General features: G+C 61.8%; 52 protein-coding genes, 1 other RNA gene and 1 pseudogene (2 of these 54 cut by a window edge). 36 read left to right on the top strand and 18 right to left on the bottom strand.

Annotated features, from left to right (window positions below; genetic code table 11):
- The 6 genes and pseudogenes from phnE (QMO82_RS23785) to QMO82_RS23760 form a co-directional block, all read left to right on the top strand.
- Positions 1-688, top strand: partial view of a phosphonate ABC transporter, permease protein PhnE gene (gene phnE / locus QMO82_RS23785; protein WP_183609994.1) — the 3' portion only. Its footprint begins 272 nt before the window's first position; only the last 688 of its 960 coding nucleotides appear in the window; its start codon lies off the left edge, out of view; the stop codon is at positions 686-688.
- Positions 689-695: 7 nt separating this feature from the next.
- A complete protein-coding gene (gene phnE / locus QMO82_RS23780; RefSeq protein WP_183609993.1) occupies positions 696-2039 on the top strand; it encodes a phosphonate ABC transporter, permease protein PhnE in 1344 nt (447 codons plus the stop codon).
- Between the two features lie 138 nt (positions 2040-2177).
- Positions 2178-2873 carry a DUF1045 domain-containing protein gene (locus QMO82_RS23775; protein ID WP_183609992.1) on the top strand — a complete coding sequence of 232 codons (696 nt, stop codon included), beginning with the start codon at positions 2178-2180 and terminating at the stop codon, positions 2871-2873.
- A 13-nt stretch (positions 2874-2886) separates the two neighbouring features.
- Positions 2887-4026 carry an alpha-D-ribose 1-methylphosphonate 5-triphosphate diphosphatase gene (locus QMO82_RS23770; protein WP_183609991.1) on the top strand — a complete coding sequence of 380 codons (1140 nt, stop codon included), beginning with the start codon at positions 2887-2889 and terminating at the stop codon, positions 4024-4026.
- Positions 4023-4619, top strand: a complete 597-nt coding sequence (phnN, locus tag QMO82_RS23765; RefSeq protein WP_183609990.1) for a phosphonate metabolism protein/1,5-bisphosphokinase (PRPP-forming) PhnN — start codon at positions 4023-4025, stop codon at positions 4617-4619. The genes QMO82_RS23770 and phnN overlap by 4 nt, the downstream gene beginning before the upstream one ends.
- A 20-nt stretch (positions 4620-4639) precedes the next feature.
- Positions 4640-5142: pseudogene (locus QMO82_RS23760) on the top strand (GrpB family protein).
- Between the two features lie 31 nt (positions 5143-5173).
- On the opposite strand, the gene QMO82_RS23755 reads toward QMO82_RS23760, so the two are convergent.
- Positions 5174-7513, bottom strand: a complete 2340-nt coding sequence (locus QMO82_RS23755; RefSeq protein WP_183609989.1) for a DNA translocase FtsK — start codon at positions 7511-7513, stop codon at positions 5174-5176.
- 171 nt (positions 7514-7684) lie between these two features.
- Positions 7685-10684, bottom strand: coding sequence for a DNA polymerase I (gene polA / locus QMO82_RS23750; RefSeq protein WP_183609988.1), 3000 nt, complete (start codon positions 10682-10684; stop codon positions 7685-7687).
- A 426-nt stretch (positions 10685-11110) separates the two neighbouring features.
- Here polA and QMO82_RS23745 point away from each other — a divergent pair, with 426 nt between their 5' ends.
- The gene (locus tag QMO82_RS23745; RefSeq protein ID WP_097617215.1) at positions 11111-11527 is read left to right on the top strand and encodes a MarR family winged helix-turn-helix transcriptional regulator; all 417 of its coding nucleotides are present in this window, start codon (positions 11111-11113) and stop codon (positions 11525-11527) included.
- A gap of 58 nt (positions 11528-11585) precedes the next feature.
- Here the strand turns inward: QMO82_RS23745 and QMO82_RS23740 are convergent, their stop codons facing one another.
- A complete protein-coding gene (locus QMO82_RS23740) occupies positions 11586-13970 on the bottom strand; it encodes an EAL domain-containing protein (RefSeq protein WP_183609987.1) in 2385 nt (794 codons plus the stop codon).
- A gap of 213 nt (positions 13971-14183) precedes the next feature.
- Here QMO82_RS23740 and QMO82_RS23735 point away from each other — a divergent pair, with 213 nt between their 5' ends.
- The 7 genes from QMO82_RS23735 to QMO82_RS23705 all read left to right on the top strand — a co-directional run bounded on the left by QMO82_RS23735 (position 14184) and on the right by QMO82_RS23705 (position 24047).
- On the top strand, positions 14184-15572 hold the full coding sequence (locus QMO82_RS23735) for a dipeptidase (protein ID WP_183609986.1): 1389 nt from the start codon (positions 14184-14186) through the stop codon (positions 15570-15572).
- Between the two features lie 407 nt (positions 15573-15979).
- Positions 15980-16657 carry an SH3 domain-containing protein gene (locus tag QMO82_RS23730; RefSeq protein WP_183609985.1) on the top strand — a complete coding sequence of 226 codons (678 nt, stop codon included), beginning with the start codon at positions 15980-15982 and terminating at the stop codon, positions 16655-16657.
- Positions 16658-17223: 566 nt separating this feature from the next.
- Positions 17224-17445, top strand: a complete 222-nt coding sequence (locus QMO82_RS23725) for a hypothetical protein (RefSeq protein ID WP_183609984.1) — start codon at positions 17224-17226, stop codon at positions 17443-17445.
- A 268-nt stretch (positions 17446-17713) separates the two neighbouring features.
- Positions 17714-20068: a transglycosylase domain-containing protein gene (locus tag QMO82_RS23720; protein ID WP_183609983.1), complete on the top strand. Its 2355-nt coding sequence runs from the start codon at positions 17714-17716 to the stop codon at positions 20066-20068.
- A 384-nt stretch (positions 20069-20452) separates the two neighbouring features.
- Positions 20453-22369: a molecular chaperone DnaK gene (dnaK, locus tag QMO82_RS23715; protein WP_097617221.1), complete on the top strand. Its 1917-nt coding sequence runs from the start codon at positions 20453-20455 to the stop codon at positions 22367-22369.
- Positions 22370-22454: 85 nt separating this feature from the next.
- The gene (dnaJ, locus tag QMO82_RS23710; RefSeq protein WP_097617222.1) at positions 22455-23585 is read left to right on the top strand and encodes a molecular chaperone DnaJ; all 1131 of its coding nucleotides are present in this window, start codon (positions 22455-22457) and stop codon (positions 23583-23585) included.
- Between the two features lie 261 nt (positions 23586-23846).
- Complete coding sequence (locus tag QMO82_RS23705) at positions 23847-24047, top strand: hypothetical protein (RefSeq protein ID WP_097617223.1); 201 nt, start codon at positions 23847-23849, stop codon at positions 24045-24047.
- A 131-nt stretch (positions 24048-24178) separates the two neighbouring features.
- On the opposite strand, the gene QMO82_RS23700 is transcribed toward QMO82_RS23705, so the two are convergent.
- A complete protein-coding gene (locus QMO82_RS23700) occupies positions 24179-24538 on the bottom strand; it encodes a helix-turn-helix domain-containing protein (protein WP_183609982.1) in 360 nt (119 codons plus the stop codon).
- Between the two features lie 696 nt (positions 24539-25234).
- Here QMO82_RS23700 and recF point away from each other — a divergent pair.
- From recF to QMO82_RS23685, 3 genes are read left to right on the top strand one after another with little or no spacing between them, the layout of a single operon-like run.
- On the top strand, positions 25235-26359 hold the full coding sequence (gene recF, locus QMO82_RS23695; protein ID WP_183609981.1) for a DNA replication/repair protein RecF: 1125 nt from the start codon (positions 25235-25237) through the stop codon (positions 26357-26359).
- The gene (locus tag QMO82_RS23690; protein WP_183609980.1) at positions 26356-27180 is read left to right on the top strand and encodes a molybdopterin-synthase adenylyltransferase MoeB; all 825 of its coding nucleotides are present in this window, start codon (positions 26356-26358) and stop codon (positions 27178-27180) included. Before recF ends, QMO82_RS23690 begins: the two co-directional genes overlap by 4 nt.
- The gene (locus tag QMO82_RS23685; RefSeq protein WP_183609979.1) at positions 27177-27665 is read left to right on the top strand and encodes a GNAT family N-acetyltransferase; all 489 of its coding nucleotides are present in this window, start codon (positions 27177-27179) and stop codon (positions 27663-27665) included. The genes QMO82_RS23690 and QMO82_RS23685 overlap by 4 nt, the downstream gene beginning before the upstream one ends.
- 16 nt (positions 27666-27681) lie before the next feature.
- On the opposite strand, the gene QMO82_RS23680 is transcribed toward QMO82_RS23685, so the two are convergent.
- The gene (locus tag QMO82_RS23680) at positions 27682-28683 is read right to left on the bottom strand and encodes a D-glycerate dehydrogenase (RefSeq protein ID WP_183609978.1); all 1002 of its coding nucleotides are present in this window, start codon (positions 28681-28683) and stop codon (positions 27682-27684) included.
- 187 nt (positions 28684-28870) lie between these two features.
- Between QMO82_RS23680 and QMO82_RS23675 the strand changes: the two genes are divergently transcribed.
- On the top strand, positions 28871-29410 hold the full coding sequence (locus QMO82_RS23675) for an SH3 domain-containing protein (RefSeq protein WP_183609977.1): 540 nt from the start codon (positions 28871-28873) through the stop codon (positions 29408-29410).
- Here QMO82_RS23675 and QMO82_RS23670 read toward each other — a convergent pair.
- From QMO82_RS23670 to QMO82_RS23655, 4 genes are all read right to left on the bottom strand, one after another.
- Positions 29403-30395: an adenosine kinase gene (locus tag QMO82_RS23670; protein WP_183609976.1), complete on the bottom strand. Its 993-nt coding sequence runs from the start codon at positions 30393-30395 to the stop codon at positions 29403-29405. The genes QMO82_RS23675 and QMO82_RS23670 overlap by 8 nt on opposite strands.
- Before the next feature lie 506 nt (positions 30396-30901).
- The gene (locus QMO82_RS23665) at positions 30902-31513 is read right to left on the bottom strand and encodes an ATP-dependent Clp protease proteolytic subunit (protein WP_183609975.1); all 612 of its coding nucleotides are present in this window, start codon (positions 31511-31513) and stop codon (positions 30902-30904) included.
- Between the two features lie 45 nt (positions 31514-31558).
- Positions 31559-31918, bottom strand: a complete 360-nt coding sequence (locus QMO82_RS23660) for an SRPBCC domain-containing protein (protein WP_183609974.1) — start codon at positions 31916-31918, stop codon at positions 31559-31561.
- Complete coding sequence (locus tag QMO82_RS23655; protein ID WP_007628095.1) at positions 31915-32229, bottom strand: helix-turn-helix transcriptional regulator; 315 nt, start codon at positions 32227-32229, stop codon at positions 31915-31917. The genes QMO82_RS23660 and QMO82_RS23655 overlap by 4 nt, the downstream gene beginning before the upstream one ends.
- A gap of 383 nt (positions 32230-32612) precedes the next feature.
- Between QMO82_RS23655 and QMO82_RS23650 the strand changes: the two genes are divergently transcribed.
- A complete protein-coding gene (locus QMO82_RS23650) occupies positions 32613-33560 on the top strand; it encodes an AEC family transporter (RefSeq protein ID WP_183609973.1) in 948 nt (315 codons plus the stop codon).
- Between the two features lie 67 nt (positions 33561-33627).
- Here the strand turns inward: QMO82_RS23650 and QMO82_RS23645 are convergent, their stop codons facing one another.
- Positions 33628-34194, bottom strand: coding sequence for a cytochrome c family protein (locus tag QMO82_RS23645; RefSeq protein WP_049731254.1), 567 nt, complete (start codon positions 34192-34194; stop codon positions 33628-33630).
- A 154-nt stretch (positions 34195-34348) separates the two neighbouring features.
- Here QMO82_RS23645 and QMO82_RS23640 point away from each other — a divergent pair, with 154 nt between their 5' ends.
- Positions 34349-35104 (top strand): 3-deoxy-manno-octulosonate cytidylyltransferase, encoded by a 756-nt coding sequence (locus tag QMO82_RS23640; protein ID WP_183609972.1) that lies wholly within the window; start codon positions 34349-34351, stop codon positions 35102-35104.
- 10 nt (positions 35105-35114) lie between these two features.
- Positions 35115-35969: a prephenate dehydratase gene (locus QMO82_RS23635; RefSeq protein ID WP_183609971.1), complete on the top strand. Its 855-nt coding sequence runs from the start codon at positions 35115-35117 to the stop codon at positions 35967-35969.
- Between the two features lie 21 nt (positions 35970-35990).
- Here the strand turns inward: QMO82_RS23635 and QMO82_RS23630 are convergent, their stop codons facing one another.
- From QMO82_RS23630 to QMO82_RS23610, 5 genes are all read right to left on the bottom strand, one after another.
- A complete protein-coding gene (locus QMO82_RS23630; RefSeq protein WP_183609970.1) occupies positions 35991-36359 on the bottom strand; it encodes a VOC family protein in 369 nt (122 codons plus the stop codon).
- A 135-nt stretch (positions 36360-36494) separates the two neighbouring features.
- The gene (locus tag QMO82_RS23625) at positions 36495-36755 is read right to left on the bottom strand and encodes a hypothetical protein (RefSeq protein ID WP_183609969.1); all 261 of its coding nucleotides are present in this window, start codon (positions 36753-36755) and stop codon (positions 36495-36497) included.
- Between the two features lie 143 nt (positions 36756-36898).
- The gene (locus tag QMO82_RS23620) at positions 36899-37594 is read right to left on the bottom strand and encodes a YafY family protein (protein WP_272784657.1); all 696 of its coding nucleotides are present in this window, start codon (positions 37592-37594) and stop codon (positions 36899-36901) included.
- Between the two features lie 4 nt (positions 37595-37598).
- Positions 37599-38558, bottom strand: coding sequence for an NAD(+) diphosphatase (gene nudC / locus QMO82_RS23615; protein ID WP_183609968.1), 960 nt, complete (start codon positions 38556-38558; stop codon positions 37599-37601).
- Positions 38555-38965: an HIT domain-containing protein gene (locus QMO82_RS23610; protein WP_183609967.1), complete on the bottom strand. Its 411-nt coding sequence runs from the start codon at positions 38963-38965 to the stop codon at positions 38555-38557. Before QMO82_RS23610 ends, nudC begins: the two co-directional genes overlap by 4 nt.
- Positions 38966-39054: 89 nt before the next feature.
- Here QMO82_RS23610 and ffs point away from each other — a divergent pair.
- The 3 genes from ffs (at position 39055) to QMO82_RS23595 (ending at position 41417) form a co-directional block, all read left to right on the top strand.
- An RNA gene (gene ffs / locus QMO82_RS23605) (signal recognition particle sRNA small type) lies at positions 39055-39151 on the top strand.
- Positions 39152-39197: 46 nt separating this feature from the next.
- The gene (locus QMO82_RS23600; protein ID WP_183609966.1) at positions 39198-41069 is read left to right on the top strand and encodes a DNA polymerase III subunit gamma/tau; all 1872 of its coding nucleotides are present in this window, start codon (positions 39198-39200) and stop codon (positions 41067-41069) included.
- A 24-nt stretch (positions 41070-41093) separates the two neighbouring features.
- Positions 41094-41417 (top strand): YbaB/EbfC family nucleoid-associated protein, encoded by a 324-nt coding sequence (locus QMO82_RS23595; RefSeq protein WP_004676719.1) that lies wholly within the window; start codon positions 41094-41096, stop codon positions 41415-41417.
- Positions 41418-41466: 49 nt separating this feature from the next.
- Here QMO82_RS23595 and QMO82_RS23590 read toward each other — a convergent pair whose 3' ends face one another.
- The gene (locus QMO82_RS23590) at positions 41467-42084 is read right to left on the bottom strand and encodes an MOSC domain-containing protein (protein WP_183609965.1); all 618 of its coding nucleotides are present in this window, start codon (positions 42082-42084) and stop codon (positions 41467-41469) included.
- Between the two features lie 57 nt (positions 42085-42141).
- On the opposite strand from QMO82_RS23590, the gene recR reads away from it, so the two are divergent.
- Both recR and QMO82_RS23580 read left to right on the top strand, forming a co-directional pair.
- The gene (gene recR, locus QMO82_RS23585; RefSeq protein WP_183609964.1) at positions 42142-42747 is read left to right on the top strand and encodes a recombination mediator RecR; all 606 of its coding nucleotides are present in this window, start codon (positions 42142-42144) and stop codon (positions 42745-42747) included.
- An 11-nt stretch (positions 42748-42758) separates the two neighbouring features.
- Complete coding sequence (locus tag QMO82_RS23580; protein WP_183609963.1) at positions 42759-44018, top strand: lytic murein transglycosylase; 1260 nt, start codon at positions 42759-42761, stop codon at positions 44016-44018.
- 5 nt (positions 44019-44023) lie between these two features.
- On the opposite strand, the gene QMO82_RS23575 is transcribed toward QMO82_RS23580, so the two are convergent.
- Positions 44024-44479, bottom strand: a complete 456-nt coding sequence (locus QMO82_RS23575) for a GNAT family N-acetyltransferase (RefSeq protein WP_183609962.1) — start codon at positions 44477-44479, stop codon at positions 44024-44026.
- A gap of 8 nt (positions 44480-44487) precedes the next feature.
- Entirely contained in the window at positions 44488-46119 is a 1632-nt protein-coding gene (locus QMO82_RS23570) for an MFS transporter (protein WP_272784652.1), read from the bottom strand.
- Positions 46120-46364: 245 nt separating this feature from the next.
- On the opposite strand from QMO82_RS23570, the gene rimP reads away from it, so the two are divergent.
- The 10 genes from rimP to QMO82_RS23520 form a co-directional block, all read left to right on the top strand.
- On the top strand, positions 46365-46970 hold the full coding sequence (gene rimP / locus QMO82_RS23565; protein WP_097617244.1) for a ribosome maturation factor RimP: 606 nt from the start codon (positions 46365-46367) through the stop codon (positions 46968-46970).
- Positions 46971-47029: 59 nt separating this feature from the next.
- Entirely contained in the window at positions 47030-48637 is a 1608-nt protein-coding gene (nusA, locus tag QMO82_RS23560; protein ID WP_183609960.1) for a transcription termination factor NusA, read from the top strand.
- Complete coding sequence (locus tag QMO82_RS23555; RefSeq protein ID WP_183609959.1) at positions 48634-49329, top strand: RNA-binding protein; 696 nt, start codon at positions 48634-48636, stop codon at positions 49327-49329. The genes nusA and QMO82_RS23555 overlap by 4 nt, the downstream gene beginning before the upstream one ends.
- A gap of 102 nt (positions 49330-49431) precedes the next feature.
- Positions 49432-52191, top strand: coding sequence for a translation initiation factor IF-2 (infB, locus tag QMO82_RS23550; RefSeq protein ID WP_183610822.1), 2760 nt, complete (start codon positions 49432-49434; stop codon positions 52189-52191).
- A gap of 151 nt (positions 52192-52342) precedes the next feature.
- Positions 52343-52747, top strand: coding sequence for a 30S ribosome-binding factor RbfA (gene rbfA, locus QMO82_RS23545; protein WP_183609957.1), 405 nt, complete (start codon positions 52343-52345; stop codon positions 52745-52747).
- Between the two features lie 13 nt (positions 52748-52760).
- Complete coding sequence (truB, locus tag QMO82_RS23540) at positions 52761-53693, top strand: tRNA pseudouridine(55) synthase TruB (RefSeq protein ID WP_183609956.1); 933 nt, start codon at positions 52761-52763, stop codon at positions 53691-53693.
- Positions 53694-53796: 103 nt separating this feature from the next.
- Positions 53797-54648 (top strand): alpha/beta fold hydrolase, encoded by an 852-nt coding sequence (locus tag QMO82_RS23535; protein WP_183609955.1) that lies wholly within the window; start codon positions 53797-53799, stop codon positions 54646-54648.
- A 151-nt stretch (positions 54649-54799) separates the two neighbouring features.
- Positions 54800-55069 carry a 30S ribosomal protein S15 gene (gene rpsO / locus QMO82_RS23530; RefSeq protein ID WP_183609954.1) on the top strand — a complete coding sequence of 90 codons (270 nt, stop codon included), beginning with the start codon at positions 54800-54802 and terminating at the stop codon, positions 55067-55069.
- A 352-nt stretch (positions 55070-55421) separates the two neighbouring features.
- Complete coding sequence (gene pnp / locus QMO82_RS23525; RefSeq protein ID WP_183609953.1) at positions 55422-57560, top strand: polyribonucleotide nucleotidyltransferase; 2139 nt, start codon at positions 55422-55424, stop codon at positions 57558-57560.
- Positions 57561-57636: 76 nt separating this feature from the next.
- Positions 57637-57671 carry the 5' end (the start) of a class I SAM-dependent methyltransferase gene (locus tag QMO82_RS23520; RefSeq protein ID WP_183609952.1) on the top strand. Its footprint extends 982 nt past the window's final position, so only the first 35 of its 1017 coding nucleotides appear in the window; its start codon is at positions 57637-57639; its stop codon lies beyond the right edge, outside the window.

Below are 57671 nucleotides of genomic sequence, written 5' to 3'. Positions count from 1 at the left end.
CAGAGGCGGCGAGGAATTCAATTTCGACAGGGGCCGCGTCTATGTCTGGGGCGCCTTCTACATTCCCGAATATTTCGAGCTGATGATCGTCACGATCAACGTGGCGCTGATCTCGACGATCGTCGCCTTCGTCTTAGCCGTTCCCTTGAGCTTCTTTGCCGCCCGCAACCTGACGAATTCATGGCCGCTGCGCATCTTCACCAAGCGGCTGATGGAATTCCTGCGCGCCTTCCCCGAGATCGTCATTGCCGGCCTGTTTTCGGCGATCCTTTCGATCGGGCCGGTCGCCGCCATCATTGCCATCACCCTGCACACGATCGGGGCGCTCGGTAAACTCTTCTATGAAGTGGCCGAGAATATCGACATGAAGCCCGATGAGGGCATGAAAGCCGTCGGCGCCAACTGGTGGGAACGCGTGCGCTTCGGCGCCCTGCCGCAGGTGCTGCCGAATTTCACCTCCTACGCGCTGCTGCGCCTCGAGATCAACGTGCGCGCCTCGACCATCATCGGCGCTGTGGGCGGCGGCGGTATCGGCGAGGAACTGAAACTTTCGATCTCGCGCGGCTTCGGCGCCAAGACGATGGCGCTCGTTCTGCTGCTGTTCGTGACGATCGTCGCCGTCGACCAATTCTCTGCATGGCTGCGCCGCCGGCTCGTCGGCGATCATGCCTTCCTCCTGCAACATTGAGGCCGCCATGTCGGTGATCGACGCCAACCGCATGCATGAGATCGAAATGCGCTATCCGGAATATTTCCACCGGTCGTTCCGCCAGCGTTTCGGCGGGCTGATGGTCGTCATCGCCACACTGCTCTACGGCTTCTACGCCGTCTGGTTCTTCGATCTGCCCAAGCTCTTTGCCGAAGCCCATTGGGAGCGTGTCGGCATCTATCTCAGCCAATGGGTGAGTTACGACGTTCAGCCGGAACTCCGCATTGGGGATGACGGTTCGATCGACATCCGCTATCCGCGTTTCTCGCCGCTCGGCGACAATCCGCACCCGGCCTGGCTGGTCCACAATCCCGACGGCAGCATCACCGTTTCGATCAGCGGCACCAGCCGCACCGTCACCGTCTCGAAGAGCGAGACGATCGTCACCGCGCACGGCGTCAGCGTCCCCGTCGACGTTTCGAGCGGCACGCCGAAAGTCGTCGGGCCGGTGCCCGGCTGGATGACGGTTTATGACGACAACGTGCTCGCCGATCTCGGCTTTGCCGGCAATGTCAGCATTTCCGTCGACAGGGTGAAAATCCGCAAGCGTTTTATCGGCTGGGCGAATTTCATCTTCGATACGCAATCGTCCTTCTTCGACAAGCCGGTCGGCGAGGTTATCAGCCTCATCGTCTCCGGCCCGCGCATCAAGCCCGACCAATCCAACCTGTCGCTCGCCTTCGACGACATCTGGAACAACAGCGAATGGCAGCACGGCGACGTCTGGACCAAGCTTTTCCAGACGATCGTCATGGCGTTCCTCGGAACTTTGCTCGGCTCGCTCGCCGCCTTCCCGCTCGCCTTCATGGCAGCGCGCAACATCACGCCGAACCGCTTCCTGAACCAGGTGCTGAAGCGCTTCTTCGATTTCCTGCGCTCGGTCGACATGCTGATCTGGGCGCTGTTCCTGACGCGCGCCTTCGGTCCCGGCCCGCTTGCCGGCAGCGGCGCGATCTTCCTCACCGAAACGGGCACACTCGGCAAGCTCTATGCCGAAGGGCTCGAAAACATCGACAACAAGCCGCGGGAGGGCGTCAAATCGACCGGCGCTGAGACCGTGCTCGTCCATCGTTACGGCATTATGCCGCAGATTGTTCCCGTCATCGTCAGCCAGACGCTCTACCAATGGGAATCCAACGTGCGCGGCGCGACCATCATCGGCGCCGTCGGCGCGGGCGGCATCGGCCTCAAACTCTGGGAGGCCATGCGCACCAATGCCAACTGGGAAAACGTCGCTTACATGGTCATTCTGATCCTCATCGTCGTCTTCCTTTTCGACGCCGCCTCGAACGCGCTGCGTCATCGGCTGATGGGCACGAAAGCGCACTGATCCGCCGGACAAAAGGCGATGGCGGCGTCGTCATCATCATTCTGTCACGGAAATCTTTTAGCCGGAACCTGCTTGCGGTTCGCCGCCAAATCACTGCACATTGCGCTCCCCGTTTCGACGATCCCCAGGATAAAAGCCTTGCGCTACGCTCTCTATTTCTCGCCGCCGAAGGATGATCCCCTCGTCGGCGCGGCCTCGCTCTGGCTCGGCCGCGATGCCTTCAGCGGTGAGACCTACGCCGCACCGGACCATGAGCGGCTCGGCCAGGCGGAGCAGTTCGAGCTGACCGCCGATCCGCGCCGCTACGGCTTTCATGCGACGATCAAGGCGCCATTTTCGCTCGCGGCCTCCGTCACCGAGAAGGATCTCCTGACGGTTGCCGAGGAGTTTGCCGCGCGCACCCCCGCCTTCGAGATTCCCGAGCTGGTGCTCGGCCAGCTCGGCCGTTTTTTTGCCCTCGTTCCCTCTTCTCTTCATCAACCTCTTCAGGATTTCGCCGCGAAGGTGGTAAAGTCCTTCGAGCCGTTCCGCGCAGCGCTTTCTCCGGCCGATGTCGCGCGGCGCAACCCGGAGAAGCTCAGCGACAGCCAGCGCGCCAATCTGCAGCGCTGGGGTTATCCTTACGTCATGGAGGATTTCGGCTTCCACATGACGCTGAGCGGGCAAGTGCCCGAGACACGCGCCGAGGTGATGAAAGCGATTCTGACCGAGCGTTTTGCCGATTTCACCGGCCGGCCGCTTTCGATTTCCGGCCTTGCCGTCTTCGTCGAGGAGACGCGCGGCGCCCCGTTCAAAGTTCATTCCTGGCTGCCGCTTGCCGGCGCCAAAAGCTGAAAGACCTGACGACATGAGCAAAGAGACCGTGTTTTCCAACGCCCGCATCGTTCTCGAGGATAACATCCTCGCAGGCTCGATTCTCATCCGCGACGGCAAGATCGCCGATATTTCCGAGGGGAGTTCGGTAGCCGGCGAAGATTTCGAAGGCGACTACGTCATTCCCGGCCTCGTCGAGCTGCATACCGACCATCTCGAAGGCCATTACCAGCCGCGTCCCGGCATTCGCTGGAATAAGACCGCCGCAGTCCAGGCGCACGACGCCCAGATCGTCACATCGGGCATTACCACGGTGTTCGACTGCCTGCGCATGGGTGCGGACGAGGACGGCGGCTTCGAACACGGCGAAATGCGCGAGATGGCCGATGCCATCCAGTCGGCGGAGAAGGAAGGCCGGCTGCGCGCCGAGCACCTGCTGCACCTGCGCTGCGAGGTCTCGGCCGACAATGTGCTTGAACATTTCGGCGATTTCGAAAACGACCGGCATGTGCGGCTGGTCTCACTGATGGATCACGCGCCCGGCCAGCGGCAGTTCCAGACCATGGATCAATATATCTTCTACTACCAGAAGAAGCGCGGCCTGAGCGACGAGGTCTTTGCCCGTTTCGTCGCCAAGCGCCAGGCGGAATCGGCGCGCAATTCGACGCCGCACCGCAACGCCATCGCCAAGGTCTGCGCCGAGCGCGGCATCACCGTGGCAAGCCATGACGACGCGACGCTTTCCCATGTCGACGAGGCGATCGACAACGGCGTGCGGCTTGCCGAATTCCCGACCAGCTTCGATGCCGCCCGGGCGTCGCACGAGCACGGCATGAGCGTGCTGATGGGCGCGCCGAACATCGTGCGCGGCAAATCCCATTCCGGCAACATCGCCGCCCGGGACCTTGCCGAAATGGGCGTGCTCGACGTGCTTTCCTCCGATTACGTGCCGCTGAGCCTGCTGCACGCCCCGTTCATCCTCGCCGATGAAGTCGAGAGCATTACGCTGCCGAAGGCGATCGCCATGGTGACGTCGACGCCTGCCCGCACCGTCAGCCTCGATGATCGCGGCCGGATCGCCACCGGGCTGCGTGCCGATCTCGTCCGCGTTCACCGCTCGCATGGCGTGCCGGTGACACGCTCCGTCTGGCGCCAGGGACGCCGTGTCGCATGACGCCGCACGAACCCCATGCCGGAGCCGGAGCCGAACGCGGCATCATGGTCGTCGTCGTCGGGCCGAGCGGCGCCGGCAAGGATACGCTGATGAACCTCGCGGCAAAGCGTTTTGCCGGGCGCGACACCGTGCACTTCGTCCGCCGCGTGATCACCCGTCACCGTGACGCCGGCGGCGAAGACCATCTTTCCGTCTCCCTCGAAGGGTTTGCCGCCATGGAGCAGTCAGGCTCCTTCGCCGTCTGGTGGGAAGCGCACGGTTTGAAATACGGCATTCCGGCCGAGGTCTCGGTGGCGCTGTCGCGCGGCCATGTCGTCGTCGCCAACGGCTCGCGTTCGGCGCTGCACCGCTTCCAGGCCGCTTTCCCCCGCCTGAAAGTCATCAACGTCACCGCCCGTCCCGAAGTGCTCGCCGGCCGGCTGGAGGCACGCGGCCGCGAAACGCATGAGGATATCATGGCCCGGCTCGCCCGCGGGCCGCTGACGGTGCGCGGCGAATACGACGTGACGGATCTCGACAATAGCGGTTCGCTCGAAGAGGCCGAGCAGAAGATGGTCAAGATCCTCGACGGGTTGCTGGTCGAGACGCACTGACCGAGATCATGGGGAAGGGCATGCGCGCCGTCAAAGTGGTTGACTACGACCCGTCCTGGCCGGTGCTCTTTGCCGAAATCCGCGCCGAGATCTCCACCCTGCTCGGCGACCTCCTGCTGTCCATCGATCATATCGGCAGCACATCGGTGCCCGGCCTGGCGGCCAAGCCAAAGGTCGACCTCGACGTCGTCACGATCTCCGACGAGGTTCTGCCGACGGCGATCGATGCGGTGCGCGCTACGGATTTCGTCTTCCACGGCGATATTGGCGAGAAAGCTGGGCCTTCACCCGGGATCACGACGGTTGTGGATTCAGGCTCTATCTTTGCGGCCCTGGTAACCGCGCGCACCGTGAGCGCATCCTGTTTCGCGACTATCTCCGGGATCACCCGGAAAGAGCCCAGGCCTATGCCGACCTGAAACGCCGTCTGGCTGTGGAGGCGGGTGGCGATTGGGACTTTTACACCGGCGGAAAGACCGAGTTCGTCAGCGAGACGCTGCGATTGGCGGTTTTAAGAACATGAATCGGAGTGCGCAGCCGCACTCCGCGCGCGATTAATCGCCATCGCCCCGTCCCGAGACAATCTCGCGCTTGCCGACGTGGTTGGCTGGGCCGACGAGGCCTTCCTTCTCCATGCGTTCGACCAACGAGGCGGCCCGATTATAACCGATGCCGAGGCGGCGCTGGATGTAGGAGGTGGAGCATTTCTTGTCGCGCATGACGACCTTGACCGCCTGCTCGTAGAGCTCGTTACCATCCTCGGAAGCCATGGCACTCTTGTCGAAGACGGCGCCGGCTTCTTCCTCTTCCGTCTCTTCCTCTTCATCGGCGGTGACGGTGTCGAGATATTCGGGGCGGCCCTGGGTTTTCAGATGGGCAACGACCTTTTCAACCTCGAGATCCGAAACGAAGGGACCGTGGACGCGGGAAATCCGCCCGCCGCCCTGCATGTGCAGCATGTCGCCTTGGCCGAGCAGCTGCTCGGCGCCCTGTTCACCGAGGATCGTGCGGCTATCGATCTTCGAGGTCACCTGGAAGGAGATGCGGGTCGGGAAGTTCGCTTTGATCGTGCCGGTGATGACATCGACCGACGGGCGCTGTGTCGCCATGATCAGATGAATGCCGGCGGCGCGGGCCATCTGCGCCAGACGCTGGATCGCGCCTTCGATCTCCTTGCCGGCGACCATCATCAGGTCGGCCATCTCGTCGACGATGACGACGATATAGGGCATCGGCGTCAGGTCCAGCGCCTGGTTTTCCTCGATCGGGACGCCGGTGCTCCTATCGAAGCCGACCTGGACCATGACATGGATGGTCTCGCCCTTGTCGCGGGCCTGCGCCACGCGGTCATTGTAACCGTCGATATTGCGCACGCCGAGGCGCGACATCTTGCGGTAACGCTCCTCCATCTCGCGCACGGCCCATTTCAGCGCCATCACCGCCTTCTTCGGATCGGTGACGACCGGCGTCAAGAGATGCGGGATGCCGTCATAGACGGAGAGTTCGAGCATCTTCGGGTCGACCATGATCAGCCGGCACTGTTCCGGCGTCATGCGGTAGAGCAGCGACAGGATCATCGTGTTGATGGCGACCGACTTGCCCGAGCCGGTGGTGCCGGCGACGAGTAGATGCGGCATCTTGGCGAGCTCGGCAATCACAGGCTCGCCGCCGATGGTCTTGCCGAGGCCGAGCGCCAGCTTGTAGCCGCTCTTCTCGAAATCCTGGCTTTCGATCATCTCGCGGAAATAAACGGTTTCACGGGTGACATTCGGCAATTCGATGCCGATGACGTTGCGGCCGGGGACGACGGCGACACGGGCCGAGAGCGCCGACATGGAGCGGGCGATATCATCGGCAAGGCCGATGACACGCGACGACTTCACGCCTGGCGCCGGCTCGAATTCATAGAGGGTGACGACAGGGCCGGGGCGGACATGGATGATCTCGCCCTTAATGCCGAAATCTTCAAGCACGCTTTCCAGAAGCCCGGCATTCTGCTCCAGCGTCTCCTGCGACATGATCTCGCCGAGGCGTTCCGGCGGCTCCTGCAACAGGGCGCGCGGCGGGAATTCATAGCCTGAGGCGTCAACCCTTTCGGGCCGCGCAGCCAGGCGCGGCGATGGCAGAACCGCAGCGACAGGCGGCGTGCGCTGCGGCGGCGGCGAGACCTGGGGAGCCCACGCAATCTGGGGGGCTGGCGCGATCGGAGGCGCCTGTATCGCCTGAGATGCCGGCACGACCGGTGCCTCGACAGCAATGCGCCTCGGTTTTTCCAGGGAAGGGGCGACCGGAGGACGTATGGCGACCTTGGCGGAGACCGCTGGCGGCGGAGCCGGGCGGGAGACGACGGGAGCGGGAGCCGGCCGGCCGGGGCGCCATTCCATGATGCGGAACAGCGACGTGATCGATTCGGGTGATGTCTCAGCCTTCGGGAACGAGATCAGGGGCGGCGCTCGAACCGGCTCGGCCTCTTCGAAGGCCATGACTTCCCAGAAGGCGAAATCCGAAATGGAGGAAAGCTCGGCGGTGGCACGGAAGGCCGGCGCGACCGCCTCGTCAGCCAAGGGCGGCGGCTGCAGTTCGACCACGGGTGCTGGGGAAATTTCATCCGGCTCCGGCAGATAGATATCGAACGGCACGTCGACGGCGACCGGCTCTATCCGTATCGCCTGCTGTCCAATCTGCGAATCATCGCGAACCGGCTCATTCGGCCCGCGGCGCTTGCTGATCAGCGTTTCCGGCGTGCGAGTGAAACGGACATTCGGCGCGAGAGAAAAATTGCTCTGCCAGATCGGCGCCGCCGGCTTTTCTCCTGGATTTACCTCCGGAAGCTCCGCTTCAATCCCGCTGGAAAAGTCACCGGCGTCCGTCAAATTGGTTCTGGGAAAACGCATGCGTCCGCTACTCACTCATGCCTAACAAATTACGACCCTACCGGGATAGAAAAGGAAGGTTAATAAGTTCCTTCCCGCCGTATCGTTCCGATACGGGTCTCGGAGGTAATTTGCTGCGATTTCAACGATTTGCGTGAGGCAGAAAAATCTTTGCCCTTTTAAGGAACGCCGTTAGTGCGCCTCGTCCCAATTGCTGGCAGCGCGCGCATCGACCCTGAGCGGCACGCGCATTTCGAGCGCCGGCATGGTGGCATTTTCCATGACCGAGACGATGATCGGCATCGCCTTTTCGACATCCTCGTCCTCGACTTCGAAGATGAGCTCGTCATGCACCTGCAGCAGCATGCGGACACGCTCTGCAAGGCCGGCTTCAACAAGGGCCGGCTCCATCCTGATCATCGCCCGGCGAATGACGTCGGCAGCCGAGCCCTGGATCGGCGCGTTGATCGCCGCACGCTCGTTGAAGGCGCGCACGGACGGATTGGACGAGCGGATTTCGGGATAGTTGATTCGCCGGCCGAAGATCGTCTCGACATAGCCCTTGTCGCGCGCCATGGCCTTGCGGCTTTCCATATAGTCGCGGATCCCGGGGAAGCGCTCGAAATATTTCTTGATATAATCGCCGGCTTCCGAACGCTCGATCGACAGCTGATTGGCGAGGCCGAAGGCCGAGATGCCGTAGATGATGCCGAAATTGATCGCCTTGGCGCGGCGGCGCACTTCGCCCGGCATGCCTTCGACCGGCACGCCGAACATTTCCGACGCCGTCATGGCGTGGATGTCTACGCCATCTTCGAAAGCCTTGGTCAGTTGCGGGATCTCCGCCACATGGGCAAGCACGCGCAGTTCGATCTGGCTGTAGTCGGCAGAGATCAGCTTGTGGCCAGGCGTCGAGATGAAGGCGGTGCGGATCTTGCGGCCTTCTGCGGTGCGCACCGGAATGTTCTGGAGGTTCGGCTCGGAGGAGGACAGGCGCCCCGTCGTCGTCGATGCCAGCGAGTAGGACGTATGGACCCGCTTCGTCTCGGGGTGAACGTAACCCGGAAGCGCGTCGGTATAGGTGGATTTCAGCTTGGTGACCTGGCGCCAGTCGACGATCTTGCGCGGCAGTTCGAAACCGGCGGCGGCCAGATCCTCGAGCACCTGCGCCGAGGTGGACCATTGGCCTGTCTTCGTCTTGCTGCCGCCGGCAAGGCCCATCTTGCCGAACAGGATATCGCCCAACTGCTTCGGCGAGCCGATGTTGAACCGCTCGCCGGCGAGCTGGTAGATCTCGTCTTCCAGCCTCGCGGCACCCTGGGCCAATTCGCCGGACAGGCGCGACAGTATCTGCCGGTCGACGGTGATCCCGCGCGCTTCCATACGCGCCAGCACCGGCAACAGCGGCCGCTCCAGCCGCTCATAGACGCTGGTCAATCCTGCCGCCGCCAGCCGAGGCTTCAGCACCAGCCAAAGTCGCAGCGTCACGTCGGCGTCTTCGGCGGCATAATGGGTGGCGCGGTCGATATCGACGAGATCGAAGGTGACGTTCGCCTTGCCGCTGCCCGCCACGTCCTTGTAGGGGATCGGGGTATGGCCGAGGAATTTTTCCGAGAGCGGGTCCATGCCATGCGCGCCGGTACCGGCGTCAAGCACGTAGGAAATCAGCATCGTGTCGTCGAAACTCTTCGTTTCGATGCCGTAGCGCTTCATCAGCAGGTAGTCGTATTTCAGGTTCTGGGCGACCTTCAGAACCGATTCGTCCTCCAGCAATGCCTTCAGCCGCGGCAGAGCATCGCGCATCGGGATCTGGTTTTCGACAAGGCCGCCGCCGAGCAGATCGCCGACGCCGTTCTTATGGGTAAGCGGAATATAGGCGGCGCGGATCCTTGTGCCTGTGGGATCGGCCACATTGTCGGCGATCGCCATCGAGAAGCCGACAAGCTCGGCCTGCATCGCATCCAGCGACGTGGTCTCGGTATCGAAAGCGACGAGGCCGGTATCGCGCGCATCGGCGATCCAGCGGTCGAGTGTGGCCAGATCGCGGATCGTGACATAGGCCGAATGATCGAAAGGCAGCGCCGCAAAGGCTTCGGCACGCGCCTTGGCAAGATCGGCGGGCGAAAAGGCGCCTTCGACGGCGGCTTTCGCCTTCGCACGCGGCGGTACCGGCACCGATTCGCCCGAGACGTCGGGGATGCCGCCGGCAACGGGCGCAGGCTCCGCCGCATTGAGATCGGGGCCATGGGCCGCCTTACCCCATTCGATGCGGACGATCGCCGGTTCGATGGCATTGGCATCGCAATCGCAGACCTCGGCGACGCGACGCGTCAGCGTGGTGAATTCCATCGTCTTGAGGAAGCCGATCAGCTTCGGGCCGTTCTGCGGCTCCAGCACCAGCGCGTCGAGGTCGAGATCGAGCGGCACATCGGTGCGCAGCCGCACTAGGTCGCGCGAGAGCCTGGCCATATCGATATTGGCGAGAATCGTCTCGCGGCGCTTGACCTGCTTGATCTCGGTGGCACGTTCGAGCAGCGTGTCGAGATCGCCATATTCCTCAAGCAGCTGGGCGGCGGTTTTCGGACCGATGCCGGGAATGCCGGGAACATTGTCGACGGAATCGCCGGTCATCGCCTGCAGGTCGATCATCTTTTCCGGCGGCACACCCCATTTCTCGACGACATCGGGGATGCCGATCTGCTTGTCCTTCATGCTGTCATACATATGGACATTGGGGCTGACGAGCTGCATCAGATCCTTGTCGGAGGAGACAATGGTGACATCGGCGCCTGCTGCCTCGGCCTGGCGGGCATAGGTGGCGATGATGTCATCGGCCTCGAAGCCTTCGGTCTCGATGCAGGGCAGATTGAAGGCGCGGGTGGCCTCTCTTATAAGGCCGAATTGCGGGATGAGTTCTTCCGGCGGGGCGGAGCGGTTCGCCTTATAGGCGTCGTAGAGATCCTTGCGAAACGTCTTGGCGGAATAATCGAAGATGACGGCGAGATGTGTCGGCGTGACACCGACATCGGTATTGCGCGCATCTCTCAACAACTTCCACAGCATGTTGCAGAAACCTGACACGGCGCCGATCGGCAGGCCGTCCGTCTTGCGGGTCAGCGGTGGCAGTGCATGAAACGCCCGGAAGATGAATCCGGAACCATCGACTAGGAAGAGGTGATCGCCTTTTTTCATGCGTGCATGGATAGCGCGGGCATGGGACGAGGTCCATATAAAGTTCTCGCGCCCAGAGATTATGGCAATCGCCCGTTCGGGATCGCTGCTCACCAAACTGTTACCGATTTGTAACGTGGCGTGACCCTTGAAAAACCACATTTGCGGACCCAAATCGATGTCACCGGCGCTTGATCGCGCCGCGGGTCTGATTACCGGCTTGTCCCCCGCCGCGTCAGGCTTGGACAAAGGCCTTATCCCCCTCTCCGGGCCTTTGTCCCCACTTTAAAGTCGCCATGGCCAACCTCCAGGCCATGGCGACTTTTGTTTTTTCCAGCCACTCGAATTTATCGTCGCGGCTTACATATTTTGGAGCATCGCATGCGATTTGCTGCATTGTCTCCGGCATGGTTTTGAGCCTAACTTACAATCATGGGATTTAACCGCATGGATTCGGGAGCCTACCTTGCCAGCCAACTGGCGAAGGGCTTTGCCCGCTCGCTGCACCAGCGCGCGGCCGGTCTCGGTTTTTCTCCGGGCCAGTTCCCCATTCTGCTGGAACTCTGGGCCGAGGACGGACTGACCCAGAAACAGCTTCTCGAGCGGGTCGATATCGAACAGGCGACCATGGCCAATACGCTTTCGCGCATGGTCCGCGACGGGCTGATCGAACGCCGGCCGCATCCCTCCGACAAGCGAGCGCAACTGCTCTTCCTGACGCCGAAGGCCCGCGCCATGGAGGCCGAGGCGATCGAGACGGCGCGCGAGGCCGACCTTGCGCTGTTCAAAGGCTTCAGGGTCTTCGAGCGCGAGTTGACGCTCGAATATATCCGCCGGCTTCTGGAAAACGCCAAGGCGCTCTGACTACTGCATATTCCTTAAATCGGAATCGACGTCTGAAAAGACGCGCGGCGCTGTAAGATCACTCGCCGGCACGGAGTGCGTGTCGTAGTGAGGACATCCCGGTTTCGATCTGCGCGGTCAGGACGTTTTCGTGGGCGGCAAGCTTGACGCTCGGCTCGACATCCGGCTTGCCGAGCAAAAGGCCCTGCACTTGCGCGCAGCCTTCCTCGACGACGATCCGGCGCTGCATCTCGGTTTCCACGCCTTCCGTCACGACAGGCATGCCGAGGCTGTGACCAAGGCCGATGATGGCGCGCACGATCGAGCGCGCCGCCGCATCGTGTTCCAGCACGCCGGTGAAACTGCGATCGACCTTGATCTTGTCGAAAGGGAATGACCGTAGGTTGGAAAGCGAGGAGAAACCGGTGCCGAAATCATCCATGACGATGTGCACGCCGAGCTTGTGCAGCCGCAGCAGCGTCATCATCACCCGGTCGCGATCGCGAATGAGGGCCGTCTCGGTGATCTCAAGCTCCAGCCGGCCGGGCGCAAGCCCGGTCTCAGTGAGGGTCGCCTCGATCCGCTCACAGAGGTTCGGCAGCATGAATTGCACCGGCGAAAGATTGACGGCGATCCTCAACGGCAGCGGCCAGCGCACGGCCTCCCTGCAGGCCTGCTGCAACACCCATTCGCCGAGCTGGACAATCGAACCGCTTTCCTCGGCGATCGGGATGAAGATATCGGGCTCGGTCAAGCCGTGACCTGGCCGGTTCCAGCGCATCAAGGCCTCGTAACCGCCGATCTCGCCGCTCAGCGCATCGAGGATTGGCTGATAGTCGACATGGATCTGGTTGCGGGTGATCGCATGGCGCAGTTCGCTTTCGATCTGGCGGCGGTTGCGTGCCGCCTTGTCCATTTCCGCATCGAAGAAACAGACCTTGCCGCGCCCGTCATGCTTGACCCGGTAGAGCGCGGTATCGGCATTGTTGCAGAGTTCTTCGGCCGTAGCCCCATCGGCGGGATAGAGTGCAATGCCGACGCTCACCCCGACGGCAGTCGGATCGCGCGCGGTGTCCATCTCGGCGGCGAACTCGTCGAGGATATCAGCCGCAAGTTTTTGCGCCGCCGCCGGCTGTTGCCCGGCGGGCTGGATGATGGCGAATTCATCGCCGCCGAGGCGGGCGATCGTATCGCTTTCATCGGCCACGCGGCGCAGGATCGAGGCGACCTTGCCGAGAATGCGGTCGCCTTCGGCATGACCAAAAATATCGTTGACGGCCTTGAAGCGATCGAGGTCGAGATAAAAGAGGGCAACCTCGCTGTTCTTTCGTTCGGCCATCTGCAGTGCCTGCCGGATGCGGGTATCGAACAGCGACCTGTTCGGCAGATCGGTGAGCACATCATGGTGGGCGAGATGTTCGATCATCTCCTCGGCCTGCCTGCGCTCGGTGAGATCACGCACCGCCAGCACCTCGCAATTGTGCCCGCGATAAACGATCCTGCTCGCCGTCACTTCGACGGCGATCTCCCTGCCGTTTCTGGTATTGAGCAGCATCTCACCAGGCTTGCCCTGCCCTGTGCCCTGAATAGCGGTCAAAACAGCCGATGGCGCCTTGCCGGCAAGATCGGCAAGCTTCCAGCCGGAAAGCCCCTGGAAGCGTTCATTGGCATCGATAATCCGGCCTTCGCGCAGAATCAGCAGCCCTTCCTGCGAGGCATTCGCGAGCCCTCTCAGATCCGTCAGGTGGCTTTCGATAAAGACCACCGCGAGCGCAATCAGAATGAGCGCCGTCGCCGCCACCACGACGATCGCAGCAAGCAGGCTGGCGTCGAGCACCGTTGCCGGAACTTGCTTGCCGGGATCCGGCACGAGCGTGATGCTGGCCATCGAGATGAAATGGAGAGCGCAGATCGCGAGAACGAAGGTGATTGACGAGGCGAGGAGCCGCCGCAGTCCCTTCAATTGGAAAAAGGCGTGAAAGGCGGCGCTCGACAACAGCGCTCCCGCAAGAACCGCGCTCAGCGTCATGACGGGATCATAAAGGATTGCCGCCTGGGTTTCGATCGCCTGCATGCCGGTCAGGTGCATGGAGGCGATGCCGAGCGCCATCAGCACGCCGCCGCGGAGGTGTGAAAACCTGCCGCGGTTTTGCGAAGCGACGACAATCGCTGCCCACGAAACGACAACCGACAGGAGGAAGGAGAGCGCCGTCAGGCCCAGCTGGTAGCCGATCGGCATGCCGCCGTCATAGGCCAGCATCGCGATGAAGTGCGTTGCCCATACGCCGGTGCCGAAAGCGAAAGCCGAGGCGCCGATCCAGAGCTTGCGCCGCCCGGCATCGCATTCCTGAGCGCGGGACAGCGGCAGCATCGCCGCCATCGCGCCGACCAGGCAAACCGCGGCCGCCACAAGCACCAATCGCCAGTCGTGATCGTCCCTAATACATGCAATGACCGAAAACATCTGCCCCTCCCACAGCTGAATTCGATCAAGCTATTTAGGTTATGCTAAATAACTGTAAATTGAATTAGAATTCTCTTCTATATTATCCAGCAAATCTTCCCGATATTGATCTTTGCCTCGCCGGCCTCTGGCGCCGCCGATTTTTTGTTTTTCCGCCTCGCCTGCCTTTCTGGTTTGGTCTATCGTCCGGCCGAATTTCAAAAGGAGTCGAAAATGACCGATATCAATCAGGTGCTTGCGCGCGCGGACCAAAATCTTCCCTCGAGCCTCGACAAGCTGTTCGAACTTCTGCGCATCCAGTCGATTTCCACCGATCCCGCCTTTAAAGCCGAATGCCGAAAGGCCGCAGAATGGCTCGTCGCCTATCTTGAAGGGCTCGGCTTTACAGCCTCGGTCCGAGACACGCCCGGCCATCCGATGGTGGTCGCCCACCATGCCGGCGCTTCCGCCGATGCGCCGCATGTTCTCTTCTACGGCCATTACGACGTTCAGCCGGTCGATCCGATCGAGCTCTGGGAAAACGACCCGTTCGAACCATCGATCAAGGATGTCGGCGAGGGCCGCAAGATCCTGACCGGCCGCGGCACCTCCGACGACAAGGGCCAGTTGATGACCTTCGTCGAGGCTTGCCGCGCCTATAAGGAGATCAACGGCGCGCTTCCCTGCCGCATCACCATTCTCTTCGAGGGCGAGGAGGAATCCGGCTCGCCATCCCTGAAGCCCTTCCTCGAAGCCAATGCCGCCGAACTCAAGGCCGATTATGCGCTGGTCTGCGATACCGGCATGTGGGACCGCGACACGCCGGCGATCGCCGCAGCGCTGCGCGGCCTTGTCGGCGAGGAGGTGGTCGTTACCGCCGCCGACCGCGACCTGCATTCCGGTCTTTTCGGGGGTGCGGCAGCAAATCCGATTCATATTCTCGTCGAGGCTCTTGCCGGCCTGCATGACGAGACGGGCCGCATTACGCTCGACGGATTCTACGACGGCGTCGAGGAAACGCCCGATAACATCAAGACGTCCTGGGAAACGCTGGGGAAGACCGCGGAAAGATTCCTCGGCGAGGTCGGCCTTTCCATTCCGTCCGGCGAAAAGGGCCGTTCGGTGCTGGAGCTGACCTGGGCGCGGCCGACTGCAGAAATCAACGGCATCTGGGGCGGATATACCGGCGAAGGCTTCAAGACTGTCATCGCCGCCAAGGCTTCTGCCAAGGTTTCGTTCCGGCTTGTCGGCACGCAGGATCCGGCCGCCATCCGCCAGGCTTTCCGCGCCTATGTCAGTTCGAAGATTCCCGCCGATTGCTCGGTCGAGTTCCATCCGCATGGCGGCTCGCCGGCGATCCATCTCTCCTATGATTCACCCGTTCTGACCAAGGCAAAGACCGCGCTTTCCGATGAATGGCCGAAACCCGCCATCGTCATCGGCATGGGCGGATCAATCCCGATCGTCGGCGATTTCCAGAAGATGCTCGGCATGGAATCGCTGCTCGTCGGCTTCGGCCTCAGCGACGACCGCATCCATTCGCCGAACGAGAAATACGAGCTCGTCTCCTACCACAAGGGCATTCGTTCCTGGGTGCGGATTCTTCAGGCGCTCGCCGCCTGAGGGAAACGGCCGCGTCTTCAGTCAATACGCGCAGCGCGACAACAAAAAGGCCGGTTCAAACCGGCCTTTCGTCGTCCGCTCGCCTCAGTGCCAGTTCATCCGTGGTCAAGGAGAAAGCGGTATTGCAATAAGACTGGCCGTGAAAGGTTAACCGGCCGTTAACGCCGCAGCGTTCAGGTCCCACATTTGCGATTTCATGCGGCATATCGAAAACGCCACTTCACATCACAAAATTCCCCTCGTTCAAGCTGCGTTCATCGCGACAGAAGTATAAGTCATTGAAAGACAAGGAAAATGGTGACGCCCTAACAAATGTGGGCGATCGCTCTATCTTTTCTTCCAGATGGCATATGCCAAGAAAGGCAGCCGAGCGCTGCCTGAAAACACGCCAACGAGGAGTGAGAAGCGTGAAAAATCTCATTGTTAAAATCGCCGCCGCTGGCCTGTTTGCGCTGGCTCCGGCCATGGCGCAAGCTGCCGAAGGCTACTCGACAGCGAACGTCAACATGCGTGCAGGTCCAAGTACACGATACCCCGCTGTCGCTGTCGTGCCTGCCGGCTCCCCCGTCGAAATCCGTGGATGCCTTTCCAACGTCAACTGGTGCGATGTCGAATTCTATGGCGGCCGCGGCTGGGTTTCCGGCCAATATGTGCAGGCCGTCTACCAGCAACGGCGTGTCTATGTCGGTCCGCAATATTACCGCCCGCTCGGCATTCCGATGATCGGCTTCAGTGTCGGCAACTATTGGGACCGCAACTACCGCGACCGCGATTTCTATCGCGACCGCGACCGCTGGAGCCGCGGGCCCGACTATTACTACCGCAACCGGGATCGGGATCGGGACTATGGGGATCGCAGCCGGGATCGCGACCGGGACTGGCGCGACGACAATCGAAGAGACGACCGCAGAGACGATAATCGCAGGTCGGACCGTCGTCGGGATAATGACAACAGAGGCAACACCAGGAGCTCGGATTTCCGTGATCTGCCGCAGTTCAGGGGCGGGAAAGCCGACACCTACAACCGCCCAGACCCCCGGGCTTCGCCCTTCGTCTGCCGCCCAGGCGATCCCTCCTGCGACTGAGATATCGGAGGCGGCAGCAATGCCGCCTCTCTTCTCAAGGCCGGCTGCAAGAAAAAGCCCGGCGCTCCCATGAGGGATGCACCGGGCCTGATGTCGATCGGCGCGTGTTGAGGGGAGACGGCCGATCATGCGCGGGACGTGAGGGGTTGTCCCGCTTGTTCTTAAACAATCGCGGAGCCTATTGGTTCCGTCGATCTCACAGAAGATCTTCGGCGGAGTACCGAAAGCAGCGCGCGCATGTCTGCGGAGTAACCGTAAAGCATCTCCCGTCGGCTTTCCTCCGTCCGGTCGGGCCGGCAGCTGCTTCGTCCAATTTTGTCGAATCGACCATTGATTACCTGCCCGGATGCCTGGCCTGTCACGGCACCGGCGAGCGCAAGCCGACGCGACGCATGCATATTTGTGACAGCCGCAAGGAATGGCATCGATGCCGGCAGGAGGTCCCAGACAATTTGATGTGAGACAATTTGATGTGAGGGCGTCGTGATGCTCTTGTCTTGCGGGATTCTTTGTTGCAGTTTTGTGGCGTTGCGGATTGATCTCGATCCGCTCGGGGCTGGATCCTGATGACGCAAGACTACCTGGCTTTCCCAAGGCTTTTCGGCGCTCGGGCAGCCGCCATAGATGTGACCGTTTGGCACAAATACAACCCCATCCTGCCTGTCCGCCTTACCGATGGGGCGAGCCTCAACCCTTCCGGCCAGATCTGGCGTCGCTTTCATCTGGGCGAGTGGGAATATAAGCAGGACCCGGAAACGCTCGACGATTACGAGGCCCGCCAGTTCTGAAGGTCAATGATGTGGCCGCTTTGGCGGCGCGATCTGCTTTGCTTTCCATTATTAATACCCCGTTAAATCGCCGCAATTACAGTTCAGTCGGATGATCACGTCGCCACTGCATAATTCCGGAAATCGGAATCGATTTCAGGACAAAATTATGCAGCACTTCAAAGTGCTACAGCGTCCTTTGCGCGTCTAAAAAGACGCGGCGCTGTAGAAGCGCGCAGTTGTGCGAAGCCGGGCTTCGCGATCGAACATGGGGTGCGACCGGTCGGCGATGGCAGGCAGAGGCAGATCAGGCGACAGAATCGAACCGTCCTTCAGCGGCCGCCCGGCACGCGACGATGACGAATTTTCGCTCGATGCCGATGACCGCATCGCCGGAAGCCGATCCCAGCGCCGCGGCAGTTCAAAACCGCCGCCGCAGCGTGCCGCCCCGCAGAAGCGGCGCGAGCCGCGAGAGCGCGAAGGCGGTGGCCTTTTCGGCTTCCTGCGCCGCGTGATCTACTGGTGCGTCGTGCTGTTCATCTGGGCCGGCATCGGCCTTGCCGGGCTGGTGGTCTATTATGGCTCGCGCATGCCGAGCGCCAGCACATGGGCGATCCCGGAACGGCCGCCGAACGTCAAGATCACCGCGGTCGACGGCAGCGTCATCGCCAATCGCGGCGCCACCGGCGGCGAGGCGCTGTCGCTCGAAAACATGTCGCCCTATATTCCCGAAGCCGTCATCGCCATCGAGGATCGGCGTTTCTATTCGCATTTCGGTGTCGATCCGCTCGGTCTCGGCCGGGCTGTAGTGACCAACTTCACGGCTGGCCACATGGTGCAGGGCGGCTCGACGCTGACGCAGCAGCTTGCCAAGAACCTCTTCCTCTCCCCTGAGAGGACGCTGGAACGCAAGGTGCAGGAGGTGCTGCTGTCGCTCTGGCTGGAGCAAAAATACACCAAGGACCAGATCCTTGCCATGTATCTCAACCGGGTGTTCTTCGGATCGAACGCCTATGGCGTCGAGGCGGCCTCACGCCGCTACTTCAACAAATCGGCGCGAGACGTGAACCTCGGCGAAGCCGCGGTGCTGGCCGGCCTGCTCAAGGCGCCGTCGCGGCTTTCACCGGCGCGCGACCCGGAAGCGGCCAATGCGCGCGCCCAGCTCGTGCTTGCGGCCATGCGTGAACAGGGCTTCATCACCGATTCCGAGGTGAAGACGGCGATGTCGCAGACCCCGGCCTCGGCCAAGAGCTACTGGTCGGGGGCTGGGCACTATGTCGCCGACATGGTGATGGACGAGCTGCCGGGGCTGATCGGCGAGGTCAAGGAAGACGTCATCGTCGATACCACAATAGACAAATCGCTGGAAAAGAAGGCCGAGCAATCGCTGGTCGACGTGCTCGACAAGGAGGGCGGCAAGCTCGACGCCTCGCAGGCGGCCCTCGTCTCGATCGACGGCACCGGTGCGATCCGGGCGCTGGTCGGCGGCAGGGACTATGCGACGAGCCAGTTCAACCGCGCCGTCAAAGCCAAACGCCAGCCGGGTTCCTCCTTCAAGCCCTTCGTCTATGCCGCCGCCCTCGAAAAGGGGCTGACGCCCTTTTCGGTGTTCAACGATGCGCCGATCCGCATCGGCGACTGGACGCCCGAGAATTACGAGAAGAAATACAATGGCGAAGTGACGCTGGCGACGGCGCTCGCCAAATCGCTGAACACGGTGGCCGCCCAGCTGGTGATGTATGACGGGCCGGATCAGGTGATCAAGCTTGCCCACCGGCTCGGCATCGAAAGCGAGCTGCAGCCGAATGCCTCGATCGCGCTCGGCACCTCGGAAGTGTCGCTGATGGAACTTACGGCCTCCTATGCCGCCTTCATGAACGGCGGCTACAAGGCGACGCCGCACGTCATCCGCCGGGTGACGACCGCCGAGGGCAAGGTTCTTTACGAAAATACCTATGACAGCCCGCCGCGTGTGCTCTCCGAGCAAATCGCCGCCCAGATGGATACGATGATGATGGGCGTCATCGACAACGGCACCGGCAAGAGCGCCAAGATCCCCGGCTGGCAGGCGGCCGGAAAGACAGGCACCACGCAGAACTCCCGCGACGCACTGTTCGTCGGCTTCACCAGCAACCTCACCACCGGGGTCTGGTTCGGCAATGACGACGGCAAGCCGATGAAGAAGGTGACCGGCGGCGGCCTGCCGGCCAAGGCCTGGAAGGAATTCATGATCGCCGCCCATAAGGGTCTTTCACCGGCGCCGCTCTTCGGCAACGGCCAGCTGATCGGCGACCCGAACAATGGCCAGCCGATGGCGCAGGCGGCCCCTGCTGATGGACAAGCGGGTAATGGACAGGCGGGCAGCGGGCAACCGATGACGGCCGAAGCGCCGCCGTCGACGATCGGCGGTATCATTTCCGGCGTCTTCGGCGGCAACGACAATGCAAACCGCTATCCGCAAGCGCCTGCCCGGCAGCAGCCGGCAAGCTCCGGCAACGGTCCGGTTCCGCCTGCAGACATTGCCGAAGGCGGCGGTTCGGGCGACGAGAGCATGGTTCCACCAGGCGATGTCGGGTCGCCGCAGACGACCTCGTCCGTCCAGCCGCGGCGCACGACGCTGCTGGATCTGATCATGGGCCAATGAGATCTGTGCTGCACGGCCGGCGCCAGTTCGATGCCGCGAAACGCGGTGGTCCGGATTTGATTGAGCGACGTCCTTTCGCCCTGGGTTTTGATGGATGTCGTTATCCTGGCACCGCTGCACGTTTCCGGGCGGCATGCATGAGAAATCGGCTGCTTTCCGGTGATGAGGCGACCTCTTTCCCGGTGACTGTCAAAATTGAATGCAACACATTCGTTTTGCTGGATTCCGGGCCATTTCTCGCCTTGCAGTCCAGAAAACCGCTCCTTATATACGCCGCATCACCGCAATCACGATTGCGTAATCTTAAGTAGACCCATCCCGTAAGGGGCTGTCAGGGAAATGCCTTCTCGGGGTTCCGACAGCTTGCTTCAAGGAGAGAATGACATGGCAAAAGTAATTGGTATCGACCTTGGAACGACGAATTCCTGCGTCGCAGTCATGGACGGCAAGGACGCGAAGGTTATCGAGAATGCGGAAGGTGCACGCACGACCCCTTCCATGGTGGCCTTTTCCGATGATGGCGAACGCCTCGTCGGCCAGCCGGCCAAGCGCCAGGCAGTCACCAACCCGACGAACACGCTGTTTGCGGTCAAGCGCCTGATCGGACGCCGCTACGAAGACCCGACCGTCGAGAAGGACAAGCACCTCGTTCCCTTCACTATCGTCAAAGGCGACAATGGCGACGCCTGGGTCGAAGCCAATGGCAAGGGCTACTCGCCTGCGCAGATTTCCGCGATGATCCTTCAGAAGATGAAGGAAACTGCCGAATCCTATCTCGGCGAAAAGGTCGAGAAGGCCGTCATCACCGTTCCCGCCTACTTCAACGACGCGCAGCGCCAGGCAACCAAGGATGCCGGCCGCATTGCCGGCCTTGAAGTTCTGCGCATCATCAACGAGCCGACCGCTGCCGCACTCGCCTACGGCCTCGACAAGAAAGAAGGCAAGACGATTGCCGTCTACGACCTTGGCGGCGGTACCTTCGATATCTCGATCCTCGAGATCGGCGACGGTGTTTTCGAAGTGAAGTCCACCAACGGCGATACTTTCCTCGGCGGTGAAGACTTCGACATGCGTCTCGTCGAATATCTCGTCGGCGAGTTCAAGCGAGACAACGGCATCGACCTGAAGAACGACAAGCTTGCCCTGCAGCGCCTCAAGGAAGCTGCGGAGAAGGCAAAGATCGAACTTTCCTCCTCGCAGCAGACCGAAATCAACCTGCCGTTCATCACCGCCGATGCCTCCGGTCCGAAGCACCTGACGCTGAAGCTGACCCGCGCCAAGCTCGAGAGCCTGGTCGACGATCTCGTCCAGCGCACGATCGCACCGTGCAAGGCAGCGCTCAAGGATGCCGGCGTCACCGCGGCCGAAATCGACGAAGTGGTTCTCGTCGGCGGCATGAGCCGCATGCCGAAGGTACAGGAAGTCGTCAAGCAGCTGTTCGGCAAGGAGCCGCACAAGGGCGTCAACCCGGATGAAGTCGTCGCGCTCGGCGCCGCCATCCAGGCCGGCGTTCTGCAGGGCGACGTCAAGGACGTGCTGCTGCTCGACGTGACGCCGCTATCGCTCGGCATCGAGACGCTCGGTGGTGTCTTCACCCGCCTGATCGAACGCAACACGACGATCCCGACGAAGAAGAGCCAGACCTTCTCGACGGCCGAAGACAACCAGCAGGCCGTCACCATCCGCGTTTCGCAGGGCGAGCGTGAAATGGCTGCCGACAACAAGCTGCTCGGCCAGTTCGACCTCGTCGGCCTGCCGCCGTCGCCGCGCGGCATGCCGCAGATCGAAGTCACCTTCGACATCGACGCCAACGGCATCGTGCAGGTTTCGGCCAAGGACAAGGGCACCGGCAAGGAACAGCAGATCCGCATCCAGGCTTCCGGCGGTCTTTCCGACGCCGACATCGAAAAGATGGTCAAGGATGCCGAAGCCCATGCCACCGAGGACAAGAAGCGCCGCGAAGCCGTTGAAGCCCGGAACCAGGCCGAGAGCCTGATCCATTCGACGGAAAAGTCGCTGAAGGATTACGGCGACAAGGTTTCCGAGGCCGACCGCACCGCGATCTCGGATGCGATCGCCGCGCTGAAGACCGCTTCGGAAGCGACCGAGCCGGATGCCGACGACATCAAGGCGAAGACCCAGACGCTGATGGAAGTGTCGATGAAGCTCGGCCAGGCGATCTATGAAGCGCAGCAGGCCGAAGGCGGCGCTGCCGGCGATGCCTCCGCGGAAGGCGGCGACAATGTCGTCGATGCCGACTACGAGGAAATCAAGGACGACGACCGCAAGAAGTCCGCGTAATCCGCGACGGCGTGGTTATGCTTCAACACCTGATCCGGCTGCTCACCATGGCAGCCGGAAATCCATTTCCGGGGTTTAATCCTTAATGGCAAAAGCGGACTTTTACGAAACTCTGGGTGTAGCCAAGTCGGCGGACGAGAAAGAGCTGAAAAGCGCCTTCCGCAAACTGGCAATGAAATACCATCCGGACAAGAACCCGGATGACAAGGACGCCGAACGCAAGTTCAAGGAAATCAACGAAGCCTACGAGATGCTCAAGGACCCGCAGAAGCGGGCGGCCTATGATCGCTACGGCCATGCGGCCTTCGAGCATGGCGGCATGGGCGGCGGCGGTGGCGGCGGATTTGCCGGCGGCGGTTTCTCCGACATCTTCGAGGATATTTTCGGCGAGATGATGGGTGGAGGGCGCGCGCGCCAGCGCTCGTCGGGCGGCCGGGAGCGCGGCGCCGATCTTCGCTACAATATGGAAATTACGCTGGAAGAATCTTTCTCCGGCAAGACGGCGCAGATCCGCGTTCCCACATCGATCACCTGCGACGTCTGTTCGGGTTCGGGCGCCAAGCCCGGCACGCAGCCGAAGAACTGCGGCACCTGCCAGGGAACGGGGCGCGTGCGCGCGGCACAGGGCTTCTTCTCGATCGAGCGGACCTGCCCGACCTGCCATGGCCGCGGCCAGATCATTCCCGATCCCTGCCCGAAGTGCCACGGCCAGGGCCGGGTGACGGAGGAGCGTTCGCTCTCGGTCAATATTCCCGCCGGCATCGAGGATGGTACGCGCATCCGCCTGCAGGGCGAGGGCGAAGCCGGTGCCCGTGGCGGACCGGCGGGCGATCTCTATATCTTCCTGTCGGTCAAACCGCATGAATTCTACCAGCGCGACGGAGCCGATCTCTATTGCGCCGTGCCGATCTCGATGACGACGGCCGCTCTCGGCGGAACCTTCGACGTGGCGACGCTCGACGGCACCAAGTCGCGCGTCAGCGTGCCCGAGGGCACGCAGGCCGGCAAACAGTTTCGCCTGAAGAGCAAGGGCATGCCGGTGCTGCGTTCGGCGCAGACGGGCGACCTCTACATCCAGATCCAGATCGAGACACCGCAAAAGCTCACGAAGCGCCAGCGCGAGCTGTTGCAGGAATTCGAGCAGCTTTCCTCCAAGGAGAACAATCCCGAATCGACGGGCTTCTTTGCCCGCATGAAGGAATTCTTCGAAGGCTGAGTGCGATCGATCGATCCATCTCGAAAGCCGGGGACGGAAACGTCTCCGGCTTTTTTGCTTTGCCGTGTTCTCCTGGCGCTTTTGCAATTGCCCCAATTTGCGACATTCGCCGTTCGCGCCGGGCAAATTGTCCCGGATCGGCACGGCGACGGGGCGGAACATGTCTTGCGTTAACGCAGCCATATGATGCCGCTTGCAAGTTTTCCAAATGAATTCAGTCTCTGCCGTCAGTCGGGAACAACAAAACCAAGGGTATCTGCCATGGCGCCAGCCTTTTCCTCTCAGTCCGAAGATGTCGACGTTCTCGCCGGCGCCCTCTACACATGGTGCGCCGAGCGCAACATCAAGCTTCGCAGCCAGCAGGGCCTTTCCATCGCCAGCATCGCCATCGACCTCTATCATGCCGGCCACCAGACGCAGGACGATCTGCTGATGGCGCTGCACGAATGCGAGATTCACTAAAACGCACGGCATAGAATCGCATCAACGGACATGCGTCCGGTCTTGTCTTGATGTCTCCAAATTGCCGCACGGCTGCATGTGTCCAGATATCCCCCGGACCCAGGTCATGCTCTGTGTGAGGCTCGGTGAGATCAGGCGGCGGTTTCGGCCGTTTCGCCAACCATGAGGGTGAGGATGGTCTTGACTGCTTCCTTGCCCGCCGATGAGCTCAGTTTGTCGTAGCTCAGGGCAAGCGCATAGGCATCAGGGCTGAGTTCGACCCGGCTGCCGAATTGCGATACCCCCTCGAAAAGAGCAGAGATCTCGACATCGAGAAAAACCGCGATCTGATGCAGCTTGCTGGCGGAAACGCGGTTCGCGCCTTTTTCGTATTTCTGGATCTGCTGGAAAGTCAGTCCGAGTGCTTCGCCAAGCTCGAGCTGCGAAACACGGCGAAGGGCGCGAAACTGTCTTACGTTGCGACCGACGATAATATCAACCGGATCTGGCACTTCATCGCTCTCTCATACCTAAACAGTTCGTTTACCATATCGGTTTCACGGGATAACTCAACCCTGCAGTTGCAAAATTCAACCGACTTTTTTTGGGCTTTACGTTACGTCAGCGACCTCCAGGGAATGCAGTAAAAGCCCTAATATCCGGCGCTTGCCGACGTTGATCGTGACCGTCGACGATCTCGGCCCAGCGGTGCCGGATCATCCGCTCTCAGGTTGTATTTTTAGCCGATTGGAGAGTGGCTAGGTGCCCGTTACATCGAGTGGGTGTCGGACGCCAGGACCTCGGTCACAGGATCCGCCAAAAAATACCGCCGCGGTCCGACACCACCAGAGGGACACGATCCCCGGCAGTCAAGCTGTCAGCCTTGCTATCAACGCCGCTTAGGCTTAGAGCCTTTCCTGGCCAGATTGAAGCATTCTGCCGGAGCAGGTTTTCGTCAGGGCAAAGGCGATTGGCGACGGGCATACCCCTTGGTACGTCCGAGCCGATCGCCTTTGCCCTGGCGGAAAGATGCCCGGCCCTTCGGGTTGGCCGAAACGGGCCGGCTGATCGACCGGCCGGCTTGGCCGTAGAACTGGGCTACGACGCGCGCCGGCCGGTCGACCATCCGACTCCGTTTGAGCCAACAGAATGCTTCAATCTGGCCAGGAAAGGCTCTAACTGTCACGCTTCACGATTCCGGACATTCGATGCCGCACAAGGTTTCTCTTTCCCGTCTGAAACTGACAGACTTCCGTAACTATGCGTCGGCGGCCCTAGCCCTTGATGGCCGGCACGCCGTGCTGACGGGAGACAACGGTGCCGGCAAGACCAATCTCATGGAGGCCGTCTCGCTGCTTTCGCCCGGCCGCGGCCTGCGCCGCGCCGCCTATGGCGACATCACCCGGGTCGGCGCATCCGGCGGTTTTTCGATCTTCGCCGCCCTCGACGGCATGGAAGGCGACGTCGAGATCGGCACCGGGATCGAAAGGGGCGAGGAAACCACCGCCCGCAGGCTGCGGATCAACGGTACCCCCGCCAAAACCGCAGAGGAACTGACCGACCATCTGCGTCTTCTCTGGCTGACACCGGCGATGGACGGCCTCTTTACCGGCGCCTCCTCCGACCGGCGCCGCTTTCTCGACCGGCTGGTGCTGTCGCTCGATCCCGCCCATGGCCGTCGCGCCAGCGATTTCGAGCGCGCCATGCGCAGCCGCAACAAATTGCTGGATGAAGGCCGCTTCGACCCCTCCTGGCTTGCCGGCATCGAGGAACAGATGGCAAGCCTCGGCATTGCCATGGCGCTCGCCCGGCAGGAAATGCTCGGCCTGCTGACCCGGCTGATCAAGGAGAGCCGCGAGAACTCGCCCTTCCCTTCCGCATCGCTACAGCTTTCCGGCTTCATGGACGGGCAGTATTCGCGCGCCTCGGTCGACCTCGAGGACGATTACGCGGCAATGCTGGCAGAGAGCCGCTACCGCGACGCCGGCGCAGGGCGTACGCTCGAGGGGCCGCACCGGGCCGATCTCATCGTGCACCACCGCGAGAAGGCAATGGAGGCGGAGCGCTGCTCGACCGGCGAGCAGAAAGCATTGCTTGTCGGGCTGGTGCTTGCGCATGCGCGCCTCGTCGGCAACCTCACCGGCCACGCACCGATCCTCCTCCTCGACGAGATCGCGGCGCACCTCGACGAGGGACGCCGGGCCGCGCTGTTCGACCTCATCGATGGGCTCGGCGGCCAGGCCTTCATGACCGGAACGGATCGCGTCATGTTTTCGGCGCTCGGCGACAGGGCACAGTTCTTTACGGTTGCCGACGGAAGAGTGTTCGAATGACGGAAGCGGCTTTTCCCGGCCTCGGGCGCCATGATAACGTCGGCGTCATGGAACCGCTCAGCCCCGACGAAATCGCCCGTTATCACCGCCATATCCTGCTTCCCGAGATCGGCGGCGCCGGCCAGCAGAGGCTGAAAGCCGCCCGGGTGCTGGTAATCGGCGCCGGCGGCCTCGGTGCGCCGGTTCTGCAATATCTCGCCGCAGCCGGGATCGGCACGCTCGGTATCGTCGATGACGACCGAGTGTCGCTGTCGAACCTGCAGCGCCAGGTGATCCATGATTCCGGTACGATCGGCGAATTGAAGACGGAAAGTGCCGCCTTCGCCATCGCCAGGCTCAATCCGCATGTCCGGCTGATGCGCTTCGAGGAACGCTTTTCCCCGGAGACCGCCCGCCGGCAATTATCCGGCTTCGATCTCCTGATCGACGGCTCCGACAATTTCGACACGCGTTACGCCGCCGCCGATGCGGCGGAGGAAGCACGCATTCCGCTCGTCAGCGGCGCTGTCGGGCGTTTCGATGGCTCGCTGACGGTTCTCAAACCCTATGAAACTGCCGAGGACGGAACACCCAACCCCAGATATCGCGACTTGTTTCCGGAAGCGCCGCCGGCGGGGCTCATCCCCGCCTGCGCCGAGGCCGGCATCATCGGCGCGCTCACTGGCGTCATCGGCACGATGATGGCGATGGAGGCGATCAAGCTCGTCACCGGCTCCGGCGAGCCGCTGGTTGGACGGCTGCTGCTCTACGACGCGCTTGCGGCCCGCTTCGACACGGTCCGCTACAGAAGACGCCGCACGCGGGAGAGACAAACCGGATGACGATCGTCCGCCTCGACCAGAACTTCACGCGCTGGGACGAACTGCTCGCACTGATCCTCGCCGCCTTCGCCTCGATGAACGGCAGGATTGACCCGCCATCCTCGGCGCTCAAGCTGACGGCGGTATCGCTCGCCGAAAAGGCCAGGGCCGAGATCTGCCATGTCGCCATCGACGGCGAAAAGTTGATCGGCTGCCTATTCCTGCGGCCGGAGGCCGATTGCCTCTATGTCGGCAAGCTCGCCGTTCTGCCTGAGGTACAAGGCAAGGGCCTCGGCAAGCGGCTGCTGGCGATTGCCGAGGAGACGGCTGCGGCGCTCGGTCTTCCCGCGTTGCGGCTGGAAACGCGGATTGAACTCACCGACAATCACGCCGTCTTCGCCGCCTGGGGATTTTCCAGAACCGCCGAAAAGGCGCATCCCGGTTTTGCCAGGACGACATTTGTCGAGATGCGCAAGGTCCTTGCACCGCCGGTCCGCACCGCCTGAATTCAGCTCGCCGCCTTCAACGGCCCGGCAGGACCCGATTCGGCGGCCTGTGGCCGTCGATGAAGGTGCGGATATTGATGATCACCTTGTCGCCCATGTCGATGCGGCCTTCGATCGTCGCCGAACTCATATGTGGCAGCAGCACGACCTTGCCCTCGTTGGCGAGCTTGACGAGCTTCGGGTTGACGGCGGGCTCGTTTTCGAAAACGTCGAGGCCGGCACCGGCGATCCGGCCCTCCCGCAGCGACTTGATCAGCGCGGCTTCATCGACCACATCGCCGCGCGCGGTGTTGACGAGATAGGCCGTCGGCTGCAGCAGCGCCAGACGGCGCGCCGAGATCAGGTGGAAGGTCGCCGGTGTCGACGGGCAATTGACCGAAACGATGTCGACGCGGGCAAGCATCTGGTCGAGGCTTTCCCAATAGGTCGCCTCCAGCTCGTCCTCGATGGCCGGATTGACGCGCTTGCGGTTGTGGTAGTGGATCGACAGGCCGAAAGCCTTGGCGCGACGGGCAACCGCCGTACCGATGCGGCCCATGCCGACGATGCCGATGCGCTTGCCGTGAATGCGCCGGCCGAGCATCCAGGTGGGAGACCAGCCGGCCCATTCGCCCGGCTTGTCGGTCAGCACTCGCGCACCTTCGCCAAGCCTTCTCGGAACCGCGAGAATGAGGGCCATCGTCATGTCGGCGGTGTCCTCGGTCAGCACGTTCGGCGTGTTGGTGACGGTGATACCCTTGCGCGCCGCCGCCTCGACGTCGATATGATCCGTGCCGTTGGAGAAGCTCGCAATCAGCTTCATCTGCGGCCCCGCCTGGTCGATCAGCGCCGCGTCGATACGATCGGTGACGGTCGGCACCAGCACCTCGGCGGTCCTGACGGCGGCGACAAGCTCGGAAACGGAACGCGGCGCGTCGTCGATGTTCAGCTCGGCGTCGAAGAGCTCCCGCATGCGGGTTTCGACGGCATCGGGCAATTTGCGGGTGATGTAGACCTTGGGTTTTTTCTTCGCTGTCATGGCTGGCTGTGGTGCCTTGTTCAGAGGTCTTTAACCAAGAAAGGGGATAACTTTTCCATTCAGGGCATTTTCTACCAGACCCGCACGCGAAGACAAACAAAACTCGTGGTGCAGCCGGGGAATGTCAGTGCCCGGACAGCGAGCAGGCTGGGCCTGGCCCGCGAATTCGAGCAAACGGAAGCTTTCCATGCGCAGCAAAGTCCTGAAGTCCTGCCTCGCCGTCGCGATCGCTCTGACTACATCCCTCGCCACCCTGGAACTTGCCCATGCGCAGGCGGCCAAGGGACCGAGTGGGCTGCCTTTGCCGCGTTTCGTCACGCTGAAATCCAAACGCGTCAACCTGCGCATCGGCCCGGGAACGGATTACGCGGTTTCATGGATGTACCTGAAATCCGGCCTGCCGGTGGAGATCATCCAGGAATACGACAATTGGCGCCGCATCCGCGATGCCGACGGCACCGAAGGCTGGGTCAACCAGTCGCTGCTGTCAGGCCAGCGCGCGGCGATCGCCGCGCCGTGGATGAAGACCAAGGGCAAGGGCGTCTTCGTCAATCTGCGCCGCGAGGCGCAGCCGTCCGCCTCGATCGTCGCCAAGCTGGAACCCGGCGTGATGGTGACGATCGGCGAATGCAACGGCGACTGGTGCCGCGCTGAAACCGACGGCGCCTCGGGCTGGGTGGCGCAGTCGGAAATCTGGGGCGCCTATCCCGGCGAAGCCTTCAAATAAGCCCGGCCTGTTTGGCGGCCTCGGAGAGCGAGGTCATTGGGCGCGGGCCGATCTGCTGGATGACGATGCCGGCGGCGAGGCAGCCGAGCTTGCCGCAATCCTCCAGAGACCGTCCCTGCGTGTAGCCATAGAGGAAGCCGGAGGCGAAGAGATCGCCGGCGCCCGTCGTATCCACGACTTCCCTGATCTTGATCGCATCGACGTAATAACGCTCGCGGCCCTTCAGAATGACGGCGCCGTTCTCGCTCATCGTCACGGCGGCGATCTTGCAATCGGCGGCGATCCTGTTCAGCGCCTCCTCGAAATCATCGGTTTCGTAGAGCGACAGTGCTTCCTGGCGATTGGCGAAGACGATATCGACCTTGCCGGAGCGCATCAGATCGAGGAATTCGCCGCGATAACGGCCGACACAGAAGCTGTCGGACAGCGTCATCGACATTTCGCGGCCGTTTTCATGGGCGATGCGGGCACAATCGAGGATCGCTTCCTTGGCGCGCGGCGGATCCCAGAGATAACCTTCGAAATAGGTGACCTTGGCGTCGGCCACGACGTCGATCTCGACGTCCTCGGGACCGAGCTCGACGCAAGCGCCGAGATAGGTATTCATCGAACGCTCGCCGTCCTCGGTGACGAAGATCATCGAGCGCGCCGTCGGCGGGAAGGTGCCCTTGGGCCGGGTCTGGTAGTGAACGCCCTGGGCACGGATGTCGTGCGTGAAGATGTCGCCGAGCTGATCTGCAGCGACATTGCCGAAATAGGCAGCTTTGCCGCCGAGGTTGGCCACGCCCGCCGCCGTGTTGCCGGCGCTGCCGCCGGAGGCTTCGAGAGCCGGCCCCATGCGCGAATACAAGAGTTCGGCGCGCTCGGCATCGATGAGGTTCATCGCCGCCTTGGTGATCTGGTTGTCAATGAGGAACTGGTCGTCGCAACGGGCAATGATATCCACGATTGCGTTGCCGACTGTCAGAACATCGAATCTTGTCATGAAATGGGTGGTCCCGGATTTGTGATAGCCGGGGTTCGGTCTTAGCGAAATTTCCGCGGTTTGGAAGGATAAATGGGACGTCGCTTCTATTTCTTCGCAAAAGTGCCGCCTATTCGTCATGTCCCTGTCATTTTCAAAATCTAGAAATACTCGCAAGAAGACCGGCATGAGCAGCTTTCAGTTGCAGCCGGGCGCATGAAGGATGATTCCTTCGATCTTACTGGCGTGATGCTGACCACGGATGAACTGGCAGCTTCGCGATCCGGATATCCGGCACGGCCGGAGCGGAAAAGCGGGCTGTGCCCGCTTTTTTTGTTTTCGGATGGCGCGGCCGGCGATTGCCTTTCTGCGGAATTATGGAGCAAATGCCACCAACCGATAACGATGCGGCGTTGGCACTTTGCGCCAGGAGCGGTCATTGTGGCTGCTGCAAAACTCGTTATTCTGCGACATCGCAGAAGTTGGAAAAACAACTGTAGCCTTAATGGGGATTTTTGCGGCAAGGCTTATAGGCTGCTCGTGTCTTCCCGAACCTTCAGAATACGGTCGATAAGACCCCATTCAAGCGCCTCCTCCGCCGTCATGAAGCGGTCGCGATCCATCCCGCGCTCAAAGTCTTCGTAGGAACGTCCGCAATGCTCTGCGTAGAGCCGCGTCATGCGTTGCTTGGTCTTTAAAATTTCCTCGGCATGAATCAGCATGTCGGAAGCCTGCCCTTGAAAGCCGCCGGAGGGCTGGTGAATGAGGATACTGACATTGGGCAATGCGGCTCTTCCGCCGGGTTCGCCTGCCATCAGCAGGAACGATCCCATTGAACGGGCCGTCCCCATGCAAAGTGTATGAACCGGCGCACGGATGAAGCGCATGGTATCGTACATGGCTAGGCCGCTGGTCACGACGCCGCCCGGCGAATTGATATAGAGGCTGATGGGCTTTTTTGGGTTTTCCGCTTCTAAAAACAAAAGCTGCGCACAGACGAGGGCCGAAACGGTATCGTTCACCTCGCCATTGAGGAAGATAATCCGCTCGCGCAGAAGCCGGGAATAAATATCAAAGGATCGCTCCCCCCGGCTGGACTGTTCTATGACCATAGGGACGAGTTGCATCGCTTCGCGCATCGGCGACCTCCAGACTTTCAGAATTTTAAGGGGAGGCTCGCCGTGTCAGGCGGCGAGCATGAGGAGCGGGCGGTTGCTGTTTGCCGGCGCTCTTGCCATTCCATCGAATCTTGCGTCCGTCAGTTCGTGGACGATCCGAAGGCAAGTGCCGCCAGTGGCATTCGGGGTGATCGTGAACGTCACGGTGCTTTCAAGGAAAGGTGGGTTATCGTCACGCAGCTTGTAGCGAACTTCCTGGCCGGGGGTGACGGTGATCGCATCGGGATCAGCCAATGCTGCCTTCGGCAACCACCTTTCCCGAAGTTCGGGAATGGTAACAGCACGCCAGACCTTTTGCGGCGGATCGCCCAAGTCAAACTCCAACTCGACGCCGCTATCCTGCTCCTTGGTCTTCCCTTCGTTCATTGATCCATGTCCTTCAGCAAGACTTTGAGTGCAGCGATACGCTCCGGCCAATAGGCGCGGTATTTTGCGAGCCACTGGGCGATGAGAGCCAACCCATCGGGATCGACTTCGTAATTCACGAAACGCCCCTGTCGTTCTTCCCTCACGAGCTTTGCACTGCGCAGAACTGCAAGGTGTTGCGACATCGCAGGCTGGCTAATCTCCATGCCCTCGCGCAAGGCACTAGCATTCATGCTCCCTGCCGCCAGCTTCTCAAAGATCGCACGGCGGGTCGGGTCTGCCAAAGCTCGGAAGAAGTCATTCTCGATCATACGAACACATAAGCACGTACTTATGCGATTCGCAAGCTATTTCGGGGCAACCTTCTATTGCTGCGGAAATCCTACGATCAACGACCGACCTCTCAGCATCAAAAAATGAGAGGAATTCCTTTCGCAAAACCCTTATGTAAGCGACCGAGTTTTGCAAACGTCTGATGTTCGCATGGGTCGAAAGTGGTCGTTGGTGGCATTTGCTACATAATTCCGCTTCTTTACCCAAGCGGTTTGCTGCCGCAGCGCCGCGCGTCTTCTCAGAAGCGCAGGGAGCGCTGCAGCACTTTGAAGTGCTGCGTAATTTTCTCTCTAAATCGATTCCGATTTAGAGAATTATGCAGTAGAGGTTGGATACTCCCCCGCGCAGAGCAACCTCCCTCATGTCAGCCATCATTCTCGACGTCCTTCCCATCTTCCTCCTGATTCTCATCGGCTGGGTGATCGTCCGCAGCGGCTTGATGGCATCGAATGTCGGCGATGCGCTCGGCGAATTCGTCTTCAAGATCGCCGTGCCGCTGCTGCTCTTCCGCACCATCGCCGAGGCGGATTTTCATGGCGCCTCGCCCTTCCGGCTGTGGATCGTCTATTTCTCAGGCGTCGCCATCACCTGGACGGCCGGCCATCTCGCCGCCACCCGCCTCTTTAACCGCGACGAACGGATCGGCGTGCTGGCCGGCGTTTCCTCGGCCTTCGCCAACAATGTCTTCATCGGACTGCCGCTGGTCGAGCGCACCATCGGCGACGAGGGGCTGGTGGCGCTGTCGATCCTGCTCGCCGTGCATCTGCCTGTGATGATGGTCGCGGGCACGGTTCTGATGGAGCATGCCGAACGCAAGATCGCCGGCAAAAGCGACCGCAGCATGGTGTTCGTGCTGCGCCAGATCGCCATCAATCTCGTACGCAATCCGCTGGTGATCGGGCTTGCGGCCGGCATGGCCGTGCATCTTTCCGGTCTCACCATGCCGACGGCGGTGGCATCGGTCGTCGGGCAGATTGCCGGCATTGCCGGGCCGGCGGCGCTGATCTCGCTCGGCATGGCGCTGGAGAAATACGGCGTCTCCGGCAATGTCGGCATCGCCAGCGTCACCTCGACATGCAAGCTGCTGCTGCTGCCCGGCTGCGTGTGGGCGGCGAGCCATCTCCTCGGTCTCAGCCCCGAATGGACGGCGGCGATCGTGCTGACCTCCTCGGTACCGACGGGCGTCAACGCCTGGCTGATCGCCAACCGCTTCGGCGTCGGTCACAGCCTCGCCGCCTCGACGATCACCGTGACGACAGCGCTCGGCGCCATCACAGTTTCGCTCTGGGCCTATTTCCTCGGTGCCTGAAAACCTCTCCGCACAACAAAAAGCCCGGCTTGCGGCCGGGCTTTTGTAATGCGTTTGTGCTGGCGCATCACTGCGTCGCGGTTTTCGGGTCCGGCAACGGCACCGGCGAATCGGCCAGCGTGTGCAGGTAGAGGATGACGTTGGCGCGGTCCTGATCCTTCGCCAAACCAGCGAAGCCCATGGCCGTGCCGGGAACGTCCTTCTTCGGCGCCAACAAGAACTTGTTGAGGAATTCGAAGGTCCACTTCTCGCTGCTGCCCTTGGAGAAATCCTTCATGGCAGCGGAATAGGCGAAGCCCTCATGCGAAGCGATCGGGCGATCTACGACACCAAAGAGGTTGGGACCGACCTTGTTCGGTCCCCCTTTGGTGCCGTCATGACAGGCCTGACACTTCTTGAAGACCGTTTCACCGGCCTTGGCATCGGCAGAAGCGAGCAATTGCGCGATCGGAACGGCAGCGGCGGCAGGCGCAGCCTCACCACCGGCGGCGGGCGCCTCTTCGGCAACGATCGCGAAACCTTCCTTTTCCGGCGCTTCGGAATGGAAGATCCCCTCGGACGCGATGGAGACTGACATCAGAACGAAAATCGTTCCGAGCAGCGCCCCCACGGCCGTATTGACGTATGAATTCATCTGCAATGCTCCCCTTGCAGCCGGCAGACCATAAACCGGACCATCTTGAAATCGCGCGGAACCTATGTCTTTTGGTTGATCGTTGCAACTGTCTAAATGGTCTTGTGCGTGAGACTTTTTGACACTTTTCAGCCCGGAATAGAAGGCCCGAACAATGAGTGATTCAAATTTAGACGGTGCGCTCGTGCTGATCCCGGCGCGTATGGCCTCAACCCGCCTTCCGGGCAAGCCGCTGGCCGATATTTGCGGTCTGCCGATGATCGTTCAGGTGGCGATGCGCGCCAGGGAAGCAGCCATCGGCCGCGTCGTCGTCGCCGTCGACGACATCAGAGTGTTCGATGCCGTTTCTGCTGCCGGCTTCGAAGTCGTCATGACCAGCAGTGATCATCAGTCGGGTTCCGATCGGATCTTCGAAGCGCTGACGAAAGTCGACCCGGACGGGAAAGCGAAATTCATCGTCAACGTCCAGGGCGATCTGCCGACGATCGAACCGGAAACCGTGCGCGCAGCGTTGCGCCCTCTGGAAAACGAGGCGGTCGATATCGGCACGCTGACGACCGTCATCGACAATGAAGCGGATAAAACCGCGCCGCACATCGTCAAGATTGTCGGTTCGCCCGTCTCCGATACCCGACTGCACGCACTTTACTTCACGCGCGCGACGGTACCCTACGGCGCGGGGCCGCTCTATCACCATATCGGCCTTTATGCCTATCGCCGCACAGCACTGGAACGCTTCGTCTCGCTCGGGCCTTCGACGCTCGAACGGCGCGAATCGCTGGAGCAGCTCAGGGCGCTGGAGGCCGGCATGCGCATCGACGCCGAGATCGTTGACACGGTTCCGCTCGGTGTCGATACTCCGGCCGACCTCGAAAAAGCGCGGCGCATCCTCTCCGCAAAGTCGAACTGACGGAACCATCATGAACATCAAGACCAACAGGATCGCCTTCCAGGGCGAATTCGGCGCCAATTCCGACATGGCCAGCCGCGACATGTTTCCGACCATGGAGCCGCTGCCCTGCCAGACCTTCGAGGATGCGTTCACGGCGGTCGACAACGGTGATGCCGATATCGCGATGATCCCGATCGAGAACACGATCGCCGGGCGCGTCGCCGACATCCATCATCTGCTGCCGGACTCGCGGCTGCACATCATTGGCGAATATTTCATGCCGATCCGTTTCCAGCTGATGGTGCTGCCGGGGGTGACCAAGGACGAGATCCGCACGGTTCACAGCCATATCCACGCGCTCGGCCAGTGCCGCAAGATCGTTCGCGCCAATGGCTGGAAGCCTGTCATCGCAGGCGATACGGCAGGCGCGGCAAAGCTGGTGAAGGAAACCGGCGACCGCTCGATGGCCGCCTTGGCGCCGCGTCTTGCCGCCGATCTTTACGGGCTCGAGATCGTCGCGGAAAATGTCGAGGATACCGAAAACAACGTCACCCGTTTCGTCGTGCTTTCCCGCGACGAGGAATGGGCGCAGCGGAATTCGGCGGAAGAAAAGGTCGTCACCACCTTCGTCTTCAACGTCCGCAACATTCCGGCCGCGCTCTACAAGGCGCTCGGCGGCTTCGCCACCAACAACATCAACATGACGAAGCTCGAGAGCTATCAGCTCGGCGGAAAATTCGTGGCGACGCAGTTCTACGCCGATATCGAAGGCCATCCGAACGATCCGAACGTGCGCCGGGCTTTGGAGGAACTGCGGTTCTTCTCCGAGAAAGTCCGCATCCTCGGTGTCTACAAGGGGCATGCGATGCGAGGCCTGCTTTAAGCAGGCCTTGTCATTCAGCCATTATTTATCCGGCTCACAGACGCGAAGGCGATGACCATCGGGATCGAGCACGACGAAGGTCGGGCCGAAGTCCAGTTCGGTCAGTTCCTGGGCGATCGGCAGGCCGCGCTGTCGCCAGTCCTTATAGTGGTTGGCAACAGCATTTTCTCCCGCGACCATGAAGGCCACTTCGCCGCGATTGCCGATGGCCGACGGCTGCGGCTCGACCTTGCTGCGCCGCCAGAGGCCGAGTGTGAAGCCGCCATCGAGCGGGAAGGCGACGAAATTCGGCGCTTCCACGGCCGGCTCGCGGTTCAAGAGGTTGCGGTAGAAGCTGGCGCTTTCGCCCGGATCCTTGACGTACAGAATGATGAGATTGGGGCTGGTCATTTCGGTTCTCCGGTTGCTGTAAAATGGAACGGGCGCGAGATCGTCTGCTGACAATTATTGGCAGCAGGGCACGGAAGGGCGTTGCGATCGCAACGCCCGGTTCTCGCCGGGTAAATGTTGATGGGGATGGGCGACCTAAAGCGAGGGATGGTCCTCGTGGCGCGGCTTACGTCCATCGATGAAGCCGAGATCGCGCTTGCGGCAATCCGGCAGCGCCTCAAGGTCGAGGCTGGTGCGGTTTCCACTGGAAAACCGGAAAATATTCATGACCAGACACAGCAGGCCGGAGCGCGCCGACTGGCGGACATCGGCAAACGTTTCGGCCGAAATGACATCGGCAAAGGACTCGGCCGTAAAACGGTCGTTGGTCAGATGAATGGTTGGAGGCGTTACCATGATCAGTACTCCTTCCCTAGCGCATCGGCACGATGCGCGGAACCCAGCTGCTACAGCGTCCTTTGCGCGTCCGAAGACGCGCGGCGCTGTAGTGGATTGGTACTGACAATAACCCCAACTGCTGACAGTTTCTGGCAGCAGTGTTAGTTCTCGACCGGCACGTCCTGCGTCTCGCGCCATTCCTTGAGGAGCACGGTGCGGCGGCGGGGATAACGCACCTCATGCAGGGCCATGTCGATGATGCGGTCGGTACGGAAATGGCGAAAATCCTGGCGCAGTTCGCACCAGGCCATGAGGACGCGCACATGCTCGAAATAACCGAGCGCGAAGGGCCAGACGCGGCGCCGGGAGATGCGGCCCTGCTCGTCGCCATAATGCAGTTCGAGGATACGTTCGAGGCGGATCGCCTTGCGGATCGCCGAAACGTCAGCCTTGTCCTCGTCCCGGCGTTTGGGGCCGACGAAAAGGGCTGCCGAATCGATCATCTCGCGCATATCGGCCGGCAGCACGGCGGCAATCTTGGCCAGCGCATCGGCGCCGGCGCCGGCAAGGCGCGGCTCGGCGGCGCGGGCGACCCAGCGCGAGCCGAGCACCAGCGCCTCCAGCTCTTCTTCGGAAAACATCATCGGCGGCAGCATGAAGCCTGGCTTCAGCACATAGCCGATGCCGGCTTCGCCTTCGATCATCGCGCCTTGGGCCTGCAAGCTGGCGATATCGCGATAGAGCGTGCGCAGGCTGACGCCGGTCTCCTCAGCAAGCACGTTGCCGGTCACCGGCCGCCGATAACGCCGAAGCGCCTGAAGCAGCGTCAGCAGCCGTTCCGAGCGCGCGACCGGCATGGCGCTACCGCTTCCACTCCACCCAGTCGCGCATCAGGCGGTGGGCGATCGCCCCTTTCGGCGGCGAGGCCTTGCCTGTCGCGCTCGGACGTTCCAGCATTTCGATGGTTTCCTCGCGGGTGAACCAGCGGCAATCCTCCAGTTCCGTCTCGTCGCGGCTGATTTCGGTGGACTTGGCCTCGGCGTAACAGCCGATCATCAGCGAATGCGGCATCGGCCAGGGCTGCGAGGCGTGATAGCGGATGCGGCCGGTGCGGATGCCGGATTCCTCCAGCGTTTCCCGGCGTACGGCATTCTCGATGGTCTCACCGGGCTCGACGAAGCCGGCAAGGCAGGAATACATGCCGGGCGCGAAATGCGGGCTGCGGCCAAGCAGGCAGAGGTCGCGGCTCTCATCGATCGTCAACATGATGACGACCGGGTCGGTGCGGGGGAAGATCATGTGTTCGCAGGCGGCGCAGACACGCTTGTAGCCGCCGATATGGATCTCCATTGCCGAGCCGCAGCGGCCGCAGAAGCGGTTGTCGCCATTCCAGCGGATGAGGCTCGCGGCCTGGGCGAATTCGCCGAGCAGCACCTCGTCGATCAGCATTTCGCGAAACAGGGTGCGACCGTCGGAAGGCTTGTATTGGCTGGTGAGATCATCGACGCCGATGCCGACGGGAACGGCAAGCCGCGGCTCGCCGGATTTGCGGTAACCGAGAAGCACGGTCTCGTCCCAATCCGGCTGCAATTCCTTGAGCTCGTAACGGGCGAAAAGTGGGTCGAGCACCTGGCCGTCATGCTTCAGCACCAGCTTATCCCCGGCGAAGGCGAAGATATGGGTGCCGTCCTTGGCCAGCGCCTTTTCGACGGAGCGTTCGTCGCGATGCTCGGAATCGCGATTGAGGTCATTGGCGGCAAAGGCCGTGAGATTGCTGGGTTCGGGATGCGGCACATCCGAATCGAAAAGCGAATGACTCATGATGAAAGGGCTTCCCGCAGCTTCGCTATGAATTCGTCTCTCTTTCCGTCTTCGTAGGGCTCTGCGCACCCGAAGCCCCAGACGGGACCCGGCCAGTTGGCATCGCCTTCGAAGCGGGCAATGACATGAACATGAAGCTGACGGACGATATTGCCAAGAGCCCCGACATTGATTTTTGTCGCGCCGGTGATGTCCTTCAGGGCTTTGGAGACCAGCTCCGTCTCGAAGGCGAGCAGCACCTGGTCGAGCGGTGTCAGCTCGAAGATTTCGGTGATATCGGCCCGGCGCGGCACGAGAATGAGCCAGGGCCAGCGGGCATCCCTCGACAATCTCAGATCACAGAGGCCGGTGACCATGATGCTGGTGCTGTCGTTTTCCAGCCGGGGGTCGAGCGCGAAACCTTTCAAAGGGCATTCTCCTCATGTTTTCCTACGACTAGCAGTTTTTTTGCATGTTGGCTTGCTTTTGATGACGATATTGCCGATATGTGCATCCGGGAGGTTGGTGGTGGACGAGCCACTCGCCAACCGGGTCAGGTCCGGAAGGAAGCAGCCCTAACGAGCCCGGCACGGGTCATCGTGCCAGCCTCCCACCTTCTCTCCACGAAGTGCCCGACGATCCCGGGCGACAAGCAGGGCGATGAGCGACACCGAGCGACAATCAAAAGATGCCGCCTCGACGGGCACCGGATACCGAGTGCTGGCTCGCAAATACCGCCCCAAGGATTTCACGGACCTGATGGTCGGCCAGGAGCCGATGGTCCGCACCCTGACCAACGCCTTCGAGACCGGCCGCATCGCGCAGGCCTATATGCTGACCGGCGTGCGCGGTGTCGGCAAGACGACGACGGCACGCATCCTGGCGCGGGCGCTGAACTACAAGACGGCTGACATCGACAAGCCGACGATCGACCTGCGCATACCCGGCGAGCACTGCCAGGCGATCATGGAAGGCCGGCATGTCGACGTGATCGAGATGGATGCCGCCTCCCATACCGGCATCGACGATATAAGAGAGATCATCGAGCAGGTGCGCTACCGGCCGGTTTCGGCGCGCTACAAGGTCTATATCATCGACGAAGTGCACATGCTGTCGACACAGGCCTTCAACGGCCTCTTGAAGACGCTGGAAGAGCCGCCGGAGCATGTGAAGTTCATCTTCGCCACCACCGAGATCCGCAAGGTGCCGATCACCGTGCTGTCGCGCTGCCAGCGCTTCGACCTGCGCCGGATCAGCGCGTCGGATCTCGTCGGGCTGTTTTCGACGATCGCCGCCAAGGAAGGCATCGAGGCGGAGCCGGACGCACTGGCGATGATCGCGCGCGCCGCCGAAGGCTCGGCCCGCGACGGCCTGTCGCTGCTCGACCAGGCAATCGCCCATGGCGCGGGCGCCGTGCAGGCCGAAGCCGTGCGAGGGATGCTCGGCCTTGCCGACCGCGCCCGGATCGTCGATCTCTTCCAGCATGTCGTCAAAGGCGATGTCGCCGCCGCCCTCGGCGAATTCCAGAACCAGTACGAGGCCGGCGCCAATCCGGTGGTGGTGCTGACCGATCTTGCCGATTTCACCCATCTGGTGACCCGGCTGAAATATGTGCCGGATGCGGCAAACGATCCCTCGCTCAGCGAAGTCGAGCGCACCAAGGCGGCGGAATTCGCCAAGGGCGTTGCGGTGACGACGCTGTCGCGCATCTGGCAGATGCTGCTGAAAGGCATTCCGGAAACGGAGGGCTCCTCGCGCACAGCGGGTGCTGCCGAAATGGTGCTGATCCGGCTTGCGCATGCGGCGCATCTGCCGGCGCCCGAGGATGCGGCGCGTCGGCTTGCCGAATTTTCCGGCGACAATGGAAGCCAGCGGCCCTCCCCGCCTTCCGGCAATGGCGGCGGCGGCACGCGAGTCCCCTATCAAAGCAGTGTCGCGGCACGGGCACCCGAGATCGCGCCGAGCAAGCCGCAGCCTTCGGCGCCGGTGGCGATGCTGCGCGCCGTGCCGAGCAGCCAGCCGGAGACGATGCCTGTCGGGCGGATAGAGGCGAAACCGGCGGAAGCACCGAAGCCGCTCGTTCGGGTCAATTCGGTCAGCGATATCGTCAACCTCGCCACCGAAAAGCGCGATGCGAAGCTGAAGGCGATGGTGCGCAATTTCGTGCGCCCCGTGCGGATCGAGCCCGGCCGGCTTGACGTCAGCCTCACCGAGGGCGCGCCGACGACGCTGCTCAATGAGCTTGCCGTCAAGCTGAAGGAATGGACCGGCATCCACTGGATCGTCAGCCTCAGCCGCGACGAGGGTCAGCCGACGCTTGTCGAAGCGGAAGCCAGGACCCGGGAACAGCATGTCATCGACGCGCGTCAGGACCCCGACGTCGCAGCGATCCTGGCGCATTTTCCCGGCGCGAAAATCATCGACGTGCGTGTGCGGGCGCCCGAACCGGAAGAGGAAGGCGAGGTCAAACCACCTGATGCCGCCGAATCCGAAGAAGGTGACATCCTGCCCGGCGACGACATAGAATTTTAAAAAGTTTCAACAAGGAGCGAGACGATGCGCGACATCATGGGCATGATGGGCAAAGTCAAGGAAATGCAGGCCAAGATGGAGCAGATGCAGGCGGAGATCGCCGAGCTCACCGCCGAAGGCAAGGCGGGCGGCGGCCTCGTCACCGTCGTCATCTCGGGCAAGGGCGAGCTGAAAAGCCTGAAGATCGACCCGTCGCTGTTCAAGGAAGACGATGTCGAGATCCTCGAGGACCTGATCGTCGCTGCCCACAAGGACGCCAAGGACAAGGCCGAGGCGCTCGCCGCCGAAAAGACCAAGGCGCTGACCGCCGGCCTGCCGATCCCGCCCGGCTTCAAGCTGCCGTTCTGATCGACCCGCTAAACAGCGTACCAGATGATACGCCGCGCATATCCCGGCGTCAGGGGCTGACTTCCAGAATCGCCCGTAGCTTGTGGTGAATTGGAGCAGCGAGATATCGCGCCCGATCCATCTCGGAAAGCCGCCGGCCGAAGGTTTCCATCAGCTCGGGCATCATCACTTTCTCTCCGGAAAAGGGCTGATGCTCCACCGGCATTCCGGCCTCGGCGACGCCGCCCCGGGTAACGCGGCAATAGAGGCCTGGGCGGGCGGCGTCGGTGTAGCGCTTGACGAATTTCGGATCAGCCATCCTGGCAGCGAAGGTGGCGCAGGGCATGCGGGATGACGTGACTTCGAGGATGAGATCGCCGGTGACGAAGCGGTCGCCGACAGAGACGTCGCGATTGTCGAGATCCGATATCACCATGTTCTCGCCGAAAGTGCCGGGTTCATATGGCTGACCGAGCTCCTTGCTCCACCAGTCGAGCGTCAGCGATCCCTCGACATAGACCGCCTGGTCGACGCCACCATGGTGTTTTCGGTTGCAGATCGCATCGCCGACCAGTCCTTCGGCATCGATCATCACCGCGCCGTTGACCGCATGTTTGAAGATGCCGGTCTTGTAGCTCTTGCCGGGTAGCCTTTCCGGATTGCCGGTGCAGAGCGCCAGGATTTTCATGGGATGGCCGATCCTTCCGCGATTCCGTTTTCGTTCCATATCAGTTAAGAACGGCGCATGGCAAAACGAGTCACCGGCCCCGAAATCGAAAAACTCATCCAGCTTCTGGCGAAGGTGCCGGGCCTCGGGCCGCGCTCGGCGCGCCGGGCGGCGCTGCATCTGATCAAGAAGAAGGACCAACTGCTGGGGCCCCTATCGAATGCGATGGGCGAAGCCTATGACAAGGTGAAGATCTGCTCGCGCTGCGGCAATGTCGATACGGTCGATCCCTGTATTGTCTGCACCGACATGCAACGCGATCAATCCGTCATCATCGTCGTCGAGGACGTCTCGGATCTCTGGGCGCTGGAGCGCGCAGGCGCGATGAACGCCGCCTATCACGTGCTCGGCGGCACGCTGTCGCCGCTCGACGGGATCGGGCCTGACGATCTCAATATCCGCGGACTGATCGACCGGATCGGCGAAGGCGGCATCCGGGAATTGATCATCGCGGTCAACGCGACGGTCGAGGGGCAGACGACGGCGCATTATATCACCGACCAGCTGCAGGGGCTTGAGGTGAAGATCACCCGGCTGGCGCATGGCGTACCTGTCGGCGGCGAGCTCGACTATCTCGACGAGGGCACGCTTGCGGCGGCCCTTCGGGCGCGGACGGTGATATGAGGGGTTTGCATATGCCGAAAAATGCTCCACGGCGGCTGCGGCTGTTCGCACTGGCTATAACGGCCGCTTTCCTCCCCCTCCCCTCACATGCAGCCCCTTCGAAAGCCGATGTCGAAGCACAGTTCGAGACATGGGTGAAGAGCGACCTCTGGCCGGAAGCGAAGGCCAACGGCATTTCGGAGAAGACCTTCCAGGCTGCCTTTTCCGGCATCACGCTGAACTGGAACCTGCCCGATCTTGCCCCGCCCGGTTTCCCGCCGCCGAAGGAGCAGAAGCAGACGCAGGCCGAATTTTCCTCGCCCGGTCCCTATTTCAACGAGGACCGGCTGAAGAAGCTTGCCGCAACAGGGCGCGGCTTTGCCGCGCAATACGGCTCAACGCTGAAGCGGATCGAAAAGACCTATGGTGTGCCGGGCTCGATCGTGCTTGCCATCTGGGGCCGGGAAACGGGCTTCGGCGCGGCGAAGATCCCGAATTCGGCAGTCGAAGTGCTGGCGACCAAGGCTTTCATGTCGACGCGCAAGGAGATGTTCCGCACCGAGCTGGTGGCTGCACTGCATATCCTCGATGGCGGCGACGTCACACCTGCCGATTTCAAAGGGTCGTCGGCCGGCGCGCTCGGCCAGCCGCAATTCATGCCGACCAGTTATCTGAAATATGCCGTCGATTTCGACGGCGACGGCCATCGCAACATCTGGACCTCGGTGCCCGACACGCTCGCCTCGATCGCCAATTTCCTGGTCAAGAAAGGCTGGCAGCGCGACCGCGACTGGGGTTTCGAAGTGTCGATACCGGAGGCGGTCTCCTGCGCACAGGAGGGACCCGATCTGGCAAAACCGTTGTCGCACTGGGGCTCGCTCGGCATCGGCCGCATCTCCGGCAAGGGCTTTCCCTCCGGCGAGATGAAGGCCGAGGGCATGATGCTGGTGCCGGCCGGCCGCGACGGCCCGGAATTCGTCGTCACGCCGAATTTCTACATCATCAAGGAATATAATAATTCCGATCTCTACGCCCTCTATATCGGCAATCTTGCCGACCGGATCGCCGATAATGGCGGCGCCTTTAAGGGCCGATGGGGCGATGTCGGCAAGATGCTGCGCTCGGACGTTGCCGCCATGCAGAAGGCGCTGGAACGGCAGGGTTACGATGTCGGCGGTTCCGACGGTCTGCCGGGCTACAAGACCCGCCGGTCGATCGGCCAGTGGCAGGCAAAGAACGGCATGAAGCCGACATGTTTTCCCGAGGCGACGATGAAGGGCAAGCTGAAATAGCCGCTTCAGAGCGTGCGCTTCAGCCCTTCATGGCTGGCCGCAAAACCGAGCTTCTCGTAGAAGCGGATCGAGTCCGTCCGCGTCTTGTCCGATGTCAGCTGCACGAGGCCGCAGCCGCGTTCGACGCATCGGGCGATCGCCCATTCGACGAACGCGGAGCCGAGGCCGGCGCCGCGAACATCCCCAGCGACACGTACGCTTTCGATCTGGCCACGCCACATGCCCGTTCTCGACAGGCCGGGAAGAAAGCTCAGCTGCAGACAGCCGACGACCCGATCGGAAGCGTCCGTTGCGACGGCCAGCAGCTGATTGGCGTCCGCCTCGATCGCGGCAAAGGCCGAGAGATACCGCGCATCGACGGGGTCCGAAACGATCTCCCTGGCGCCGCCGAGCTCGTCATCGGCGAGAAGCCGGACGATGGCGGCAAGATCGGATCGGCGGGCGAGCCTGAAACTATACATGGCTATTCTCAATGATGCAGATCGATCGGCGCCTTGTGGAAGACGTCGTTGTCAGGCGGGATCGCCTGCCGCTCGATCATGCGGTGGACATGCGGCAGACCTTCGCCGCGATGAAGTGCGCGAATCCTGTCGATGTTTTCGGCATCGGCCTGCGTGCGCCGCTGGTTGTGTCTTAAATATTCGACCCAGGTCGACGTATGATAGGTTTCCGTCCAGAGCCCGGGATTTTCGAGATCGCGCATCAGCGCCCAGTTGCGGGCGCCGTCGCGGATGCGGATGCGGCGGCGTTCGCCCATCAGCTCCATGAACTCGGCAAGGTCGTCATCTCCGATCTCATAGTCGACTTGAATGACGATCGGGCCGCTGCGCGGCGTGATGTCGAGGCTCAAGGCCGGCTCGGTGAAGCGGTTCAGCGGATCGAGGTTGAGCGAGGCGAAGGCCGGCATGGAAAAACGCAGGCCGATGGCAATGCCGAGCAGCATGACGACGGATGACATCAAGAGCGCATCGGCGACGCCGTAGCGATCGGCGGCAACGCCCCAGAGCCAGCTGCCGCCGGCGATGCCGCCGAAGGTGACGGTCTGGTAGAGCGACAGCGCCCGGCCGACCACCCAGCGCGGCGTCGACAGCTGGACGATGGTGTTGAACAGCGAAAGCGCGGAGACCCAGCAGGCGCCGGAGACGAGCAGCCCTGCGGAGGTGAGGACGGCGCTTGGGCTGAAGGCGGCGATCACGGCGCTCAGCGCAAAGCCGGCAAAGGCCAGGCGGATGATCATCTCGCTGGACAGCAGCTGACGGAGCCTGGCATTCAGCACCGCGCCGCCGATCGCGCCGATGCCGAAGGCGCCGAGCATGAAACCATAGGTCAGCGGTCCGCCGCCGACGAGATCCAGGGCGACGACCGGCAGCAGCGCCAGGATCGAGCTGGCGCCGATGCCGAAGAGCAGTCCCCGGACGAGGACCTTTTCGAGATTGGGCGACATCGAGACATAACGCAGGCCGGCGAAGATGGCGCTGCCGAGCGCCTCCCGCGGCAGGGTCGAGACCGGCGTGCTCGGGCGCCAGCGCATGAGGGCATAGATCAGGGCGAAGTAACTCACCGTGTTGACCGCGAAGGCCGCAGCGGCACCTGCTGCCGCGACGATGACGCCGCCGATCGCCGGGCCGACGCTGCGGGTGATGTTGAAACCCATGCTGTTCAGGGTGACGGCGCCCGGCAGATCGGCGCGCGGCACCATGTCGCCGACCGAGGCCTGCCAGGAGGGATTGTTGAGCGCGGTGCCGCAGCCGATCAGGAAGGTGAAGAAGAGCAGCAGCCAGGGGGTAATCCAGCCGAGAAGGGCTGTGGCGGTCAGCAGGCCTGAGACCGTCAGCATCATGCACTGCGCCGTCAGCATCACCCGGCGACGGTCGTAATTGTCGGCCAAGGCGCCCGATATCAGCGAAAACAGCATGATCGGCAGCGCCGTCGAGGTCTGCACCAGCGCCACCATGTCCTCCGAGGCGGTGATCGTCGTCATCATCCAGGCAGCACCGACGGCCTGGATCAGACCGCCGAAATTCGAGGACAGGCTGGCGAACCAGATGGTGCGGTAGGTCTCGTGCCGCAACGGCGCCAATGTCGAGGAAGTGTAGGCCACGATTTCTCCCGCTTTTGTTATTGCGCCGCACCGGCAATATATGCGCAAGACCGGCGCTGGCCATAGGCCTGTTCACCTCGCCGAAAGCGAATCGGCGGAATCGGTCGCGGACCTTGCAATTTCGGAAAAACCCGACTATATGGCTCTCAAATTCTTGATCGCTTGATGAAGAGTGGGCCGCAAGGACCCGCTCTTTTTTATTAGCGCGATCCCTAAGCAGCATGAAATTGCGAGGAGCGCACCGCTTGTCGGACATGACAAACGCAGACCACGAACTTGAGCCGCGGCTGATTACCGAAACCGGGCTCGACCAGCGTCTTGCCGATATCATCGAACCCGTCCTCGTCGGCCTGGGCTTTCGGCTTATCCGCGTCCGTATGCTGAACCAGAACGGCGCAACGATGCAGGTCATGGCCGAACGCAACGACGGCACGATGACGGTTCAGGACTGCGAAGAAGTCTCGATGGCGATTTCTCCCGTCCTCGATGTGGAAGATCCCGTCGATAAAGAGTATCATCTCGAAGTGTCTTCGCCCGGCATCGACCGTCCGATGGTGCGGAAATCCGATTTCGTCCGCTGGCAGGGCCACCTTGTGAAATGCGAGACGTCGATCTTGATCGACAATCGCAAGCGCTTCCGCGGCAAGATCGTCGAAGCAGGCGCAGATGGTTTCACGCTCGAGCGTGACCAGGTCGCTTACGGGGAAGAGCAGAAGGTCACCATTCCCTTCACGGCGCTTAGCGATGCGAAGCTCATTCTGACCGACGACCTGATCCGCGACGCGTTGCGCGCCGACAAGCTGGCGAAAGCCCAGGCCGCCAACCAGAACGAAGCGGACGACCAGGAATAACCGATCAACAGACCGCTCCAGGGACGGGAACCCTGGAGTAAAGACGGAGAAACAAGACAATGGCAGTCAGTGCGAACCGGCTCGAACTTCTGCAGATCGCAGATGCAGTGGCGCGCGAAAAGGTCATCGACCGCGAGATCGTGCTGGCCGCAATGGCCGACGCTATCCAGAAGGCGGCACGCTCCCGTTATGGCACCGAGTCCAATATCCGGGCCGATATCAATCCGAAGACCGGCGAAATCCGTCTGCAGCGCCTGCTCGAAGTCGTCGAGAAGGCCGAGGATTATTCGACGCAGATCCCGCTGGAACTCGCCCGCGACCGCAACCCGGATGCCGCACTCGGCGATTTCATCGCCGATCCGCTGCCGCCGATGGATTTCGGCCGCATCGCCGCACAGTCCGCCAAGCAGGTGATCGTGCAGAAGGTGCGTGAAGCCGAGCGTGACCGCCAGTTCGACGAATTCAAGGATCGCACCGGCGAAATCGTCAACGGTACCGTCAAGCGCGTCGAATACGGCAACGTCATCGTCGATCTCGGCCGTGGCGAAGGCATCATCCGCCGCGACGAAATGATCCCGCGCGAAAACGTCCGCTATGGCGATCGTGTCCGTGCCTATGTCTATGACGTCCGTCGCGAGCAGCGCGGCCCACAGATCTTCCTGTCGCGCACGCATCCGCAGTTCATGGTGAAGCTGTTCACCATGGAAGTGCCTGAAATCTACGACGGCATCATCCAGGTGAAGTCGGTCGCCCGCGACCCGGGCTCGCGCGCCAAGATCGCCGTGATCTCGAACGACAGTTCGATCGATCCGGTCGGCGCCTGCGTCGGTATGCGCGGCTCGCGCGTCCAGGCCGTCGTCGGCGAACTCCAGGGCGAGAAGATCGATATCATTCCGTGGAGCCAGGATCCGGCGACCTTCGTCGTCAACGCCCTGCAGCCGGCCGAAGTCGCCAAGGTTGTTCTCGACGAGGATGCCGAGCGCATCGAAGTGGTCGTTCCCGACGAGCAGCTGTCGCTTGCGATCGGCCGCCGCGGCCAGAACGTCCGCTTGGCATCGCAGCTGACCGGCTGGGATATCGACATCATGACGGAGGCCGAGGAATCGGAGCGCCGTCAGAAGGAATTCAACGAGCGTACCAATCTATTCATGGATTCGCTCGACGTCGACGAAATGGTCGGCCAGGTTCTGGCGTCCGAAGGTTTCGCCGCGGTCGAGGAACTGGCCTATGTTGATCTCGACGAAATCTCCTCGATCGACGGTTTCGACGAAGAGACGGCGCAGGAAATCCAGCAGCGTGCCCGCGAATTCCTCGAGCGTCTCGAAGCCGAGATGGACGAAAAGCGCAAGGCGCTCGGCGTTCAGGACGAGCTGCGCGAAATCGACGGCATCACCGCCCAGATGATGGTGGCGCTCGGCGAAGACGGCATCAAGACGATCGAGGATTTTGCCGGTTGCGCCGCCGACGATCTCGTCGGCTGGACGGAACGCAAGAACGGCGAAACGAAGAAGTTCGAAGGCCTGTTCTCGAAGTTCGACGTTTCGCGCGTCGAGGCCGAGCAGATGATCGTCCAGGCCCGCCTTTCGGCCGGCTGGATCACGCAAGAGGACCTGGCGAAGGGGACCGAGGAAGAGGTCACCGAAGCTGAAGCCGAACAAGAAGCATGATGACCGCGCATGAGCCGGACGCTCTTCCTGATGAGGACGACGATCTTGCAGGTTATGACGTGAACGGACGCATGTGCATCGTGACGCGCGAAAGCGGATCGCCGGAAGAGCTGATCCGCTTCGTTGCCGCTCCCGATGGAACGGTTGTCGCCGACCTGAAGCGAGAGCTTCCGGGACGCGGATGCTGGGTGAAGATCGACCGGTCGCTGGTCGACAGGGCAGTGGCGAAGAAACTCTTCGCCCGCGCGCTGAAAATGGATGTGAAGGCGGCGGACGATCTCGGTGCGAGCGTCGACCGGCTGCTTGCAGCGCAGTTGATGCAGATGATGAACATGGCGCGCAAAGCCGGCCAGTTCGTCAGCGGGTCCGCGAAAGTGGATGCCGCGGTCAGAAGCGGAGCAGCCCTTGCGGTGTTCCACGCGACCGATGCAGCGGACGACGGCGTCCGGAAAATCGACCAGGCCCGCAAGGCCTGGCACCTCGGAATGGAGACCGAGGAGGAGATACCTTCCTTCCGTCTCTTCTCGGAGAGCGAAATGGAAGGCCTGATGGGCCAGAATGCTTTTATCCATGCTGCAGTGCTTGCAGGGCAGGCGGGTGAGGGTGTAGTGAAGCGCGCAAAGATGCTCGAACAGTACCGTATTGGCGGTCAGTCCCGGGCAGCGGGCGGCGCTGGCCGGCAAAAACAATGAGGCGGTCACCGGCATCGGCCGGTCCTATTCTCATTGATCGACAGTATTTGAACGACAGGGTCTGATCTAGTCATCGCTCCCTGTCCGAAGGAACGGGAACGAATGACCGATAGTAACGACGACAAGACAATCAGCGTGACGGGCAAAAAGACGCTTACCCTGAAACCATCGGGGATGAGCCAGGGCACCGTTCGCCAGGATATGGGTCGAGGTCGCACCAAGGCGGTCGTCGTCGAGACCCGCAAGCGGCGCCCGATGCGCCCGGAAGACGAAAAGCCGATCACACCCGCCGCTCCGGTGGCCCCGGTCCGCGCCGCCGAACCGACGCCCGCACCTGTGCAGGCACGCCCACCGCAGCCGACGCCGGCACCGCGGGTTCAACAGGGCAACAACGGCCAGACCAACCAGCGTCCGCAGCAGTCCCACCAGGCGCCGCGCCAAAATGATCGTCCACGCCCGGTGGTGCTGAACCATCTGTCGCCGGAAGAGATGGACGCCCGCCGCCGCGCGCTTGCCGACGCCCAGGCGCGTGACGCCCAGGATGCGATCCGCCGCGCCGAGGAAGAAAAGCGCCGCGCCGCCGAAGAGGTTGTCCGCAAGGCAGCCGAAGCCGAAGAAGCAGCCCGCAGGGCCGCTGAAGAGGCTATCCGGCAGGCTGAGGCACCCGTCGCTGTTGCTGAACCGGCAGCCGAAGCACCGGCTCCGGCCGAAGCACGCTCCGACGCCCCGCGGCCGCAGCAACCCGCTTCGTCGGCACCTGCTGCACGCCGGCCCGATGCGGCTGGAGCACCTGCTGCCGCCCGTCCGGCAGCGGGCGCTGCGGTGCCCGGCGCCGTTCGCGGCCGTCGCGACGAAAAGGAAGACGACGATCGTGGCGGCGCAGCGCGCGGCGGTCCTGTCCGTGGCCGCGTCGTTCGCCCGGAACCGGCAAAGCCGGTCACGACACGTCCGAAGACGGATGAAGAACGCCGTCGCGGCAAGCTGACGATCTCCACTGCCAACGTAGACGGCGAGGACAATGCTCGCGGACGTTCGCTCTCGGCGATGCGTCGCCGGCAGGAGAAGTTCCGCCGCGGCCAGATGCAGGAAACCCGCGAGAAGATCTCCCGCGAGGTCGTTCTGCCTGAGACCATCACCATTCAGGAACTGTCGCAGCGCATGTCCGAACGCGCCGTCGACGTCATCAAGTACCTGATGAAGGAAGGGCAGATGATGAAGCCGGGCGACGTCATCGACGCCGACCTTGCCGAACTCATCGCCGGCGAATTCGGCCATACGGTCAGGCGCGTGTCGGAATCCGACGTCGAACTCGGCATCTTCAACGTGTCCGACGAGGATGGCGAACTGGTTTCGCGCCCGCCGGTTGTCACCATCATGGGCCATGTCGACCACGGCAAGACCTCGCTGCTCGACGCCATCCGCCATGCCAACGTGGTCTCCGGCGAAGCCGGTGGTATCACGCAGCATATCGGCGCCTATCAGGTGGAGCAGAACGGTCAGAAGATCACCTTCATCGATACACCCGGCCACGCCGCCTTCACGGCAATGCGTGCCCGCGGTGCGCAGGCGACCGACATCGCGATCCTGGTCGTCGCGGCTGACGACAGCGTGATGCCGCAGACGATCGAATCGATCAACCATGCCAAGGCGGCAGGTGTTCCGATCATCGTTGCGATCAACAAGGTCGACAAGCACGAGGCCGATCCGCAGAAGGTCCGCAACCAGCTGCTGCAGCACGAAGTCTTCGTGGAATCCATGGGCGGTGAAGTGCTCGACGTCGAAGTTTCGGCCAAAACAGGCAAGAACCTCGACAAGCTGCTCGAGGCGATCCTGCTGCAGGCCGAAATTCTCGATCTCAAGGCCAATCCGAACCGGACGGCGGAAGGTACTGTCATCGAAGCCCAGCTCGATCGTGGCCGTGGTTCGGTCGCGACCGTGCTTGTCCAGAAGGGCACGCTGCGTCCGGGCCAGATCATCGTTGCCGGCGACGTCTGGGGCCGCGTGCGCGCCCTCGTCACCGACAAGGGCGACCATGTGAAGGAAGCAGGTCCGGCAACCCCGGTCGAGGTTCTCGGTTTGTCCGGCACGCCGCAGGCAGGCGACAAGTTCGCCGTCGTCGAAAGCGAAAGCCGCGCCCGCGAAATCTCGGAATATCGTCAGCGTCTTGCCCGCGACAAGGCGGCTGCCCGCCAGTCGGGCCAGCGTGGATCGCTGGAACAGATGATGATGCAGCGCCAGAGCGCCGGCATCAAGGAGTTCCCGCTGGTCATTAAGGGTGACGTGCAGGGCTCGATCGAAGCGATTGCCGGCGCACTGGAAAAGCTCGGCACCGACGAGGTCCGCGCCCGCATCGTCCATTCGGGCGCCGGCGGCATCACCGAGTCGGATATCTCGCTCGCCGAAGCTTCGAACGCCGCCATCATCGGCTTCAACGTTCGTGCGAATACGCAGGCACGCCAGTTCGCCGAGCGCGAAGGTCTCGAAATCCGCTACTACAACATCATCTACGACCTCGTGGATGACGTGAAGGCAGCGATGTCGGGCCTCCTGTCTCCGGAACGGCGCGAAACCTTCATCGGCAATGCCGAGATCCTCGAGGTGTTCAACATCACCAAGGTCGGCAAGGTCGCAGGTTGCCGTGTCGTCGAAGGCAAGGTCGAACGCGGTGCGGGCGTCCGCCTCATCCGCAACGATGTCGTCGTTCACGAAGGCAAGCTCAAGACCCTCAAGCGTTTCAAGGACGAAGTGTCCGAAGTGCCGATGGGCCAGGAATGCGGCATGGCCTTCGAGAACTACGAAGACATGCGCGCCGGCGACGTCATCGAGTGCTTCCGCGTCGAGCATATCACGCGCACGCTCTAAACCGCTGCGCACGACATCAGCGCGAAAGCCATTCGCCAGCCGGCGGATGGCTTTCGGGTACCTGCCGACTTGACCTTTTCGACCAAAAGAGTCATGGACGCTCTCCTTTGACGGGTTCGATTCCCAGCCGCATCGGCAAATAGAGATAACAATGACCAGAGCAACTTCTTCCGCGCCTTCGCAGCGCATGCTGCGCGTTGGCGAACAGGTTCGCGCCGCTATCACCCAGGTGCTGCAGCGCGGCGAAGTGCGCGACGACGTCATCGAAGCGACCGTGATCTCGATCTCGGAAGTGCGCATGTCGCCCGACCTCAAGATCGCCACCGCCTATGTGACGCCGCTCGGCGTTTCCGACCACAGCGTGGTCATCGAGGCGTTGAACCGTCATGCGCGGTTTATCCGCGGCCGGCTCGGGCAGCAGCTTCGACAGATGAAATACATGCCGGAGGTGCGCTTCCGCGACGATACCAGCTTCGACAACTACAAGAAGATCGACGAACTGCTGCGTTCGCCTGAGGTAAGCCGCGACCTCGACGGCGATAATGACGAACAATAAACAGAAGAGACTGATGTCCAAACCACGCAAACCCAAGGGCCGACCGATTTCCGGCTGGCTGATCCTCGACAAGCCGGTGGATTTCGGCTCGACGGAAGCCGTTTCCAAGATCAAGTGGCTCTACAAGGCGCAGAAGGCCGGTCATGCCGGCACGCTCGATCCGCTTGCCTCCGGCATGCTGCCGATCGCGCTCGGCGATGCGACGAAGACCGTTCCCTATGTGATGGACGGCCGCAAGATCTATGAATTTACGGTGAGCTGGGGCGAAGAGCGCGCCACCGACGATCTCGAGGGCGAAGTGACCGAGAGCTCGGACAAGCGTCCCAGCGAACAGCAGATCCGCGATATCCTGCCTGGATATATCGGCACCATCAGCCAGGTGCCGCCGCAGTTTTCGGCCATCAAGATATCGGGTGAACGCGCCTATGATCTGGCGCGCGAAGGCGAAGTCGTCGAAATCCCCTCGCGCGAGGTCGAGATCTTCCGGCTGACATTGCTCGCCTGCCCGGATGCCGATACCGCGCATTTCGAAGTGGAATGCGGCAAGGGCACCTATGTCAGGGCGCTGGCGCGCGATTTCGGCCGAGAGCTCGGCTGCTACGGCCATGTATCCGGGCTGCGGCGCACCTTCGTCGCGCCCTTTTCGGAAGAGGCCATGGTGCCGCTCGCAAACCTCGTGGCGCTGGGGGCGATCGAAGATATGGACGAGCGGCTGGCGGCCCTCGACACGCTGCTGATCGACACTTGCGAGGCGCTGTCGGCCCTGCCCCATCTCGTCATCAACGACGATCAGGCGCACCGGCTGAAGATGGGCAACCCAATCCTGGTGCGTGGCCGCGATGCGCCGGTTGCCGAAAGCGAAGCCTATGCGACCGCCCGCGGCAGGCTGATCGCGATCGGCGAGATCGGTCAGGGCGAGTTTCGCCCAAAGCGGGTTTTCGGCTGAGTCCGCAACGATAGCGATTGTCAGCCGGCAGCGATGCGATATCTTCCCTATCGGGCCGCAATAGCGGCCCGAGGAGCCATGGCGGCCCGACAGGGGAGAGAATATGCGCGTAACCGCGATCGCAACACTGACGTTCTTTTCGATGTTCCTGACTTTTACAGGCGCTCAATCGGCCGAGCGCTGGGCCGAGCTTCCGGCCTTTCCTTCGATGCCGGCGGCCAAGACCAGCGGCATGGCCGATGTCAACGACATCAAGATGTATTACGCCGAATATGGTGAAGGCGAGCCGATCCTCTTCATTCACGGCGGACTCGGAAATGCCGAGGTCTGGGGTCATCAGGTCGCCGATTTTGCCAAGGACCACCTGGTCATCGTTGCCGATAGCCGCGGCCACGGGCGTTCGACGCGCAGCCAGCAGCCCTTCGGCTACGACCTGATGACATCGGATTATGTGGCACTTCTCGACTTTCTGAAGATCGACAAGGTGACGCTTGTCGGATGGTCGGACGGCGGCATTATCGGCATCGACATGGCGATGAAACACCCGGAAAAATTGACCCGCGTCATTGCCCAGGCAGCCAATGTCACAACGGACGGCGTCAAGGCCGACGTCATGGACAACAAGACCTTCAACGACTACATCAACGTCGCCGGCGAGCAATACCGGAAGCTTTCGCCGACGCCGAACGAATACGACGCCTTCGTCAAGCAGATCTCCGACATGTGGGCGACCCAGCCGGCCTGGACGGCCGCCGATCTAGCCAAGATCTCGGTGCCGGTCACGCTTGCCATCGGCGATCATGATGAAGCCGTAAAGCTCGACCATACGGAAATGATGGCAAAGCAGATTCCGGGCGCCAAACTCGTCATCCTGAAGGATGTGAGCCATTTCGCCATGCTGCAGGATCCGGCAGCTTATGATGGGATGATCCGGGGCGCCATGGCGGGCCGTTGAAGCCGCCGAGAAGACCCCCTCTTTCCATCGATCCATATTTGGTTTATAGGCAGCGCCAGCATCGGGTACGCCCGTTTGCATTCACGGCCAAAGCTGGACGGCATCCCGGCTTTTGGCGACCTTTATCTCCTCTCTTAGAAAGGATCACCCGATGTCGATCACTGCTGAGCGCAAGGCTGCGCTGATCAAGGAATATGCGACCGTTGAAGGCGATACCGGTTCTCCGGAAGTCCAGGTTGCGATCCTGACCGAACGCATCAACAACCTGACCGAACACTTCAAGGACCACAAGAAGGATAACCATTCCCGCCGTGGCCTGCTGACGATGGTTTCGAGCCGCCGCTCGCTTCTTGACTATCTCAAGAAGAAGGATGAAGGCCGCTATTCCAAGCTGATCACCAGCCTGGGTATCCGCCGCTAAGATTGTCCGGCGGGCGCTTTCCAAGCGCCCGCCGGATCCTGTTTCGGGACACGGTTCCCGATGAAATGTTCCAGCCGCGCTCTATTTTCCAAGCGGTGGAAAGATCGGTGGACCCGGATGGGCCGGTTCTGCCAAACCAACCGTTGACCTGTCATGGGGCAGGATTGCCGGATGCTTTCGGCCAAGGCTTCTCAAGGCTTGGCCCAGTTTCTCGGGAACGAGGTTCCCCAGGGAAAACTGCGATAAAAGCCTCCCGTTGTCTTGCCCGTGATACGTCACATTGATTGCGGTCGACTGTGCGCTGCGCCTTGATATCGGCGATGGCGCGTGCTCCCGCATTGAAGGACAAATCATGTTTGATACACACACAGTCGAAATCGAGTGGGCCGGCCGCCCGCTGAAGCTCGAAACCGGCAAGATCGCCCGTCAGGCCGACGGCGCCGTTCTCGCCACCTACGGCGAAACCGTCGTTCTCGCCACCGTCGTCTCGGCCAAGGCGCCGAAGCCCGGCCAGGACTTCTTCCCGCTCACCGTCAACTACCAGGAAAAGACCTACGCAGCCGGCAAGATCCCCGGTGGCTATTTCAAGCGCGAGGGACGTCCGAGCGAGAACGAGACCCTCGTTTCCCGCCTGATCGACCGCCCGATCCGCCCGCTCTTCCCGGAAGGCTACAAGAACGACACGCAGGTCGTCGTTACCGTCATCCAGCACGACCTTGAAAACAACCCGGATATCCTGTCGATGGTTGCCACTTCGGCGGCACTGACGCTCTCCGGCGTTCCCTTCATGGGCCCGGTCGGCGGTGCGCGCGTCGGCTACATCAACGGCGAATACGTTCTCAACCCGCATCTCGACGAGATGGACGAATCGAGCCTCGACCTCGTCGTCGCCGGCACCTACGATGCCGTGTTGATGGTTGAATCCGAAGCCAAGGAACTCAACGAAGAGGTCATGCTCGGCGCCGTCATGTTCGGCCACAAGGGCTTCCAGCCGGTTCTCGACGCGATCATCAAGCTCGCCGAAGTGGCAGCCAAGGAGCCGCGCGACTTCCAGCCGGAAGACTACTCGGCTCTCGAAAACGAGATGCTCGGCCTTGCCGAAGGTGAGCTTCGGCAAGCCTACAAGATCACCCAGAAGGCCGACCGCTACGCCGCCGTCGACGCTGTCAAGGCGAAGGTGAAGGCGCATTTCCTGCCCGAGGAAGGCGAGGCCAAGTACACGGCCGAAGAAGTCGGCGCGATCTTCAAGCACCTGCAGGCGAAGATCGTCCGCTGGAACATCCTCGACACCAAGAGCCGCATCGACGGCCGCGACCTCGAAACCGTTCGTCCGATCGTTTCGGAAGTCGGCCTTCTGCCGCGCACGCACGGTTCGGCGCTGTTTACCCGCGGTGAAACGCAGGCGATCGTGGTTGCCACGCTTGGCACCGGCGAAGACGAGCAGTATGTCGACAGCCTGACGGGCATGTACAAGGAGCGCTTCCTGCTCCATTACAACTTCCCTCCCTACTCGGTTGGCGAAACCGGCCGCATGGGCTCCCCGGGCCGCCGCGAAATCGGCCACGGCAAGCTCGCATGGCGGGCGATCCGTCCGATGCTGCCGACGCCTGAGCAGTTCCCCTACACGCTGCGCGTCGTCTCGGAGATCACCGAGTCGAACGGCTCGTCCTCGATGGCCACCGTCTGCGGCACGTCGCTCGCTCTGATGGACGCCGGCGTTCCGCTGGCAAAGCCGGTTGCCGGCATCGCCATGGGTCTGATCCTGGAAGGCGATCGCTTCGCCGTCCTCTCCGACATTCTCGGCGACGAGGACCACCTCGGCGACATGGACTTCAAGGTCGCCGGTACCGCCGACGGCATCACCTCGCTGCAGATGGACATCAAGATCGCCGGCATCACCGAAGAGATCATGAAGGTCGCTCTCGGCCAGGCCCAGGGCGGTCGCGCCCACATTCTCGGCGAAATGGCGAAGGCCATCACCGAAAGCCGCGGCCAGCTCGGCGAATTCGCTCCGCGCATCGAAGTCATGAACATCCCGGTCGACAAGATCCGTGAAGTCATCGGCTCCGGCGGCAAGGTCATTCGTGAAATCGTCGAAAAGACCGGTGCGAAGATCAACATCGAGGACGACGGCACCGTTAAGATCGCCTCCTCCTCCGGCAAAGAGATCGAAGCGGCCCGCAAGTGGATCCACTCGATCGTTGCCGAGCCCGAGATCGGCCAGATCTACGAAGGCACGGTTGTCAAGACCGCCGACTTCGGCGCCTTCGTCAACTTCTTCGGCGCCCGCGACGGTCTCGTTCACATCTCGCAGCTTGCTTCCGAGCGTGTTGCCAAGACCCAGGACGTCGTCAAGGAAGGCGACAAGGTCTGGGTCAAGCTGCTCGGCTTCGACGAACGCGGCAAGGTTCGCCTGTCGATGAAGGTCGTCGACCAGGCCACCGGCCAGGAAATTGCGAACGAGAAGAAGAAGGAAGAAGCGGCCGAATAAGCCGCGTCTCCCAAATTTCATTCCGGGCGCGGGAATCTTCCGCGCCCTTTTTGTATCCGAAGTCGAGACGAGATCCATGAGCCGCGAAACGCTGAAGACCCTGTTCCATCC

The sequence above is a fragment of the Rhizobium sp. BT04 genome, from assembly GCF_030053135.1.
Lineage (GTDB): Bacteria > Pseudomonadota > Alphaproteobacteria > Rhizobiales > Rhizobiaceae > Rhizobium > Rhizobium binxianense.
The sequence above is the reverse complement of the archived record's forward strand: the minus strand, read 5'-3'. Positions and strand labels throughout refer to the sequence as shown.

Excerpts from the sequence above, each read along its gene's own strand:
- phnN (WP_183609990.1), top strand. The coding sequence starts at position 4,023 with ATGACGCCGCACGAACCCCATGCCGGAGCCGGAGCCGAACGCGGCATC.
- QMO82_RS23660 (WP_183609974.1), bottom strand. The coding sequence starts at position 31,918 with ATGAACGAAGGGAAGACCAAGGAGCAGGATAGCGGCGTCGAGTTGGAG.
- infB (WP_183610822.1), top strand. The coding sequence starts at position 49,432 with ATGACCGATAGTAACGACGACAAGACAATCAGCGTGACGGGCAAAAAG.
- truB (WP_183609956.1), top strand. The coding sequence starts at position 52,761 with ATGTCCAAACCACGCAAACCCAAGGGCCGACCGATTTCCGGCTGGCTG.
- QMO82_RS23650 (WP_183609973.1), top strand. The coding sequence starts at position 32,613 with ATGTCAGCCATCATTCTCGACGTCCTTCCCATCTTCCTCCTGATTCTC.
- recF (WP_183609981.1), top strand. The coding sequence starts at position 25,235 with ATGCCGCACAAGGTTTCTCTTTCCCGTCTGAAACTGACAGACTTCCGT.
- phnE (WP_183609993.1), top strand. The coding sequence starts at position 696 with ATGTCGGTGATCGACGCCAACCGCATGCATGAGATCGAAATGCGCTAT.
- QMO82_RS23635 (WP_183609971.1), top strand. The coding sequence starts at position 35,115 with ATGAACATCAAGACCAACAGGATCGCCTTCCAGGGCGAATTCGGCGCC.
- dnaJ (WP_097617222.1), top strand. The coding sequence starts at position 22,455 with ATGGCAAAAGCGGACTTTTACGAAACTCTGGGTGTAGCCAAGTCGGCG.
- polA (WP_183609988.1), bottom strand. The coding sequence starts at position 10,684 with ATGAAAAAAGGCGATCACCTCTTCCTAGTCGATGGTTCCGGATTCATC.
- QMO82_RS23600 (WP_183609966.1), top strand. The coding sequence starts at position 39,198 with ATGAGCGACACCGAGCGACAATCAAAAGATGCCGCCTCGACGGGCACC.
- QMO82_RS23630 (WP_183609970.1), bottom strand. The coding sequence starts at position 36,359 with ATGACCAGCCCCAATCTCATCATTCTGTACGTCAAGGATCCGGGCGAA.
- QMO82_RS23645 (WP_049731254.1), bottom strand. The coding sequence starts at position 34,194 with ATGAATTCATACGTCAATACGGCCGTGGGGGCGCTGCTCGGAACGATT.
- QMO82_RS23705 (WP_097617223.1), top strand. The coding sequence starts at position 23,847 with ATGGCGCCAGCCTTTTCCTCTCAGTCCGAAGATGTCGACGTTCTCGCC.
- nusA (WP_183609960.1), top strand. The coding sequence starts at position 47,030 with ATGGCAGTCAGTGCGAACCGGCTCGAACTTCTGCAGATCGCAGATGCA.
- QMO82_RS23720 (WP_183609983.1), top strand. The coding sequence starts at position 17,714 with ATGGCAGGCAGAGGCAGATCAGGCGACAGAATCGAACCGTCCTTCAGC.
- QMO82_RS23685 (WP_183609979.1), top strand. The coding sequence starts at position 27,177 with ATGACGATCGTCCGCCTCGACCAGAACTTCACGCGCTGGGACGAACTG.
- rpsO (WP_183609954.1), top strand. The coding sequence starts at position 54,800 with ATGTCGATCACTGCTGAGCGCAAGGCTGCGCTGATCAAGGAATATGCG.
- QMO82_RS23755 (WP_183609989.1), bottom strand. The coding sequence starts at position 7,513 with ATGCGTTTTCCCAGAACCAATTTGACGGACGCCGGTGACTTTTCCAGC.
- QMO82_RS23640 (WP_183609972.1), top strand. The coding sequence starts at position 34,349 with ATGAGTGATTCAAATTTAGACGGTGCGCTCGTGCTGATCCCGGCGCGT.
- QMO82_RS23555 (WP_183609959.1), top strand. The coding sequence starts at position 48,634 with ATGATGACCGCGCATGAGCCGGACGCTCTTCCTGATGAGGACGACGAT.
- QMO82_RS23735 (WP_183609986.1), top strand. The coding sequence starts at position 14,184 with ATGACCGATATCAATCAGGTGCTTGCGCGCGCGGACCAAAATCTTCCC.
- QMO82_RS23745 (WP_097617215.1), top strand. The coding sequence starts at position 11,111 with ATGGATTCGGGAGCCTACCTTGCCAGCCAACTGGCGAAGGGCTTTGCC.
- recR (WP_183609964.1), top strand. The coding sequence starts at position 42,142 with ATGGCAAAACGAGTCACCGGCCCCGAAATCGAAAAACTCATCCAGCTT.
- QMO82_RS23740 (WP_183609987.1), bottom strand. The coding sequence starts at position 13,970 with ATGTTTTCGGTCATTGCATGTATTAGGGACGATCACGACTGGCGATTG.
- QMO82_RS23580 (WP_183609963.1), top strand. The coding sequence starts at position 42,759 with ATGCCGAAAAATGCTCCACGGCGGCTGCGGCTGTTCGCACTGGCTATA.
- QMO82_RS23770 (WP_183609991.1), top strand. The coding sequence starts at position 2,887 with ATGAGCAAAGAGACCGTGTTTTCCAACGCCCGCATCGTTCTCGAGGAT.
- QMO82_RS23535 (WP_183609955.1), top strand. The coding sequence starts at position 53,797 with ATGCGCGTAACCGCGATCGCAACACTGACGTTCTTTTCGATGTTCCTG.
- QMO82_RS23725 (WP_183609984.1), top strand. The coding sequence starts at position 17,224 with ATGACGCAAGACTACCTGGCTTTCCCAAGGCTTTTCGGCGCTCGGGCA.
- dnaK (WP_097617221.1), top strand. The coding sequence starts at position 20,453 with ATGGCAAAAGTAATTGGTATCGACCTTGGAACGACGAATTCCTGCGTC.
- rbfA (WP_183609957.1), top strand. The coding sequence starts at position 52,343 with ATGACCAGAGCAACTTCTTCCGCGCCTTCGCAGCGCATGCTGCGCGTT.
- QMO82_RS23595 (WP_004676719.1), top strand. The coding sequence starts at position 41,094 with ATGCGCGACATCATGGGCATGATGGGCAAAGTCAAGGAAATGCAGGCC.
- QMO82_RS23590 (WP_183609965.1), bottom strand. The coding sequence starts at position 42,084 with ATGAAAATCCTGGCGCTCTGCACCGGCAATCCGGAAAGGCTACCCGGC.
- QMO82_RS23680 (WP_183609978.1), bottom strand. The coding sequence starts at position 28,683 with ATGACAGCGAAGAAAAAACCCAAGGTCTACATCACCCGCAAATTGCCC.
- QMO82_RS23690 (WP_183609980.1), top strand. The coding sequence starts at position 26,356 with ATGACGGAAGCGGCTTTTCCCGGCCTCGGGCGCCATGATAACGTCGGC.
- QMO82_RS23625 (WP_183609969.1), bottom strand. The coding sequence starts at position 36,755 with ATGGTAACGCCTCCAACCATTCATCTGACCAACGACCGTTTTACGGCC.
- nudC (WP_183609968.1), bottom strand. The coding sequence starts at position 38,558 with ATGAGTCATTCGCTTTTCGATTCGGATGTGCCGCATCCCGAACCCAGC.
- QMO82_RS23670 (WP_183609976.1), bottom strand. The coding sequence starts at position 30,395 with ATGACAAGATTCGATGTTCTGACAGTCGGCAACGCAATCGTGGATATC.
- pnp (WP_183609953.1), top strand. The coding sequence starts at position 55,422 with ATGTTTGATACACACACAGTCGAAATCGAGTGGGCCGGCCGCCCGCTG.
- QMO82_RS23575 (WP_183609962.1), bottom strand. The coding sequence starts at position 44,479 with ATGTATAGTTTCAGGCTCGCCCGCCGATCCGATCTTGCCGCCATCGTC.
- QMO82_RS23675 (WP_183609977.1), top strand. The coding sequence starts at position 28,871 with ATGCGCAGCAAAGTCCTGAAGTCCTGCCTCGCCGTCGCGATCGCTCTG.
- QMO82_RS23655 (WP_007628095.1), bottom strand. The coding sequence starts at position 32,229 with ATGATCGAGAATGACTTCTTCCGAGCTTTGGCAGACCCGACCCGCCGT.
- QMO82_RS23665 (WP_183609975.1), bottom strand. The coding sequence starts at position 31,513 with ATGCGCGAAGCGATGCAACTCGTCCCTATGGTCATAGAACAGTCCAGC.
- QMO82_RS23620 (WP_272784657.1), bottom strand. The coding sequence starts at position 37,594 with ATGCCGGTCGCGCGCTCGGAACGGCTGCTGACGCTGCTTCAGGCGCTT.